This is a genomic window from Kitasatospora sp. MAA19 (assembly GCF_029894125.1).
Lineage (GTDB): Bacteria > Actinomycetota > Actinomycetes > Streptomycetales > Streptomycetaceae > Kitasatospora.
Window position 1 is genome coordinate 1 of record NZ_JARXYZ010000035.1, and the last position, 56,171, is coordinate 56,171.

Sequence of the window (56,171 nt, forward strand, 5' to 3'; positions counted from 1 at the left end):
GAGTACGAGCAGGCGTACTGGACGGGACTGGAGCAACACCCGCAAGTCGCTTGATCACACGATCGCGGACTCCACGAAAGTCGGGGCAGCTCACCGCCGGCCGGATCCACGCTGCCTTCGTCACCAACGGCCGGTGACGAAAGCACCCGGCGAAGCGCCTCTCGTAGGCTGACTGGGTTGCCCGCCCCCACACCATTGCCCGGGGCGGGCAACCACCCCACGAAACCCCGACCCGATCCGTCCCGACCCGCCCGACCGGGACGGCCAGGAGGACGACGGTCGCCGAGCGGCACCGGACCACCAGGACCGGCGAGCGGAGCGACGGCCTGAGCAGGGATCCGGGCACCGAAATGCCGCCACGCGGAACCTGGGAGCCAATCGACATCAAAGCCTTCGATCAGCAGGCAATTTCTTGAACGGAACGTTAAATGCAAGGCCTTGTCTCGTATTTGGGTGTAGACTCTGAAGCGCAGAGGGTGGTCCGAAGGGTCGGCATCGCGGTGATGCCGACGGATCACCTGCGGACAGGGGGAGCACCATGACCTACCACCTCGAGGTGGCGCGGGCGACGATCGACGAGCGTCTGCGGGAGGCCGAGAAGCACCGCCTCGCGCGCGCGCTCCGGCTCAAGAGCCGCGCTGAGCGCACCGCCCGACGCGCACACCTGGCCCTGACAGGTCTGGTCGGCCCGACCGTATGAGCATCACCCGTGATGGGCCCTCACCGCGGCACCGGTGACGGCCCATCTGCTATCTGCAAAGAAAGCCTTTGGTGAACCGGCGCGGCCGGCCACACGCAGACGAATGCCGGGGCCTCAGCCGGTGGGCCTGAACCGCCTCCTCAACCCGGAGGCCGAGAAAGCCGACCGGGGGTAGGGCCGAACAGGACCTGAAGGCCGGCGGGGCACGGGACGCCCTGCCGACCGCGCCGACAACACCTCCACCACCGCGGTGGGGTCAGCAGTCGGCTTCCTGCAGGTCACACGGCCGAACCGCCTCGCCGTCTTCGCTCGGCCCGGCCAGGACCGCGCAGTCGAGCGCGCCGCCGAGCGGGCCGGCCGGGTAATCCTGGCGGCCTTGCAGGGTCTCACCGGTCACGCTGGACACGTCGGACCCCCAGACCGCACCGAACTGCCGGTCCAACTCCCCCCGGGCATCGGGGAAACTCCCGGTCATCCCGACCACCAGCAGAATGCTGCGGCCCGACCCGACGGGCCCGTAACCCGCCACCGACACGTCCCGGTAGCGGCTCAACGCGGTCAGGTTCTTCCGGAGGCGGCCACGCTCCGCCGCGACCACCCCGTCGTCCGGCATCCGCTCCTGGTCACCGATCCGCTCCACCAGGACGATCCGGTGCGCGGACGGGGCTCCCACACCGGTCACGGTGGCCACGGTCAGCGCAGTGAACAGGAAGACGACCACCGTACCCACGATCCAGGCCTTACGGGGCACCCTGCGGTACCAGGACAGCGGAGCCGTCGGCTCCAGGGTGCTGGCCCAGATCGCTTGGAGGACGCTGGGCTTCTCGGACGGCTGCCCGGTCTCTGTATCCGCCATGTCGCCTCATTCATATGACACCAGTTCACACCCTGCGGGGGGAGGATGGATCCTCTCATCCAGGCCCGGAATCCACCGGACCGGCACGTAACGTGGCCGGGTGTTGCTGCGCCGGCAGGCCGGTGGCTTTGTTCACGAGATTCGACAGCGTTTGTTCACGACTTCGGACAGCACCCCGGCTGCCTTCGTTCGATTCCAGGCGGGGTCGCCGCAGTGGCATGGAGGTGGGGTCGCAGCTCCATGAGGAGGGCCCCGCATGCTGGCCGAGGGCTGGAGGAAGGGCCTTTCCGGCGATGTCGTACAGTGCCCCTATGTGTGCAGCAGTTCTCGCGCCTCCCGTCCTCTGAGGCGGGTCGCCATCGACACCAGCGCGTAGGTAGGCCACGGGCCGCGACGCGCTGGGTGGTTGTGCCCGCAGACGCGAGTCCACGACCACCTGCTCCGTCTGGAGATTCCTTCCGTGTCGAAAACTGCTGTTGCAATGACCCCTGCCCCCGTGACGGCGCCCCGATCAGTGCGCCGCGGCCTCGCCTACCTGGCGTTCGCCGGCATCACCTGGGGCACCACCGGCGCCGCCGTGGAGATCGTCTACCGGTCCAGCGACTTCGGGACGATGGCCGTCTCGTTCTGGCGCTTCCTGACCGGCGTGGCACTGCTGCTCGCAGCAAGCGTCGTTCGCCCGGCCCGCAAGCTGTCCAGGACGCCGCAGCCGGTGGGCCGACGTGTGCTGCTGTTCGCGGGCACCGGCGTCGGCCTGGCGGTCTTCCAGACCGCCTACTTCGCCGCCGTGCAGGACACGGGACTGGCGGTGGGCACCATCGTCACCCTCGGGGCGGCCCCGGTGTTCACCGCCGCCGGCGGGCGCCTGTTCCTCGGTGAGCGCGTCGGACGAGGCGGCCTGCTGGCGGTCTGTGGCGCGCTGGCCGGCCTGGCGATCCTGGTGCTGGGTAACCAGCAGGGTGTCGTCCACCCCGTCGGGGTGGCGATGGCGCTGTTGTCCGCCGCCGGATACGCCGTCTCCAACCTCCTGGGCCGGTGGACCGGACGGCATGGCGCCGGTGAGGACCCGTACACCCTCACGATGGGGTCCTTTGCCGTCGGCGCGGCTGTCATGCTGCCGCTCGCCTGGGGCGAGGGCCTCGTGCCGCACACCGCCCACCTGGGCCATGTCGTGCTGCTGATGCTCTACGTCGCCACCGTCACCACGGCACTCGCCTACCCGCTGTACTTCGCCGGAGCGGGCGCGGTCCGGGCAGCCACAGCGTCGGTGGTGATGCTCATCGAGCCGGTCAGTGCGGCAGTGCTCGCCGTGCTGTTCCTGGGCGAGCAGCTCACCGCGGCCACGGTCATCGGCACGGTATTGATGCTCGCCGCCATCGCCGGCCTCGCCGTCGCAGAGTCCCGGCTGAACGCGACGGACTGACGAAGCGACGAGGCTGGTCAGCGTGGTCATTCCCTTGGGCTGGCCAGCCTCGTTCGGTCCGGTGACCAAGCGGGCTGCAGGCCTGCGCTGTTCGAATCGCCTGACCAAGTCCTGCTGTCCGAAGTCGTGAACAAACGCTGTCGAATCTCGTGAACAAAGCCATCCCGGAACCGCTTGAAGTTGCTGTCGGCGGTGTTGGCCTCGTGCGACACGAGCCGCCGCTGCGGACGTCGTCGGCTGTCACGGCGATCCGCGGTGGCGCCGGACGTCGCGGCGCTCGCGCGGATGCTGGGCTGACGCAGAAATAACGACGTCCCCCCGCCGGCTCGGTCAGGGGGACGTAGGTCAGGCGGGGGCTACTCTCCCCAGTTGCATTTGGTCTGGAGTGCTTTGCCCGCGTCGTAGGGGACCATGTCGTAGTGCCAGGCTTCCAGGTCCCAGGTTGGACCGCCCCAGTGGCCGCCGTTGCCGTTGGAGTAGGAGTACGACGCGTGGCAGTACAGCTGCTCGTAGGTCGAGTGCATCTCGCCCTGCGTGGCGTGCGGGAACATGAGCGTGTTGGACCAGACTTGCTTCCAGTTGTCCGCCGAGTCGCTGGAAGCGGTGTCCGAGTGTGAGGTACTCGCGAACGCGGCGTCGGTCGGGGTGACATGCGTGGAGCGCTTGTTCTGGTCCGCCAGGTTCATGTAGACCTCGGTCTTCTTCACCCACTTCGTGTTGGTGATGCCGCCGTAGCCGATGCATGCGGTGTGGCAGCTTTCGAAGGCGTTGGACTGGCCGCCGTTGTACAGGATATAGCGGCCGGACTGGAAGTTCTGCCGTACGCCCGTGTTGTTGTCTTCGATGCCTCCGACGTAGTCCTCTTTGTATTCGTCGGACGTCGGGTAGCCGTAGAAACCGCTCTCGTACCCGTTCTGTCCCCACCACCAGCCGGTGAGGCCGTGGACGGCGTGGGCGCCGCTGTACTGGCTCCAGTAGACGGTGCCGCCCTGGAACTGCTGGCGTACGCCGTAGCCGTCGGGATTCGTGAGCTCGTCGCTGAGGGGGTAGCCCAGATAGCCGCGCTCCCAGCCCAGGTCGGCCCAGTGCTGGCGGATCGCGCCCCACACGGCGTGTGCGCCGGTGTCGGGGGTCCAGTAGATCGAGCCGTTGTCAAAGGCCTGGAAGCGGCCGATGCCGTCGGGGGTGCCGAGTTCGTCGGTGGTGGGGCAGCCCAGCGACCGCTGGACGCCGGGGGTCTGGGTGTACTCGGTCCAGATGGCGCCGTCCACGGAGTGGGACCCGCAGAAGACTTCGGCGGACGCGGGGGTGGCGCCGATGGTGAAGCTGGCGGTGACCAGGGCGAGGGCGACGACCGGAGCCGCCCGGAGTGTTCCGATTCGTCCGAGGGAGGGATACATGTCAACTTCCTGCCCCAGCCCCGGGTACACGAACCTACTGCCAGCCGGACGGTCGATGCTCGTGACCGCCTTCGAGCCGAACTTCAACCAGTCGACGAACAGCCCCAGTTCCTCGGCCGCCACCCGCCAGTCGCGGCCCGTCCGTATGCACCAGCGCAGGTACAGCGCGACGTGCCCGGCGTACGTACGGGTCGTCAGCTCCGCCTGGTCCTTGCCGAACCGCACGTGCCGCAAGAACGTGTCGGCCGCGGGAACCACGACGAGGTCGTCGTCCAGCACGGTCCAGTACCGGACGCCAGACGGGAGTTGAAAAGCCGGGTGATGTACCTTACGTGCCTTACTACTCTCCAAGGCGCTGACCAGCGAGAACGGGCCGGACCACCAGATAAGGGGCGCTTCGGCTCGGGCACATCCTGGCCGTCGTCCGCACCCACGTCGCCTTCGTGGCCGGCGCCCGCGCGGCCGGGGACGGGTGCTCGCCGCTGGACTTCCTACCCGAGGTCTACCACCGCTACAGCGAAGGGCGGGACGGTTCGGTCGCCCCCGACGGCCTGCTGCACTACGCGACGAGTGAAGCGGGTCGCGCGCTGTATCGGGCGTTCGTCGAGGTCGACCGCGGCACCATGGCCAGCAAGAGGCTCGCCGCCAAGCTGATCGGCTACGCCCGCTTCCACGACCACCACCCGAACCCGCCCCACCTGCGGCGCACCGCTGGAGCGCAGACCGTGCTGCCGGCCTGGCAGCAGCACTACGTGGCCTTCCCCCGGCTGCTGTTCGTCCTGGCGGACACCGGCGAGCAGGCCGCCCGGCAGCGCGTCCGCGACCTCCAGGCCATCGCCGACGGCCACCCGCTGGTCGCCCGGATGCTGATGAGTGTGAAGGCCGGCGCGGCCCGCCTGGCCGATCTGGAGCAGCACGGTGTCAACGGCGCCGTCTGGCACTCACTCACCGACCACCAGCGGGCGCGGTGCGGGGCTTGGCAGCTGTAACCCGTACGGGCGGGTCTCGCGGTGAACCGCCCGTTGGCCGGGGGCCGCTCTGCCAGCGTGAGGGCATGACGAGCAACAGCGGCTTCATCCAGGACGTGACCATCTGCCCCGAGGTCGACCGGCTCCCTGGCCACGAAGGCGATCTGACATGGCTGGGCATGTGGACGCTGGCCCACCGCGGCGACCGGGGTGTCCAGGCCCTCACCGTGTGGGCCTACCGCACCGAGGCGGACGCGCTGGAGGCCGGCGCGGATCTGGCCTGTCTCAACACTGAGGGCACCCCGGTCGGGGAGCAGGTGCGCGCGTGCTTCACGGCCGGGCGGTTCGAAGAAGCCATCGCCCTGTACGAGGGGCAACAACCGACGGAGCACGTGCTGAGCGTCCAGCCCGCACTCCTGCAGGGCGCCTGACCCCACCATCAAGGTGTCCGGGACCGTCTCCAAGGTTGGAAGCAGGCCATCAAGGAATCCACCAAGGTTGGAGGCTTGACGGGCCGCCACCTTGGTGAAGGCCGTTACGTGATCGTTGCCGCAGAAGGGGTGGATCGCCAAGGTATCCGCCAAGGTTGGCGGGGTTGCCTTCGGCGACCGCGCGGAGCACCGGCTCCGCGCCCAGCCGAAGGGGGAACCCCGCGATGACGACGAGCGACGGCTCCAGGACGAAGAGCAGGGCGAGGACGGGCGCGGAGCCGGACAGCGAGACGCGGGAGGTGGAGATCACCTGGGCCGTGCTCGCCGCCCTGTTCCAGTTCCGGATCGCCACCGCCGAGCAACTGCGCCGGCTGACCGCCCCGGACGCGGGCATCGAGAAGATGCGGGCCCGTCTGCGGCGGCTGCGCGAGGAGGGCCTGGCCGAGGAACTGGTGCTGCCGCAGGCCGGACGGCAGCGGGCCTGGTTCCTGACCGAACACGGGGCGAGGGTCGCCAGCGCCTTCCCCGAACTGGCGGACATCCCCGCCCCGAGAACGCCCGGCGACAAGAGCGCCTTCAAGTACACGCTGTGGCACCAGCTCGCCGTCGTGCGCACCCACCTGGTGTTCCTCGCCGACGCCCGCCGCCGAGGCGACGCCTACGGGCCGTTCGACTTCATCCCGGAGATCACCCACCGCTTCGCCGAAGGCCGCGAGGGCACCGTGCGCCCGGACGGCCTGCTCTACTACAGCCGCACCAACGCAGACGACGCCCGGGTCACCAACCTGGCGTTCGTCGAGGTCGACCGCGGCACCATGGGCGGGCCCCGGCTGGCCGCCAAGCTCAACGCCTACGCCCGCTACTGGGCCACCGCGCCACTGCCGCCCGGCGTCTGGCACGGCACCATCGAGGCCAAGGGCGGCGGCGTGCCACTGTGGGAACGCCGCTACGTGCGCTTCCCCCGGTTGCTGTTCGTCCTCACCGGCACCAGGCAGGCCGGCTTCGCCCACCGCGCCGACGACCTGGAGCTCATCGCCCGCACCCGGCACGTCGACAAGATGCTGGCCACCGTCCCGGCCAGGGTCGCCAAGCTGGAGGACCTGGAGGACGAAGGCCCCGGCTCCGACGTCTGGTGGTCGATCGCCGATCTCGAAGCCGGGCCGGGCACTTGGTGGAGCTGACCGACACCTGGTCCTGACCGGCACCGACACCGACACCTTGATGCCCGTCCCGCCTGACCCGTCTCAACGAAGTTCGGCGAGTCTTGAGGAGCAGACCGATCAGCAGGACAGCGTTGCCGTGGTTGATGTCGACGGCCCACAGCACGTCGTCGGTTATCGCCAGGACGTCGGACAGGAAGCTGGAGCAACTCGGACTCGTCGTTCTGGACCCGGCGGGACAGCAGCCGCTTGCCCTCCACGTCGATCACCACGGCGTGGTGGTGCTTCTTGCCGATGTCCACTCCGGCCCAGATCTGGGGCACGGTCCCCTCCGTCAGCTCGCTCGTCCACGTCCCCACAGACGACCTCGCCTCGACTCGCACAGGTGCTGGGAGTTGCCCGCACAACTGCCGGGCGTCGTCACGGTCAGCGCGACCTGTGCCAAGAGCGCGAAGTCGTAGCCCCTTCGGGGAGGACGATCTGCATTTCGGGTCCCGGTGCCCCGCAGTGCGGAGGGGCGCCGGGCGGGTCCTTTCGAATTTCCTTACCCAGAGCTGGAGTTGGTGGAAGTGCCGCGGCCGCTTCGAGACATCCCTCGGGGCGCCGACGGCGTCACCTCCCTCACCGGCTCCGAACGACGGGTCGCCGCGCTGGCCGTGATGGACTGCACCGATCTCTCAATCGCCGGGCAACTGCGCATCACCGCAAGTAGGGTGGAGCAGCGCCTGACACGCGTGTGCCGGAACTCGACGTCAAACGCCAAAGAGATCTTCCCGTGGGCCTGCGCAACGACGGAAGCACGACCGGGCGGACTGGACCCGGACGCCTTGGCACGCAGCACTCCCAGCTGTCCTCGCCCCCACTGCGGAACTGACTGCCCCTCCCTAAGGATTCACGTGCCGCACACCTCGGACGACCGACCGACCACCCCTACACCCGGCACCTACACCATCGACGCCGGACACAGCACGATCGCCTTCACCACGCGCCACTTCTTCGGCCTGGGCGCCGTACGCGGAACGTTCGACCTCACCTCGGGGCAGGTGCACGTTGCCGCCGAGCCCACGCAGTCGTCGGCCACGGCGGTCATCGACGCCGACAGCTTCTCGACCGACAGCGGTACCCGCGACAAGGTCGTGCGCTCACCCAAGTACCTGGGCACCGCCGCACACCCCCGCATAACCTTCGCCTCGAACGCCGTCCAGACCACGGACACCGGGTACGTCCTGCACGGAGAACTGACCGTCAAAGCCGTCACACGGCCTGTCGAACTCACCGTCGAGCAGCCGGAATTCGCAGCCGACGGAATCCGGTTCCGCGCCACCACCAGAATCGACAGGTACGCATTCGGCATTACCGTCGACAAAGGCATGACCGCCCGTCACCTCACCCTTTCCCTCGACATTCTCGCCGTGCCCGCCGCAGGCAGCACCCCCGGCGACTAGGACTTGTCCGGTCGGTCCATTGCGCCCTTAAAGCGCAACGGGTCACACCTGACGCCCCGACGCCGGGCAGAGCCTCGCGTGGAGGAGACCGGCCTCCCCACGGGTCGGCGAGCCTGCCGCGCCGGTACTGCCTCCGCTCCTTGCCGGTAGGCAGGGGCAGCCACAGCGGGCCCAAGCCATGCCGACATGGGCGCACCCCGGATACCCCAGCGGGTCCGAGCCAGAACGAGCAAGGCGCCCCGAGGCCCCGGTCGACGGCGGCTACCGGGCGAGCCCACCCCTGCCGTCCTAAGGTAGCGACGACGCTACCAAGCGTGATCACGGGAGTTCGCACGGCGCAGATTGTGAACGTGACGGAGAGCTCGTTCGAGGCCGAGGTCATCAAATCGGACCTGCCGGTGGTCCTGGAGTTCTGGGCACCGTGGTCGATGCCCTCCAAGCAGGTCGCGGAGATCCTCAAGGCGGCCGCCGAGGAGTCCAGCGGCAGGGGTCAAGGCCGCCCTGCTCAACACCGACGACTGGCCGGACGCCCAGGCGAAGCTGAAGGCCCCCAGCATCCCGACGCTCCAGCTGTACAAGTACGGCATCGTGGAGGCAGCGAAGGCCTGGACCGTGGCGAAGTCCTCGCGGCCGGCGGCGAGCAGCTCGGCGCGCTGTTCGGCGCCGAGGCCGGCCGGCGCCGTGAAGGCGCGCACCGACAGCCGTGCCGCCACCTGCAGCATGTCCAGTGCTCCGCCGGTGCCGTCCATCGGCAGGTCGGCGATCTGCGCGCCGGTGAGGCCGGCGCCGTCCGCTCCCGGTGCCGGCAACTCCGCCTCCGCCTCGCGCTCGGCCTGACGCCGGCCGTAGTGCGCCCTGCCCATCGGTCCGGGCTACAGCAGCGTCGCCTCGAACTGGAACTCGGGTGCGGTCAGCGGTTGCTCGGACCAGATGACCTTGCCGCGGGCCGTGTACCTGGTCCCCCACCGCTCGGCCATCTGAGCCACCAGGAACAGACCCCGGCCCCCCTCGTCCGTGGTGGCGGCGTAGCGCAGATGGGGGGCGGTGCTGCTGCCGTCGGAGACCTCGCAGACCAGGCTGGTGTCACGCAGCATGCGGACGCGGATCGGCTCGGTGCCGTAGCGGATGGCGTTGGTGATCAGCTCGCTGAGGATCAGCTCGGTGGTAAAGCTCAGGTCTTCCAGGCCCCAGACGGTCAGTTGGGCGACGCAGTCATTGCGGATGCGGGAGACGGCGGCGAAGTCGTCGGGTACGTCCCAGGTGGCCACCTGGTCGGGCTCGAACAGGCGAGTGCGGGCGATGAGGAGTGCGATGTCGTCGCTCGGCTGGGGCAGGACCAGTGCGTCGAACACCGCCCGGCAGGTGTCCTCTGGGGATCCGTCGGCTCGGGTGCCGGCCAGGCAGTCACGCAGCGCGGCGAGCCCACTCTCCAGGTCACGCTCGCGGGACTCGACCAACCCATTGGTATAGAGCACCAGTGCGGTGCCGGGTGCCAGCTGGAGTTCGGTGGTTTCGAAGGGCAGGCCGCCCACGCCGAGCGGCGGGCCGGCGGGTAGGTCGACGAACTCCACGCTGCCGTCGGTCTGCACCAGCGCGGGCGGGGGGTGCCCGGCCCGCGCCATCGTGCAGTGCCCGGAGACCGGATCGTAGATCGCGTACAGGCAGGTGGCGCCCGTGACCGCCCGCTCACCCTCGCCCTCGATGCCACCTTCTCCCGCAGCCGCCTCACCCTGGTCGAGGTGGGCGACCAGTTCGTCGAGGCGGGCGAGCAGCTCGTCCGGGGGCAGGTCGAGGGCGGAGAAGTTGAGCACGGCCGTGCGCAGTCGGCCCATGGTGGCGGCGGCGTGCAGGCCGTGGCCGACGACGTCGCCGACAACCAGCGCCACGCGGAAGCCGGGCAACGGGATGACGTCGAACCAGTCCCCGCCGACCCCCCGCTGCGCCGGCCGGTAGCGGTAGGCCACCTCCAGGGCGCTCTGCCGGGGCAGGCTGCGGGGCAGCAGGCTACGCTGCAGCGTCTCGGCCATCCGGTGTTCGCGGGTGTAGCGGCGGGCGTTGTCGACGCACATCGCCGCGCGCGCGACCAGCTCCTCAGCGAAGGAGACATCCTCCTCCCCGAACGGTGCGGACTCCCCCGCGCGCCAGAAAGTGACCGTGCCCAGGGTCAGGCCGCGCGCCTTGAGCGGCGCGGAGATCAGCGAGTGGACTCCGAACGCGAGGATCCGCTCGGCGGTCCGCGGGTCGCGCGCCCGCCAGGCCCGCGCCCGACGAAGCTCGGCCACCAGCGTGGCACGCCCGCTCTCCAGGGCAGTGGCCTCCGGTGTGCCGGGCAGCGGACTGATCTGCGCACCCACCGGATAGAACGGCCACTCCTCGCGGATGCCGCCGGCGGCCACACAGCGGATCCGCGGGCCGCCAGCAATACCCGTACCCGGCAGCGGCTCGTCCCCCCGCAGCACCGCCTCGGCCAGCTCGACCGTGACGAAGTCCGCGAACCCGGGAACCGCCACATCCGCCAGCTCCTGCGCGGTCCGCACCACGTCCAGGGTGGTGCCCACCCGAAGCCCCGCGTCGTACAGCAGCCTAAGCCGCGCCCGCACCGCCTCGGCCTGCCCGGCCAGCGCCCGCAGCTCGGTAGTGTCCCGGACCGTCGCCACACTCCCCGGCCCCCCGCCGAACGGCGCGGTCGGACGGTTGTTGACCGCGAGCAGCCGGTCCTCGACCAGGTGCACCTCGTCGGTGGCGGCCCGCCCCGACACCAGCAGCTCGGCCAGCCCAGGATCGAGCCCCAGCTCGGCGACCGGCCGCCCCTCCACCTCGGGCGGCAGCTCCAGCAACCGCCGGGCCTCGTCGTTCGCCAGCACCACCCGCCCGTCCCCGCCGACGATCAGCACACCCTCGCGCACCGCGTGCAGCACCGCGTCATGGTGCTCGTACATCCGCGTCATCTCGGCCGGGCCCTGGCCGTGCGTCTGGCGCCGCAGCCGCCGCCGCACCAGCACCGCCCCGCCCGTCCCCGCGGCCAGCGCAGCCACCGCACCACCGAGCAGGACCGGCAACTGCCGGGCCGCCACGCTGGTTGCATTCTTGACGGATTGGCCCACCGAGACCAGGCCGGCGACCGAACCATCCGGCCTGGCAATCGGCGCAACGGTGTCCATGTCATGTCCCAGCGGCGTGGTCTCGGTCGTGGTGACCGGCCCCTTCAGGGCCCCCTGGTAGGAGCCGTAGACGTGCTGTCCGATCAGCTCGGGATGGTCGGTGGAGGCGTAACGGATCCCGTTGGTGCCGAAGATCACGATGTAGTCGAAGCCGCCGCTCTTCTGCACGTCCAGGGCCAGCGGCTGCAGCACCGCGGTCGGATCGGCACTGTCCAGAGCAGCCGCCATCCCTGGATAGCGCGACAACGTGACGGCTGCGGCGCGCGTGCGGTGCGCGGCATCACTCGTGGCGTAGTTCCGGGCCTGGAGGACGAGCGCCGTCAGCGCCGCGCCGACCAGCAGCACCACCACGACCAGCATCCACAGGAACACCTGCCCGGCAACACTGCGCACCCGCAGCCGCGAGCGCAGCCCGCCCCGGGTAGACCGGTGTTCTCCCGGTCCGCCCGGTGTCGTGCCCCCAAGGGCATGGCTGTCCATCTCATGCATCCAGGCCGTCCGCGCGCATCCGGATCTTGAGGCATCCACGCTGCCACCCAGCCTCGAAATATGCATGCTCGAATCGCCGGAGGGCCGGACAGAGCGTCAGGCAGGTCGGTGCCCTGGAGCCGGCGGCCGAGGTGAGAGCCTCCTCCCCGTCGTCCCTGCCCTGCTCCGCCCGTCCGCACTGTCCCCGCGCTGGCTCCCACCACCAGGGCGATCGTCAAGCACTACGGCGCCGACAGCCTCCGCCTCCGAGCTGTCCGCCGACAGCACCGAGGTGTACCGGCCCACCGCCGAACTCGCCTGCACCGCCGGCGCCGGCGACGAACGCCTCCGGCCGCGGGCGTTCGTCGAACTCCACCGCCCCGGAGGCGGCGACGAGCAGACCGTAGCGCAGCTGACCGCCTGCACCAGGCTGCTCGCCGATCTGTTCGGCACCACTGCCTGACGCGAACTCAGCCTGGGCACCAACCAGGTTGACCACCGGTAGCGGAGACCAACGCGGCCACCAGCTCCCGCTTGGTCGGCAGCAATCGGCAAGGCGCCGAGGCCGAAGGCGCAGGTGAGGGCGATGCACTCGGGCATCTCAGTGAATCAGGCGACAGGTGGACAGGGCTGCCGATGTAAGGGCCTTCCACTGCGTCACCATGAGCGACCGTCAGCAACGACGTTCGCAGGACCGCACTGGAAACGGCAGGAGTGCAGAAAGCCCATGAGTATCTCCGAACCCAAGCCCGATCGGCCCGATCGGGTGGCCGACAACGACGGCGGCGACCCCACAGACCCCACGGGTCCCACCGGCCGGCTGGCCACCTGGCTTGCCGGCACCTCGCTGGGAGAGATGCCGCGTTCCGTGCGCGAGCGCGCCAAGCACCTGCTGCTCGACGGTATTGCCTGTGCCCTGGTCGGAGCCAGGCTTCCTGTCTCCCGCAAGGGTGTCGAGGGGGTCACCGCGCTGGACAACGCCGGGAGCGCCGCGCTGATCGGCTGGGGAGCCCTCACGACCAGCGCGCCGTCGGCGGCGATGCTCAACTCCAGCTTCATCCAGGGCTTCGAACTCGACGACTACCACCCGCTCGCCCCATTGCACAGCAACGCGCTGGTCGTGCCAGCCATGCTCGCGGCGGTCCCACACGTCGGTGAGGTGTCAGGGGCCCGCTTCCTGCTCGGCGCGATCCTCGGCTATGAGACGGGGCCACGGGTGGGCATGGCCCTGGGGGGCCTGGAGATGATCTCCCGCGGCTGGCATTCGGGTGTGGTCTTCGGTACCCACAGCGCCGCGGTGTCTGCCGGGACGCTCTATGGGCTGGACGCCGCCGGATTCGAGGACGCCTTAGGGATGGCCGCCACCCAGTCATGCGGCCTGATGTCGGCGCAGTTCGAGTCGATGGTCAAGCGGATGCAGCACGGCTTCGCCGCGCGCAACGGCCTGACCGCGGCCGCGCTCGCCGCGTCGGGCTACGTCGGCATCAAGCGGGTCTTCGAGCGTGAGTACGGCGGCTTCCTGTCCACCTTCGGAGAGGGGCACAGCCCCGACGCCGGGCAGATCACCGCGGGCCTGGGCACGGTCTGGGAGACCGAGCGCATCGCGGTGAAGGCATACGCCGCCATGGGCCTGCTGCACGCCGCCATCGACGCTGCCCTCCACCTGCGGTCGGAGCACAAGCTGACGGCCGACCAGGTCGAACGAATCGAGATCGACCTACCGGAAGCCGCCTATGGACACGGAGGGTGGCGGGCGGTCCGACCGCTCGAGCCGATCGGCGCCCAGATGAACGTGGCCTACACGGTGGCGGTGGCGCTCATCGACGGGGACGTGCTCATCGGCCAGTTCACCGAGGAACGGATCAATCGCGACGACGTGTGGAACCTGATCGACCGCACGGAAACACGCCACGAAGAGGCGTACGACCGGCTCCCGGCCGATGAAAGGCTCACTACACGGTTGCGCCTGACCCTGAAAGACGGCGGCGTCCGCGAGGCGGTCGTCCGGCACCCCCGCGGCACCGGCGACCGCCTTCTGACCAACGCGGAGATCGTCGACAAGTACCGCAGCCTGACGCACTCCGTGGTCTCCCCGGGCCGCCAGGCCGCCATCGAGAACGCCGTCCTCGGCCTCGAAGCCCTCGACGACATCTCCCAGCTGACCGCCCTGCTCACCCCGGCTGTGCGGCCCGCCTTGGACTGAGAGGGCATTTGATGTGAACAGATTGCCCTTCATGCCCAACCTCGACCCGGACGAGTTCGACCGGCTCGAACGCGAGGGCCAGATCAAGCCGGAAAGTCGCGGGCATGCTGCCCACCACCACCACGGATCGCTCGGCGCGGTCACCATCGCGGCCACCAACTCCCGCTTGGTCGGGGCGGGCAGCACCAGCGGGCCCAGCTCCTCCACCTCCCGGTCGCTCACGCACTGCGGGCACTCCAACCGGTCCGGGCCCGCCTTCTCGTCGAGTTCCAGTGGTGAGCCCGCCTTCCCACCAACCGAGCCCCGGCACGTCCAGCACCGGCGCAGCGCGGCGTTGGTCTCCCGGGCCTTCTCCAGGCGCTTGAGAGCCTTGGCGGCGGCCTTCTCCTGGCGTTCCTCGTGCTTGTGGTGGCAGGGGTAGCAGTGGCCGCCGGGGCGGAGGGTCCACTGTCCGTGGAGCCCGTACTCGTAGGTGCTTTCTGCTTGGGGACCTGGCCGCAGTCGGCGCAGGCCAGGGTCTGCATCAGCTCGTGGTGGGCCTGGCGGGCCTTCTTCTCGCGGGCCTTCTGGCACTGGTCGTAGGCGGTGCGGTTGTCCGGGTTGTCCAGCGCGTCGGTCAGACAGTGCCGTCCGGGGCGGCCGTAGCGCCACCAGACGGGGCCGAGCGGGCCGGGCTCGGCCAGCAGCTCCAGGGTGGTCACGACGACCGGGACGGCGTCGTCGTAGACCCGCCAGCCGTCCCCGTCGTTGTCTTCCCGGCGCACCGTGCACCACTGCCCGCCCCAGACCTCGGCCGACAGCTCGGCCGCGTTCTGCTGCCGGTTGGCCAGCGCGACCGGTCCGGCGTCGGTGACGACCAGGGCGACCGGCGGGTAGCCGGCGCGGGTGTGGCCGGGCCAGGTACGGCGCCACCAGTGCACCGTGCGGTCGCTGGTCAGCGGTAGCGACCTTGAGGACGCCGAGCGCGCCGAGGACATCGCCGCGCAGGGCGTTGGTCGAGCCGTTGGGATTTGGGGGCGAGCCCGGTGTCGACCACACGGGCACCCGCTTGGGAGCGAGCCCTTAGAACCGGCCGAGGGCGACGGCGAACTCGCAGCGTTCCGGACCGCGTCGGGAAGCGTCGAAGAACTCGAAATCGCCGTAGGCGTCGCTGGCGATCACCCGCATGCGCCCGCCAGCCGCCTTGAGCGGGTCGATCCCGGTCTCCTCGGGGCGCACCTCGGCCTGCATCGTGGCGCACACGCCCTGCGCCGGCTGCTCGGGGTCGATGGTGACGGGCTACTCGGCGTCCTCGCAGGCCCGAGCGGATGCCAGGGCCTTGGCGAGGGCGCGGGCGTCGACGCGGTGAGCCAAAGTGCGGCACACGGCCTTCCGTGGCCCCTGGCGGCCCTTACGGCTTTCGTCCAGCACGGCGACGGCCGCGGGGCCCCGGCCGAGTCTGCGAGTCGCCGCACCCGAACCTCTCGCGGGGCGCAGCCTGTCAGGGGAAGGCTGGCCCGGGCTCGCTGCCCGGGCCAGCAGCGATCGGATGACGGCGGAGTCGACGGCGACGACCCGGTCCGCGTCCGGAGGTGCCGGGTGGCTCAGGGCGAGTACCTGCACACCGTGACGCCGCTCTTCGCTCCGCAGCCCATCTTGCTGTAACTAGGGTTGATCATGTTGTAGTAGTGACCCCAGCGGTAGTACCCCGTCTGGTTGGCGTACGGGTCATGGTTGGGATCGGAGTCGTAGGCGCTCTTCTCGCTGGCCCAGTGCCCCGTGGCCTGGCTCGGCCCGGCGCTCGACATGTTCTCGGCGGCGTTGCTTGTCGGCCCGTGGTGCAACGAGCCGCCCGCGGTGGATGCCGGGTTGTCAGCCCAGGACTGTGCCGCGGAGGCAAGCCCGCTGTCCCAGGTCAGACCTGACTGGCCGGCCTGGGCACGAACGCTGTTGGTCTCGGAGAGGATGGCCTGTTGGTCGCCGGGGCTGATCTGGGCGGGAAACTCCGCCGCAGGGGAGACGGTCGCGGTGGCAACCGTCGCCAGCATCATGCCTCCGGTCATCAGCGCCGTTGCGAAGATGTTCGCGGCGCGATGGTGTACCCGAGTTGGATTTCTCATTGCGACCCCCCTGGTCGCACAGAAAGCAGCAGCAAGTGCCGGCGCGGACCACGGCCGTCACGGAAGCGGGCCGCACGCCTGGCTCATGCGATGGCCAGGATGCCATCGGCGACAAATCGCCCTGTCCGGCGGCCACATGACCGCCGTCAATAGCACCAGCGTATGTCCAGGACGTCTTCGCGGCGACTGAATAAGCCGCTGAGATTTCTTTGCACAGCCGGTGATCGAGGCTCTGCGCTTCGTAGCCTCGAATCCCGTCGCCCTGGCCAACTGACTTTCCCAGACGGCGATTTCTGCGAATTCGTCGCGGTTTCAAGTCAGGAGCTCCCGTGAATCGGACTCCGGCACCTCCGGCCGTTTCACGCCTTTCACCGAGCCCCGACGCCCCCGCGCACAGCGGCTTCGTCCTCGACAACAGAAGGCGCTGAGTGATGAGTTCGGGGAGCGCTGCGTACCGCAGGTCGGGAACCTGGGAGCGCTGCAACGTGTGGTCATACGGCGGGGCGTGCCTGCCGCCGGCTGAAACAGGTGGAGGCTGCGCTCGCCGGTCGTCATGATCTGTACATGGAACAAATCGTCGATCTTGATCACGCGGCTGTCGAAGTCGCCGAGCGCAGGACGGATTGGGAGCGCCGGGGGCTGGCAGTCGGGCACGTGACCTGGCGTGACGAGGCCGCACCGTGGCCACAGCGCCTTGAAACGGACCGGTCGTCGGTGACCGAACCCGACTCGATCGGCATCCTCATCACAGGCCCCGGCGACGCACGGCTCTCGGTCGTCCTGTTCCGTGGCGGTTGGGCCGACATCGACTTCATCGCAACCATCGACGACGCGGGAACGCTGCCGACCCCTGACATCGATTCAGCCCGGGCCTTCGGTGATCTTCTAGATCGCTGTGTGGCCCGGGTCTTCGGTTCGCAGGGCTCCGGGAGACAGAGCACTCCGTAGAAAGCTCTGGAGCATCCTCAGCTCCCGCTCCAGGACCACGGCCGCAAGCCACGCCCCGAGGCCGGTGATAACGATCGGCACCGGCTCTTCACCGCGATACCGCGGAACACTTCACCGCGCACCCGGCTCCCCCATTCACCATCCCCGGTTGACGGCGGCCGTGACCAGGGACAAGACCCCCGACCACCCCGGTGAACAGCCACGCCGAGCCGCTGAAAACCAAACGCCGATCATCAACCAAGGCCATCCCACGCCCCACAACACCAACAGGTCACACCCTGCGGTCCGACGACGGACAGATAGCCGGGGCCTGTTCGGCCCCGCGCGATTGGCGATCAGTTAGCCGGAGTTGTCCTCCGACCAGGCAGGTTCGTGTGCAGCTGAAGCAGGGTCGGCGAGGGTGGGTTGTGCAGGGTGGTACGGGGGCGGAGCAGGTGTTCCGTCTGCTTGCCGTAGCGGGAAGGCGGGTCTCGGGGGTGTGTGGCAGCCTGACTTCGACCGACTGGACAAGGGGCGGGGCCGCAGTCATCACAGGAGAGGAACTGGTATGCGGGCCATCACCGTCCGGGACCGCGCCGCCGGCGTCGAAGGAATGTCCCTGACCGAGCTTCCCCACCCCCATCTCGCCGAGAACGACGTCATCGTGCGGGTGCACGCATCCGGGTTCACCCCCGGGGAGCTGGCGTGGCCGGGCACGTGGACCGACCGTGCCGGGCGGGACCGGACACCGAGCGTGCCTGGGCACGAGCTGTCGGGGGTGGTCTCGGAGCTGGGATACGGCACTACCGGCCTCACGCTGGGTCAGCGGGTGTTCGGGCTGACCGACTGGACCCGCGACGGTTCACTGGCCGAGTACACCGCGGTGGAGGCCCGCAACCTGGCGCCGCTTCCGGCGGACATCGACCACACGGTGGCCGCCGCACTGCCCATCTCGGGGCTGACCGCATGGCAGGGCCTGTTCGACCACGGCCGGTTGGCCGCCGGGCAGACCGTCCTGATCCATGGGGCGGCGGGCGGGGTGGGGTCTATCGCGGTGCAGCTCGCGCGGGAGGCCGGGGCCCGGGTGGTCGGCACGGGCCGGGCCGCCGATCGGGAGACCGCGCTGGGCCTGGGCATAGATGCATTCGTGGACCTGCAGGCCGACCGGCTGGAGGACGTCGGCGAGGTCGACCTGGTCTTCGATGTGATCGGCGGCGAGATCCAGGAGCGGTCGGTTGCGCTGGTACGGGCCGGAGGCACGCTGGTGACCATCGCCTCGCCGCCCCCGGTACAGCCCCGGAACGGCCGGGCGGTGTTCTTCGTCGTGGAATCCGACCGCGCCCGGCTGGCCGAATTAGCCCAGCGTGTCCGGGACGGCCGGCTCAGGCCGATCGTCGGCGAGGTCAGATCGCTGGAGGAAGCCCCCGTCACCTTCGGGCCCGGCCGACGTGCCCGGGGCAAGACCATCATCCGGGTCACCGACGGCCAGTAGCCGACCACCACCCCACCCGCCACCCCAACAGGTCCAACCAAAGGTCCAGACAACACGGCACGAGAGGCCAAAGCACGCCCACCCAGTGCAACAGGTCACGCCTTCCGGTCCTTCGCCGGGCAGAGCCTCGCGTGGAGCACCCGCGCCTCCCACCACGGATCGTCCGGGGCGGAGACCAGCGCGGCCACCAGCTCCCGCTTCGTCGGCACCGGCAGCACCAGCGGGCCCAGCTCCTCCGCCTCCCGGTCGGCCGCGCACTGCGGACACTCCAGCCGGTCCGGGCCAGCCTTCTCGTCGAGTTCCAGCGGTGAGCCCGCCTTCCCACCGATCGAGCCCCGACAGGTCCAGCACGGGCGCAGCGCCGCGTTGGACGTGCGGGCGGCCTGGCGCTGGTCGTCCGGGCGGGCCGGGGCCATCGTGGAGCGGTCCGCCTCGACCATCAGCAACCGTGCCCCGAAGCCGCGTCGAGGAAATCCCCGACAGCTGCGGCAAGGGCACGGTGAAGGTGAAGCTCGGGGTGTGGCTGTCCAACACCACGAGCCGGCGGGCCAAGCTCGCCGAGGCGCGGCTCGATCAGCTCGCGGAACTCGGACTCGACTGGCGCTGATCCCGGCGGACAGCTCTGGAGTGCGAAGGGGCGAGGCCATCGGCCTCGCCCCTTCTGATCGCTGTTCTGCCTGCACGGGCTGGGTACCGTCGAGGGGCCGCTCGGGTTCGGTCAGGCGAGGGCGAGGAAGAGTCTCTCCAGTTCGGCTTCGGACATCGGTGGCGCGTCGCCGTCCGCGGTGGCCAGGCACTGGCGCATTCCGCTGGCCACGATCTTGAAACCGGCCCGGTCGAGGGCCCGGGAGACGGCGGCGAGCTGGGTGACCACGTCCTTGCAGTCGCGGCCGGCTTCGATCATGGCGATGACGCCGGCGAGCTGCCCCTGCGCACGGCGCAGCCGGTTGAGGACCGCGCTCACCGCTTCTTCTTCCACCTGCACCGGTTTCCTCCTGGCTCGCGCCGACTACGTCCTTCAGGATACCCCAGTGGGTATATGCGGGGTCAGTGGCGGGTGGCGGGTTCCGGGCTGGGCGCCATCGCCCCCTGTGCGGGTGGGTTTTCGGTGCGGTGGGCGCGTCTGCGCTGGAGCAGCGGCCAGGCTGCGATCGCGGGGACCGCGGCCAGGACGGCCGGGCCGGTCTGGCGGCTGAGGACGAACAGGCCCATGGCGACGACGAACCAGCCGAAGCCGGTGCGCAGGGCGTGCTGGGGTATGCGTCCGGCGTAGCGGCCGCCGATGAGGCTGCCGAGGACCGCGGCGGCGGTGACGGCGAGGGCCAGGTTCCAGTCGAGGTGGGCGCCGGAGATGTGTCCGGCCAGTCCGGCGAAGGAGTTCATGGCGATGACCAGGAGGGACGTACCCACCGCGATGCCCATGGGCAGGCCGGCCAGCAGGGCCAGCGCGGGCACGATGAGGAAGCCGCCGCCGGCGCCGAGGATGCCGGTGCCCGCGCCCACGACGAGGCCCTGCAGGAGCAGCCGGTGGAGCGGGAGTTCGCGGTGCGCCTGCGCCGGGGTCTTGCGGGGGCGGCGGAGCATCGCGGCCGCGGTGGCGAGCATCATGAGGGCGAAGGCGATCAGCAGGACGGTGTCGGGGATGTACGTGGCGGCTCGTCCGCCGGCGTAGGCGCCGATCATGCCCGCCAGGCCGAACAGGGTTCCGGTGCGCCAGCGCACCCGGCCGGCGCGGGCGTGGGAGATCAGGCCGGCGATGCTGGTGACGCCGACGACGAACAGGGAGGTGGTGATGGCCTGCTTGGTGTCCTGGCCGGCCAGGTAGACCAGGATCGGGACGGTGAGCATGGATCCGCCGCCGCCCAGGATTCCGAGGAGGACTCCGATCAGCAGCGAGGCCGCGATGTCGAGGGTGATCACGGACGGCTCCTGAGTGCGGCGATCACCGAGTTGATGTCGGTGCGCGGGCCGCGGTTGTAGGGGAGCTTGGCGAGCAGCATGCCCATCGCGCAGGTGTTGGTGACGGCGGCGAAGGTGAGGCCGGCTCCGACGGCGGTGCCGATCAGGTGCAGGCCGGGTATCGCGAGGCCGGCCAGTCCGGAGACGAGCACGATCGAACCGGCGATCAGCCTCACCTGGCGTTCCAGTTCCCAGCGAGCCGCCCTGCGGGTCACCGGGCCCTTGGCTGCCTCCCAGGCGGCCATGCCGCCCTGAAGGACGCGCAGGTTGGGCAGCCCGGCGTCGGAGAGGGCCTGCTCGGCCTGGGCGGCGCGGGCGCCGGAACGGCAGATCAGGACGGTGTCCTCGTCGAGGTGGTGGAGCAGTTCGGCGCGGTACTCGCGCAGCGTGTCCAGGGGCGCGTTGTAGGCGCCGGGGATGTGGACGGTGTGGAACTCGCCGGGGGTGCGCACGTCCAGTAGGCGCGGGCCGCTGCCGTCCTTGGTGAGTTCCCTCAGGGCCGAGGTGTCGATTGCGGCGGGGGTGCGGGTGGGGGTGGTCATGGGGTCTCCGATGTCGGTTCCACCGGGCGGGCGAAATACCTACCCGGGTATATGTCGGGGTGTGGCTGGGCGCGGGTGTCCGGCAGGGCGGTGGGGGGTGGTCTCGCGTCGGACACCGTTGGTTCGGGGGCCGGGATGTGGCTTGGGGGCCGGGGCCGGCGCGGAGGGCTGGCGACGGTCGGCCTCCACGCCGGGTCCCGGCGTCTGGGGGGGGTCGGTCAGGCGGTGGTGGGTTCGGCGAGCAGGGCCCAGGCACCGTAGCCGCCGAGGATGTCGGAGACGTCCTCGAAACCGTGGTGGCGCAGCAGGCTGGCGGCGATGGAGGAGCGGTGTCCGCCGGCACAGTGCAGGACCAGTGGGCGGTCGGTGGGGATCTCGTCCAGGCGGTGGGGCAGTTCGCCCAGCGCGATGTGGAGTGAGCCCTCGATGTGGCCGCCGGCGCGTTCGGAGCAGTTGCGGACGTCCAGGACGACCGGGGGCTGGTCCCCGGCGAGGGCGGTGCGCAGTTGGTCGGCGGTCAGGCGGCTGGCCGGGGTGACCTGGTCGGGCATGGCGGCGAGGGCGTCGTCGGGGCCCAGCAGGTAGCCAGCGTGGTGGTCGAAGCCGATGCGGGCGAGGCGGGTGGCGATCTCCTCCTCGCGGTTCTGGGGTGCGATGACCAGGATGCGGCTGTCGGGGGCCAGGACGGTGCCGGCCTGTTCGGCGAAGCGGCCGTCGGCGGGGATGTTGATCGCACCGCGCAGGTGGCCGGTGCCGAACTCCTGCGGGCTGCGGGTGTCCACCACGACCGCTCCGGTGGCGTGTTCGGTGCGGAACTCCCCCAGTGACAGTGACCGGGGCGCGACGGTGGGGTCGAACAGGTCGCGTTCCTGGCGGTTGAGGGTGGCGTCGTAGGCGAAGTAGCCGGGTGCGGTGGACTGTCCGGCGGTGACGATGGCGACGAACTCGTCCTCGCTCATCGGCCGGCAGGCGTAGTTGGTCGCGCGCTGGGCGCCGATGGTGGACTGCTTCTCGGTGGAGAGGTTCTTGCCGCAGGCCGAGCCCGCGCCGTGGGCGGGGAAGACCCGCACCTCGTCGGGCAGGCCCATCAGCTTGTGCTGCACGCTGCGGTAGAGCATCCGGCCGAGTTCCTCGGCGGTGACGCCCGCCGAGGCGAGCAGGTCGGGGCGGCCGACGTCGCCGATGAACAGCGCGTCTCCGGTCAGCACTCCGTAGGGGACCTCGTCGGCTGCGCGTTCGTAGACCAGGACGCTGATCGACTCCGGGGTGTGGCCGGGGGTCTCCATGATCTGCAGGGTCACCTCGCCGAGGCTGATCCGCTCGCCGTCGGCGAGGTGGCGGATCGCGTACTCGGTCTCGGCCCGCTGCCCGTAGCCGATCCACGCGCCGGTGCGGGCGGCCATCTCCAGGTGACCGGCGACGAAGTCGGCGTGGAAGTGGGTGTTGATGACCGCCTCGACGGTGAAGCCGTACGCCTGGGCGTCGGCCATGTACTCGGAGATGTCCCGGCGTGGGTCGACGACCACCGCCTTGCCGGTGGACTCGTCGGCGATCATGTACGACGCCTGGGAGAGGCAGTCGAGGTAGTACTGGGCGAAGAACACGGGGAACAACCTTCCGATCGGGGGCCCACACCGGACTTGATATACCCGGTGGGGTATAGAAATGAGTAGGCGAGGCGGGCCGCGGCTTCAGGTGTGCGAGGAGCGAAAGAAGGTGCGCCGGGCGGCGCGGGGCCAAGTCAGTGCGGATGCGAGCCGGCGACGAGAGGGTGCCCGGCGCGGGCCCAGCCACGGGTGCCGCCGGCGACCGACCGGGCGTCGACGCCGCGGACACGCATCCAGTCGGCGGCGACCAGGCTGCGGTTGCCGCTCGCGCAGATCACGTACACCGGCCGGGGCGCCGGACCAGGTGGGCAGCTTCGCGAGCGGGACGGGCAGCGCGCCGGGCACGTGTCCCGCGTGGTACTCGTCCGGCTCGCGCACGTCCAGGACGAGGCCGCCATCGGCCCAGGCCGCGGCGAAGGTGTCGAGGTCGATCTCACGGGTCACGTCAGTCCTTCATATACCCCCAGGGGCATCTTGGCTTCGAACGTAACTCCACCGCAACACCCCCGTCAAATACCCACCGGGGTATCTTGGCGGAGGCGTGACGGCGCACACCCCCGGCGGGCCTTTAACTCGACTGTACCCCTAGGGGTATCTTTGGATTCGGTGGCTGCACCCGCGTCCCGAAGCCCCGGCACCGCGCCTTCGCGCACATGCCCGGCCTCAACGTGCGGGCAAGGCCGACACGGCCGGCCGGGCCGCCGGTCGCCCGGCCAGCGCCCGGGCGGCCCCCTCCCGGCGAAGCAGTGGGACCCCGCGAGCGGGCAGTACGCGGCACCTCGGCATGATCTGGTTCGTATCCGACGCCTCCGACCTGCCGAAAGACCTCACCGAACGCATCCTGGCGACGTTCCTCTACGCCGGCATCGGCGTCACCGGCACCCCGCTGTCGTCCAGGAGGGCCGCGAGCAGGCGGACCGCCCGCTGGGTGGTCTTGTCCGGGACGAACCGGTAGTCCATGCACAGCGGGCCGTCGGTGTACCGCTCCAGCAGCGCCAGGAGCCGTGTCTGGACGGTGCGCAGGTACACCACCGAGGCAGTTGCCCCGGCTACCGGCGGCGTGGGCCTGGCAGGCGCTGCGGTCCTCTTCGTCGTCGTCATGGCGCCACCCTGGCCGGGGCCGGCTGTGGACAGCGGCGCTGTCGACAGAACAACGCGGCCCAGCCGGAGGTCACCGGCTGAGCCGCGCGCAGCGGAAGGGCAGCAGGCCCTGGGGCCCGGGCGGTCCGTCAGAACTGAGTGCGGCGCACCCTGGGATGGACGGGCGGGGCCTGATCGGTGCCGCGCAGTGCGAGGGCCGCGGTACGGATGCGCTCCAGCCAGCTCATGACCTGGCGCAGCGTGGCAGGGTCGAGGTCGCGGGTGAGGTCGCGGACGGCCTGGTGGCCGAGCTACGGCCCGGCATCAGGGGCCGACCCGGTCGTAGCGGAGCGCGGTGAAGCCAACGCCGTCGGAGTAGACCTGTGCGACGGTGGCCGCCCCGACGGCGTTGGTCTCCTGTGCCTGCAGCCGGATCGTTGTCGGCCCACTGACCCTGATCAGCTCGCTGATCGGCGCGGTCTGGTTGCCGCCCGCCTGGGCGGTGCCCGGGTTCCCGTCGATGATCTGGTAGACGAGCCGCTCGCTCTCCGGTACCTCGGCGGCGGCCGTGACGTTCCACAGCCGCGCGCTCATGTAGACGTTGAGCGACGGATTGCCCGCGAGGCGTCCGCGGACATCCGCGTCGAGCTCATACGTGCCGGCCTGGGGAAGCGTGACCTCCAACGGCGTGTCGGTCCACCTGCCGGGCGGCAGGTCAACGATCGTGTGCAGCTTCGCGATCCCGCTGACCGCAGCCGGTGCGGCCGGGGCCGCCTTCGCGTTGCTCTGCGCAGCTGCCGCGGTCGTGGCGCCCACGAGCAGCAGTGCCGCGATGCCGATGAGGCCGGTACGCAGCGTTGACATGGTTCCTCCCGAACGAAGGCGATGGGATATGCCTCTGACAAGGTAGGAATCGCCCACTTCAGGGCCTATCGCCCGAACGGGTGAGGACCGCTCGCGTACCAAGCACCTGTGAGCGGGCGTACGCCTGCTCACAGCGGACAGCCGCTGGGTGGGCGTGTGGATCTCCAACGCCAAGACCAGCCGGGCCAAGCTCAGCGGGGAGCGGCTCGACCAGCTCGCCGCACTCGGGATCGACTGGCGCTGACCCCCGGGCGGGAGCAGTCGACCTCCACCATGAGCACCGGCACGCCGATCTCCGCCGCCTGCCACACGCCGTCCGGGCGCACCTTCCGCCGGGCCGCCCGGGAGCGGGAACTCCTGGAGACCGACCACGACGTCCTGGTGACGCTCCACCGCTTCACCCTGGCGACCGCCGAGCAGCTCCACCAGCTGCACGGCGGCGCCGCCGGAATCAAGCAGACCCAGAAGCGGCTGACCCGGCTCCAGGCCGAGGGCCTGGCGGAGCTCGTGACCCTGCCGCAGGCCGGGCGCGCGAAGGCCTGGCACCTCACCGCGGCCGGCTCCGCCGTCACCGCCACCTTCCCCGAAGCCCTGCGCCCGACCGCGCCGGTGCCCGGCTCGGAGAACCCGGCGGTGCAGCACGGGCGCGAGCACCTGCTCGACATCGGCCGGATCCACGCCGCCTTCGTCACCGACGCCCGCACCCGCGGCGAGGCCTGCGGCCCACTCGACCTCGTCCCCGCCCCCGAGCTGCCCACCGGCGCCGAGGTGTACCGGCCCGCCGCCCACCTCGCGTACACCGCCGGCACCGGCGACGAGCGGCACCGCCAGCGGGCGTTCATCGAGCGCCACCGCCCCGGCGTCGGCGACGAGCAGACCGCCGCGCAGCTGGCGGCCTGCGCCCGGGTGTGGGAGCAGGACGGCGAGGGCGGAGCGGGGCGGGCATGGGAGCGGCGTGGCGCTCCTTCCCGCGGCTGCTGGTGGTCCTGGTCGGCACCGGCGCGGCCCAGGTGCGCCCGGTGATGGCGGACCTGCGGCTGGCCGCCGAGGAGAACCCGGCCGTCGCCGAGCTGCTCGCCACCGTCCCGGCCGGCGCTGCCCGGATCGAGGACCTGGTCCAGCGCGGACCGTCCGCGCCCATCTGGCACTCGCTCGGCGCCCGGGGCGGGCGGGCGTGCGGGTGGACGGAGCCGTAGGAGGGCGGGGGGCAGGAACGGCGAAGGGGCGGCCCGAGCGCGGGCCACCCCGACACAGTGCTACCAACGACTACGAGAGCCGTTGGCCTGGACGCACCCGCCGATCGCAGCGCCAGGAGATCACTGACACCGCTTCCAGGCCAGGTGGTACACGGTTTTGATCCTGCCGTCCGTCGAATCCATCTCCATGAAGCTGGTGGCGCTCGGGCTCGAGGTGCCGCGCTCGACCTGCAGTTCAGTGTTGATGTCGAGGTTGCGCTCCTCCCCGCAGGGGGCGAAGACCAGGGCGGCAACGTCCACGGTGTCGGTCACCTGCCAGTTACCGGTGAACCCGCCCTTGAAGTGATGGGTCGAGTTGGTGGTGTGGGCGTTGCCCTGGAAGTGGTAGCTGGCCCGCTGGGTCCCGGACGCACCCGGCGCCAGTGACGCGAAGCCGCTGTAGCCGGCGGACACGATCGCGTAGGTGTAGCCACCGGGGACGTGCACGAGCAGGTTGAGCTGACAGTTCTTCTGGAAGTCGGCCGGCACCGAACCGGGCCCCACCTGGGCAAGGTAGTTACTGTAGGCGACGGTGAAGGCGGTGTTGTCAGGGGACACGGCCACGGAGGCCGTCCCCGCCGGGCAGCCGGAACCGTTGAGCGCCACGCTGTCGATGACGATCCGGTCCGGAGGCGGGGGCGGGGGCGGGCTGCCGCCGAAGACCGACGAGCCGAACAATGATGTGGCGACACCAGTCGCAGCCAGCGCGCGGAGCACCATGGGCTTCCCTTCAATCGTCCACGGCTCCAGGGCGGGCGTCGCTTTCCGAGCCCGACCCCCGGATTTCACGTCGGCATCGCACCACACGTTGCGTGTCCGCGTACAGAAGGTGACGATCCAGTCACTCAAACAGCCTTCAAGGTGGAGGCACTAGCCCGGATGCAGGCCCCGAGGCCGTTGCCCGTCACAGCCGGTACGGGGTCGCCGACGTGGCCGCTTCATCGGCGCCGGGCGGCAGCGTCGGCAGCGGCCAGGACGGATCCGGCTCCCAGCCGGGCCAGCCGCCGGCGAACGGCCCGGCGCGATCGTCCGGCATGCCGATCGCCCGCCCGCGGGCCCGCTCAAGCTGGCGGCCCACATAGTCGTCGACCACACCGAGGCGGCGCAGCGTTGCTGGATCGAGAACACCCCGGCGGGGGAGGCATGGCTCCAGCAGTTCCACGCACAGGACTGAACAGCCCGAACGCAGACTCGGGACCCTCGCAGGATCAGTGCGTTGCTGCACTAGCTAGCCGCCGCAGGTCAGGTCCTTCGCGGGCAGCCGGCCCGTGGTCAGGTAGCGCGTGACACTGCCGTCCGCGCAGGACGGGCCGGCCACCACCACGCCGTGGCCCTCACCGTCGGCCACCGTGACCATCCGTGCGCCGTGCAGTGCCCGCCGCATGCCCTGGGCCATGTCCAGCGTCGCCTGCGGGTCCCACTGGTTCTGCACGATCAGCGCGTTGACGTCGTTGTTCACCACGGTGGCCGACTCGCCGCCCGCCGACTTCCAGAACGCGCACGGCTGGATGTTGGCCCCCAGGTCGCCGGCCAGCGGGTACCTGGCCCGGTCACGGACCGCGTCCCGGCGGTACTGCTCGGGGTCGCGCGGCCAGCTGCGGGTGTCGCCGCAGAAGACGGCCCACACGGCGGCGGTCGTGTTGTCCGACGGAACGACCGCCGGCACGGCCGGTACGGGCGGGCCGCCCGCGGCCGCGGCCTTCAGCGCGACGATCCAGGGGGTGACGGCCTCGAGGTGGACGAACGCGGCGTACCCGGAGCGGATGGCGTCGCCGTCGAGCGCCCCGTCCTCGGTCGGGACGGGCGTGCGGTCGGCGTGGGCGACCAGGTCCCAGTACGTCTTGCGGACCTCCTCCGCGGTGGCACCCAGCCCGTACGTGGCGTCGCGTGCGGCGGCCCACTCGGTCCACCGGGTGAAGGCGAGTTCGGCCCCCGCCGCCCCCTCCCGGAGCGTCCCGCGCCACGCGAGCGCCGGGTCGAGCGCGCTGTCGAGCACGAACCGGTCCGAGCGCTGGGGGAACATCTGCGTGTAGACGGCGCCCAGGTAGGTACCGTAGGAGTGCCCGAAGTAGGAGATCCTCCTCTCCCCCAGCGCCGCCCTGACGACGTCCATGTCCCGCGCCGTGTTGCGGGTGGTGATGTGCGGCAGCACGTCCCCCGCCTTGGCGCGGCACTTGTCGGCCACCGCCCGGGCCCGTTCCACGTCCTTCGCGAACGTCCCTGCCGCGTAAGGGTGTTGGAGGCTCCGTTCGTCCTCCGTCAGGTCGCAGCCGATCGGCGAGCTCTGCCCGACCCCGCGCGGGTCGAACCCGACCAGGTCGAACCGCTCCCGCACCTGCGCCGACAGCAGCGGCTCCATCTCCACGGGCATGGTCAGCCCCGGGCCGCCCGGGCCCCCGGGGTTCATCAGCAGCACGCCGTGCCGCTCCTTCGCGCTGCCCGCCTTGACCCGCGATATCGCGATGCCGATCTTCCGGCCCGCGGGGTCGCCGTAGTCCAGCGGCACCGTGACCTTCGCACACTCGAACGCCGCCGGGCGGCCCGCGTCGCAACGCTCCCAACGGAGTTGCTGCCGCGCGTACCGCTGGAGCGGGTCGCCCGCGGCGAACGCCGTCGCGGGGGTGAGCGCCGCCAGCACGGCCGTCGCCGCCCCGACCGTCAGCGCGGAAATCGTTCGCCCGTCTCGCAGAACCATGCCAGTCCTCTGTACAGAATCGATGTCTCGGATCACCTCCAGTCTCCGTTCCGCCGTACCCGCACCACGTACGGCGCGGGAATGGGCTCGAGATCCAACCTACGGCGTACGGCGAGGTGCTGACGTACTGCTGGGGTCCCGTTTCCCGCCATCCGCCGGGGCCGGGTGAACGGCCGACCGGCTGCCTGCCGTTGTCACCGGGGCACACCGCGGGGTCGGATTGGGGCGTAGCGGCGTGCTCGGCGGGTGTCCGGGGTGTCCGGCCGCCGTATGACGGCGGGAGGGGAACTCGCCGCGCGGGCCGTCCTGGTCGCGGTCTGGTCGCGGTCGGCACCATCAGGCGGGGTGGCGGGATAGCTTTACCCCCCGTACCACCCGTCACGCACCCGCCCGGCTGGCACTCTGCTTGCGGGCGGGTCCTGCACCCGGATGATGTGGAGACCACATGGCTCGACGACGCTCCTTACTCCGGCTCGGCCTGGCCGTACCGGTCGTGCTGTCGCTGACCGCCTCGCTCGGCTTCCTCCCCGCCTCGGCCTCGGCGACGCCCCGAATACCGTCCGCCGCGCGGGCCGAGGACGCGCACACCCTGGCGTACGTCGTCAACACCAGGACCGACCGCCGCACGATCGCGGAGGTGCAGCGGGCCATCACCGCCGCCGGCGGCACCATCGTCGTCACGTACGACGGGATCGGCGTCATCGTCGTCCACTCGGCGAACCCCGACTTCGGCAGGCGGCTGCGCGCGGTGCGCGGCGTGGAGTCGGCCGGTGCCACGCGGACCGCGCCGCTCAGCGCCGCGGGGACGACCGACGAGGGTGCGGTGCGGTACCTCTCCGAGGCCGAAGCCGCGAGGATCGGGAAAGCCTCCGGCGGCGGCACCGAACCACTCGAAGCCGAGCAGTGGGACCTGCGGGCGATCGGCGCGGACAAGGCCGCGGAGATCAACCCCGGCAGCAGGGACGTCACGGTCGCCGTGATAGACACCGGCGTCGACGACACCCACCCGGACCTCGCCGCGAACTTCTCCCCCTCGCAGTCCGCGGACTGCGCCAGTGGCAAGGCCGACACCACGTACGGCTCCTGGCGGCCGGTGGATCCGAACTACTTCCACGGCACGCACGTGGCGGGCACGATAGCCGCGGCCCGCAACGGCATCGGCGTCGCGGGCGTGGCACCCGGTGTGAAGGTCTCCGGCATCACGGTCTCCCAACCCACCCCGCGCCAGCTGATCTACGCCGAAAGCGTCGTCTGCGCCTTCGTGTTCGCCGCCGACCACGGTGTGCAGATCACCAACAACAGCTACTACGTGGACCCGTGGCAGTACAACTGCCTGGACGACCCCGACCAGAAGGCCATCGTCGACGCGGTCAACCGCGCCCAGCTCTACGCGCAGCGCAAGGGCACCCTCAATGTCGCCGGGGCCGGCAACGCCAACCACGACCTGGCCTCCGACGCCTTCACCGACGGCGGCAGCCCCAACGACTCCACCCCGGCGAGTCGGACGGTCGACCCGCGCAGGTGCTGGGACCTGCCCGCACAACTGCCGGGCGTCGTCACGGTCAGCGCGACCGGCGCCAAGAGCGCGAAGTCGTACTACTCCAACTACGGCCTCGGCGTGATCGACGTCGCGGCGCCGGGCGGCGACCAGTACCAGGCCTCGGACACGCCGTCCGGGGAAGGCGGCATCCTGTCGACGCTGCCGAACAACCAGTACGGCTACGAGCAGGGCACGTCCATGGCCACTCCCCACGCCGCCGGTGTGGCCGCGCTGCTGAAGTCCGCCCACCCGCACGCGACCCCGGCCCAGTTGCAGGCACTGCTCAAGGCCCAGGCGGACAACCCGGGGTGCCCTGCCGACCCGGCCGACCCGCACGGCGGGAACGGCGACGGCACCGCGGCCGCCGTCTGTGCGGGCGGCAAGCGTGTCAACGGCTTCTACGGCTTCGGCATCGTCAACGCACTGCGCGCGGTCGAGTAGCCGGCACCGCACAGGTCCCACTGCCGTAGTCGTCCCCACGACTGCCCTGTTCCGCGCCTGAACGCGGGCGCCCCGGCCGTTCCGGACGGGGCGCCCGCGTTCTTCGGGCCCGTCGGGTCGACGGGCGTGCAGGTAGCGGTCCACCAGGCACAGCAGGCGCCGGGTCGCCACCGGGGCCGGGCCTGCCGTGGGGCTTCACCACCGCGCCGACACCCTGCGTGGTGAGCATCCCGGAGCTGTGCGGGCCCAGCGCCTGCCCGCTCGGCCCGTCCGGCGTCAGCGCCATCAGCCGGTCCTGCAGCAGCAGCCTCGCCCTGTACCCGAAGGCGGCTGCCGTGACCAGGACCAGGGCGACGGGCAGTGCCTGGTCGAACACGAACGGCGTCGGCTCCCCCTCGCAGGTACTCGCCCGCAGGCTACGGCTCGGTCAGCGCGCCGCCGCCCCGGGCCCGGACGGCTGCGCCGAACCGCCACGCCTCGATGTCGCGGTAGCGGATCGGTCCCGGGCCGCGGCCGATGTTGCTGCCGACGAGGTGGAGGCGTTCGGTCCGCCACGGCCGGCCCACGAAACCGGTCAGCCCGGCTGCGGCCTGCGGCACGCTGACGGGGTCGTCACGGCGGGACCGTGCCAGCGTCAGATGGGGGCGCAGCGGCCGGTCCCTGAACTCGATTCCGCAGGACCTGACCAGGTCCCGCACGCCGGTGGCGAGCAGGTGCAGTCCCTCCAGGTCCCCGTCGATCCCGCTCCACAGCAGCCGCTGGTCGAAGTGGCCGCCGCTGCGCAGGCCCAGGTGCAGGGCGGGGTGCGACGCGGCCGGACCGGCCAGCGCCGACCGCAGCAGCGGCACCGCCGTGGACGGCTGTTCGCCGAGGAAGGCCAGGGTGATGTGCCAGTCCTCGATCCGGTTCCACCGCAGCCGCGGGTACCTGGTGTAGGCGGGCTGCAGGGCCCGGGCCAGTTCGTCCTTGGCGTCGTCGGGCGGGGCCAGGGCCACGAAGACGCGCAGGGTCGATGGTTCGGGGTGATCGTCCACGAGGGGGGAGGTTAGCCGAGGGCAGGTCGGCCGTGCCCGCCGGCGGCGGGCAGGCCCGGAGCCGGCGGCGGGAACGGCGACGGGGGCAGGCCCGGAGCAGCCGCGGGGACGGCGGGCTCCTGGTCGACGTCAGCGACCGGGACAGCGGCGGGCACCGAGACAGCCGGGGCGTCGGCGCAGCCGCGCTCCCAGGCCTGGACGGTCCCGCTCCAGACCATGCCGATGGCGTCGAGCTCCGACCCACGGACCGGGTCCAGGGCGCCGGTCTCGCCGAGGTGGCGCCGGTTGCGCAGCCACGCGCGCAGCTCGCGGTCCTCCCCGATGTCCGGCAGGGTCGAGGTGGCCGTGCCGGACACGGAACGCGGCCGCCGGCCGACGCGTGCGCTGCCACCGGGCGGCGCGCGGTCAACGAGTCGGAAGCGGACACCTACCAGGCCCTCGCCCGGACCTGCAGCAGCTCCGGACCCGGCGGCGGCGACAACCCCTACGTACGTGCCGAGCACCCGGCACCCGGACCAGCCTCACAGGGAACCACCACGGCGGGTCCGGATATCCCCCAGCCCCTTCCATGGGATCTGAGCAGAATTCACCGGCCGAATACCGTGACGATCTCCAACCGGCCGTCAATTCCCAAGACGGCCCGGACACGCCTCCAGACCCGCCGGAGGCGCGGCAGACCCCGCCAGCACGGAAGCTTAATCACGCACAGTCACCAGTCCGGGCCGGTCCCACACAGCGAGACAGACCCGCACGACCCGCCTGGATTGGTTCAACCAATCCTGGTCGACGGGCCTGAAAGCCCGAAAACACGCTGATTCTCACTCCGACCGCTGGATGAGGTCACACCCGAGCCAGGGCCACCCGGCGGGCCACCCCGTAGCGGGGCTCTCGTAGGCTGGCCCGGCTGCCCGCCCCCACTCCATTGCCCGGGGACGGGCAGCCTCCAGGCGGCGAGCCTGTCCAGGGCCCGGCGGACCCGGCGCAGCCGGCAGGGGTCGGCGTGGCGGCCCTTCTCCAGGCGGGCCAGGGTGCGGGCGGCGGCGGGGGTGTAGTGCAGGTTCGGCATCGTGGTCTCCTTCGTCTGGGCATGCGAAAGGGCCCGCTTCCTCGATCTTCTTCGTCGTCGTCATGGCGCCACCCTGGCCGGGGTTGGCTGTGGACAGCGGCGCTGACGACGGAGCAGCGCGGCCCAGCCGGAGGTCACCAGGCTGGGCCGCGCGCACTGGAAGGGGCAGCCCCCCGGGGGGCCTGCGCGGTCGGTCAGATATCGGGTGGGTTTTACTCGCGTGGAGCAATGTCTGTCTGCTCACACTAGAGCCTAGACAAGGGGGTACCTGTTGAACGATGTTCCAGATCTTGGGCCCATGCCCCAGCGGGTCACCGTCAGTGAGCTGCCCCGACTTTCGTGGAGTCCGCGATCGTGTGATCAAGCGACTTGCGGGTGTTGCTCCAGTCCCGTCCAGTACGCCTGCTCGTACTCGTCGGGCGGCATGTAGCCGAGGGCGGAGTGGAGGCGCTCGCTGTTGTACCACGCGACCCACTGGAAGACGGCCCGCTCGACCTCGTCGTAGTCCCGCCACGGCCCCTGATGTTCGATCAGTTCGGCCTTGAACGTGCCGTTCAGGGCCTCGGCCATCGCGTTGTCGTACGAGTCCGCGACGGACCCGACGGATGCCGGGGCGCCGACCTCGACCAATCGCTCTGTGTAGCGAATGGATACGTATGGCGACCCGCGGTCGCTGTGATGAATGAGGTCGGCGTCCTTCTTGATCTTCTGCCGCCACAGCGCCATCTCCAGCGCGTCCAGCGGCAGGTCGGTCCGCATGTGGGTGGCGGCCTGCCGGCCCACGATCCGGCGGGAGTACGCGTCCAGGACGAACGCCACGTAGACCCAGCCCGACCAGGTCCGGACGTAGGTCAGGTCGGCCAGCCACAGCTGGTTCGGGCGCTGGGCGGTGAACCGGCGGTTGACCAGGTCCGGCGGACGCGGCGCCATCGGCTCCGGGACGGTGGTGCGGCGGCGCTGTCCGCGGATCACGCCCTCGATGTCGAGCTCGCGCATCAGCCGCTCGACGGCGCACCGCGCGACCTGGTGGCCGGCGCGGACCAGGGCGCGGGTGATCCGGCGGGCCCCGTAGGTGCGGCCGGATTCCTCCCACACCGCTGTGACCAGCGGAATCAGTTCTTCGTCGCGGAGCCGGCGGGCCGACTTCGGTCGCTGCTCGCGCGCGAAGTACGTCGACGGCGACAGCTCCAGCACCCGGCAGACGGGATCGACCCCGAAGCCGTCGCGCAGGTGGTCGATCACCTGCTCGGCCTCGTCCGGGGACGGTCGATCTCCTGGGCAAAAAACACGCTGGCGGCCTTGAGGATCTCGTTGGCCCGCCTCAACTCGGCGACTTCCTCGCGGAGTTCCTTCAGCTCGTCGCGCTCGACGGTGGTGAGGCGGTCGTCGCGCTCGCCGGCGTCGACCTCGGCCTGACGGACCCAGGACCTGAGGGCTTCCTTGTGGATGCCGAGGTCGCGGGCCACATGGGCGACGGGGCGGCCGGTCGAGCGGACCTCGCGTACGGCGCGCTCGCGGAGTTCATCGGGGTACTTGCGTGGTGCTGGCACTGCCCGTGGTTCTCCTTACGCCTGGATCGTAACAAACCCAGACATCAGGGACTCCAAGAAGGCCAGAGCAGCTCACGAGCCGCCGTCACCCGCATGGTCGCCGAACGCGCCGAGCATCGCACAGCTCACGGCGAACGCCTCCTCGGCATGGATGCCATACACAGCCGCCTCGAACAGATGGGCCGCTCCGCCACCACCGAGGTCCTCAGCAGCCAGCCCGGCAACCAGCGCCCCGAAGACCTCACCGCCAGCCGCCCCGCCGACGCCGAGGCCCTCGGCCGCGGCATCACCATGCGCACCCTCTACCAGGAATCCGCCCGCAACCAGCCCCACGTCACCACCTACGCCCACTGGCTACTCAGCCAGGGCAGTGAAATCCGCACCGCCCCGGCGATCCCCCAGCGCATGGTGATCGTCGACCGCACCCAGGGCCTTGTGCCCATCGACCCCGCCGACAACCGCAAGGGCGCCCTACACGTCACCGAACCCGGCATCCTCGCCGCCCTTCTCGACTTCTTCGAGCAAGCGTGGAACACGGCCGTTCCCCTCGGAGCCACCCGCCCCGAGGACCCCCGGACCAACCTCACCGCAACCGAACGCGAACTCCTGCGCCTGCTCAGCTCCGGCATCACCGACGACGTGGCAGGCCAGCGCCTCGGCATCTCCTCACGCACCGTCGGCCGCCACATGGCCTCGATCATGGAACGTCTGGGTGCCGCCAGCCGCTTCGAAGCCGGGATCAAAGCCGCCCACAGAGGCTGGCTCTGATTCACCGGGGCGACAAGGCAGGCCGCCCCGGTGCCCCAGCGGGCGCGTCCCGGGGCCATACCCGATACAGCGGGCAGACCTACGTAGCCGTGAGAGGACGACGGACAGGCCCGCCGGCCCTCATCCGATCCGGCGGTGCCGACCCCGCTTCGCTGCGTCTGGCCGGGCAGCCGGTTGAGTGTGGTCGGCGAGGCGTTCCTTCGCTACTTCAAGATTGCGCTGATGGTCCACGCGCTGACCGACCGCGCTGCCGACGAGGCCACGCGGTGGCAGCGGATCGAAGGGGACTGCTCGGCGGGGACGAGCAACGAACTGCGGGACTTCGTCCGGCGGTCCTGCGGCCGCCCGGACTGGGACTTCGCCTGAAGCCGGCTCGCCGAGAACGGCGCCACGCAGCAGGGCGGTCTCCGGCCACGGACGTGAGCGCGGGCCCGACGGCTTGCCGGACCCGCTGCGGCGTGTCGTCAGGCGGTGGGCCGGGCGGCGAGACCACCGGGGCCAAGGCGCCGCCGACCTCCCTGCGGAGGGACCGGACCGGGCCCCGCGTCGAGTGCGGCCTGCTGGCGGCCGGCCCCGCTCCGCGGTTGTACTCGCGGCACGGCACCGATCTCAGCCACGCGTTCTCCCCCGGAGCTACTCCCCGGGGAGTAGCGGAACCGCCTCCATCGGTACGACGCCGCCCCACGGCAGTTCCGGGTTTGCTGGGCAGAGCCGCGACGGCAGGTGGTGCGACCTCCGTCGACGCGGCCGCTCCTGTGTGGTCGGACTCGGAATGAGGGGGACATGGACAGCAGAAATCTACGCCGGGGGTGGCGACTCGGCGGACCGATCTTCGTGGTCGGCTTCATCGCCAGCCTGGTCTTCGGGGCGGTGCTGGCCAGGGGCTCCGTTTTCCTGCCCACCGCCACAGCGGGCCAGTTGAGGGGCTACTACGACCACAGCGGTACGGCGGTTGCGGTGTCCTCGCTTCTCCAGCTGGTCGCCGCCGCAGGACTGCTCCGGTTCGGCCTCGGGGTATCCGCCGCAGTGGGTGCCGATCGCCGGGCGAGGTTTGCGATGTGGCTCGCCGCCGGGGCCTTCGCGGTGTCGAGCGTGCTGGCGCTGGCCCTGGCGGCGGTCGCGGCCCGTGCGGGTGACGGCACCCTTCTCGTCCTGGCCCGGCTCACGCTCGCGGTGGGCGGCCCGATCCACCTGACCGGGCTCGCCGGGCTGCTGTGGTACGTCTCGCGACGCGCGCTCGCCCAAGGGCGCGGGCCACGGTGGCTGGTCCTCTTCGGTGTCGCCGTCGGCCCCCTGCTGCTGCTCTCCCTGGTCTCGATACCGGTGCCGGCGGTGACCCGCGCGGAGCCGCTGTGGCGGTTGCTCGCCGCGGTGTGGATCACCGGTGTCAGTGCGGTCGGGCTCGATCGGACCGCTCCCGGTGCCGCCGGCGCTGTATCGCCTCGCACCGGGACGGACTCGTCGGCCACTGGTTGAGGTCTTGTCGGTGCGTCAGGCGCCGGGGACGGCCGGCGGTGCCCTGACGGGTCCAGCAACGGCCGCCGGGCCGGCGGGTCCGCTGTCGACTGCCGTGCGCCCAGGGGCTCTCCTCTTCGGGGACGTCGCCGCAGTCGACGCAGGCGAGGGTCCGCATCAGCTCGCGGTGGGCCTGGCGGGCCTTCTTGACCCGGGCGGCCTGGTGCCCGGGCCAGTGCGGCGGCTGGGAGCGATGCGAATACAAGGCGGCCGCCGTGCTGACGGTCCGACAGGTCAGGTCAGTTCTCGTGCGCAGCTCGGATTGAGTGAGACGGAGGTGGTCATGGCCGGCCTTTCGGGTCGTCGGACGTGAGGGCGGGCCGGCGGGGCGCGGGCCGCATGCCGTCGGCCATGTCGTGCAGGTGGTGAACCGCGTCGTCCCAGCCCTGGCCGTACCAGTACGGGCCGGACAGCGCGGTGGGGTGGTGCGGAACGGCCTCCAGTAGGTTCGCCGCCCGCCTCCAGGAGGTGGCCAGCGCCGCCCGCATCCGGTCGAACTCCTCCACCACGGCGGCCAGGTCGACGTCCGGGATCGGTTCCGGGGTGGCTTCCTTGGCCAGGGCGCGGCGCAGCTGGCCGATGGCCAGGCGGGCCCGGCGGGTGGTCTCCAGTTCCTCCTGCCAGTCGGCGGGCGCCGCCGCAGCCGGGTCTTCGGCGACCTCGGCCTGGGCCTCGGCGCGGTAGGCGTCTAGCGCCTCGCGTACCTCGTCTTTCGACCAGACGGTCGTGCTGGCGCGATCGGTGCATCACCTCCAGGCACTCTCGTGCGTTCACCGCTGCGTCCTCTCCACGGCGTGCTCCTCGATGAGTGAGGGGCGGCCCGGCATACGGGCCGCCCGGGGGGGCGGTGGTGCTACTGGTCGGTGGTGCAGTCGTGGTCGGCCTTGACGTAGTCGCCGTCGTCGAACTGCGTCTCCAGGGCCAAGCCGCACCCGCCCCATTCGGCGCGGCCGTCCCAGCCGATCTCGGGGCCGTCGTCGCAGTCGTGGTCGGCGTCGACCAGGGTGCCGTCCTCGAACAGCTCGTCGCCGCCGTCTCCGCAGGCGCCGCATTCCCACTGGGCGTACCAGGAGGCCTTGGGCGGCTGGGTGGTCGGGGTGGTCGTCATCACTCGCCTCCTTCGGGAAGTGGGCCTCCCGGCCGAGGTGGGCCGGGACGGCGGGGCGTACGAGGCGGGTCAGCCGGCGACAGTCTCGGCGTGCCGGTGGAGAGCGTCCAGGAGCGCGGTCTGCTGCTCGATCAGTTTCCCGTCGGCGCGGGCCTTGTCCTGCTTGCGCAGCCACGTACCGGGCCGGAACGTCGGGTCCGCGTCGCCGCCAGTGCGGTTCGCCGGGCCGTCCAGGGTTCCGCCGGCGGCAAGGTAGGTGAGCAGGCGGCGGTAGGAGCGGTTCCAGTCCGGCTCCAGCCGCCACAGCTCGTCCAATGCGTCGAGCTTCGCCGCCTGGTCGGGGTTAAGGTTGTCGGCCTTGCGCTGGCGGCGCATCCACGCGCCCACCGCGTAGTCGTCCAGCTTCACGGTGGCGGGAATCGCCAGGTGGCCGTGCTGGCGGTGGAACGCGGCAGCGTAGGCGTAGCCGCGCTCCCAGGCGTTGGCGAGCTTCGACCAGATCATGCCGAGCGCGTCCAGCTCGCTGACGCGGGCGGCGTCGAGCAGGCCCTGACCGTTGAGGTGGCGCTGGCGGGCGAGCCAGGAGATCAGCTCCGCGTGCTTCGCCTTGTCGGTGGGGTCGAGGTGGCCGTGCTCGATGTGGAACCTGGCTGCGACGGCGTGCATCCGCTGCCACTCGACCGCGCGCGGGTTGAACGCGCGCAACTTCACCGTCTGCAAAATCTGCGCCGCGTGCTGCTTCGCGTTGATCCGCAGCCACTCGATCGGCGACTCCACCGGCGCCGCCTGCTGCTCGCTCGCCCCGGCCTCGGTGGCCTCGCCCTCGGAGGCCCCCGTGGTCGTGGTGGTGTGCGCGGTGCCCTGGGTGCGCTTGCCGCGCAGCTCGGTGATCCGGCCGACCACCCGGGCGTCGTGCGCCGCGAGTGCCCGCAGGACCCGCCAGATCGTACGGAAGGAGCTCGCCTCGATCTCAGCGTCGGCCTCCGCCTTCACCGCTTCCCCGGCGTCGTGGACCTCGGACGGGTCGGCGGCGGCCGTGTCGTCGCCGACCTCCGGCGTCGGCAGGTAGACCGGGATGATGACCCAGGAGACCTTGCCCTGCCGGTAGGACTGGCGCAACGCCCGGCCCACCGCCTGGACGATGTCGATGACCGAGCTCTTGGGGTCGGCGAAGCAGACCGCGTCGACGGCGGCCACGTCGATGCCCTCGTTCAGCAGGCGCGAGTTGCAGAGGATCCCGCACTCCTCGCCGTCGTCGCCGGTGTGGGCCTTGAACTCGGTGAACGCGGCGCGGCGGTCCTTGAGGCGGTCGGTGCCGGCGACCGCCTTCGCCCAGATCCGCTCCGGGCGGTCCTTGTCCTCCAACAGCTCGGAGGCGTCCAGCAGGCTGCTGGCGAACTCGTGCGCCGCGGACACCCGGGAGTGGAACGTGATGACGCGGCGCAGGCCGAGGTCGGCGACCGCGCGCAGCACCGCGATCTGCAAGGCCAGGCGCAGCAGCTCCTCGTTGCTGCGCTGGGAGCGCAGGTCCGCGACGGCCGGGAGACGGAGCAGTTCGCGCAGGTCCTCGTCGGTGACGACCGGGACCAGGACGCGGTAGTCGGCGAGGTAGCCGTGCTCGATCCCCTGTCCGAGCGTCCAGGTGAAACAGGTCTTGCCGTAGATCCGGGTGTCCGTCATGGAGCAGAGCGCGGGCAGCTTCTGCGCGCCCTCGTTGTCGGTGTCGGCGAGGTCGGCCAGGCCGTCCTTGGCCTTGCGGTCGTCGGCGATCCGCGGGGTCGCGGTGAAGTAGAGGCGCCGCTTCGCCGGCACCCGGTCGTCGTGGACGGCGGCCCAGGCCTTACTTTCGGAGCCGGCGGTGCGGTGGGCCTCGTCGATGACCACCAGGTCCCACTGCGCCAGGCCCCAGTGGTAGTGGGCCTCGACGATGCGCTCCAGCGAGGCGTAGGTCGCGTACACGGTGACCGGGTGGTCGTCCGGCGCGCCGTTGACCAGGTCCGTCAGCGCGGCCGGGGCGGTCGTCACCGCGGCGTCGATCCGACCGCCCGCCTCCGCGCTCTCCAGCGCCTCCTCCCGCGAACACGCCGCCACCGCCAGCCCGCGGCGGCCGCCCTTCGTCGACCAGGCCTCGGCCGTCTGTTCCAGCAGCTCAATCGTCGGCACCAGCACCAGTACCCGGCCCCTCGCCGCCAGGCGCCGGGCGCAGCCGGCCGCGATCAGCGTCTTGCCGGATCCGGTCGCCGCGACCACCGTCGCCCGGCCTCCGTCCTTCACCTCGCGCACCGCAGCCGCCACCGCGTCCTTCTGGAACCCGTGCAGCGGCAACGGATTGACGACGCTTCCGGACAGCTGCGCCGGGACCGGCGTCCCGGCGGTGGCGGTAATGGTCACCACAGCGTTGTCTCTACTTTCTGCTGCTGCTCAGGGCGCCAGTTGGTGGGCCCGCTTCACTACAGATTGAGGCAGGAGCCTTTCTCGATCGGTGAGACAAGCTCCTGCCGCGCCTTACCGCAGGACGACGCCCGGCCGAAGAGCTTGAGGGGTCTCGGCAGCCCTGATGGCGCGGGATCGTACCGGGGAGAACCGACTTGTGGATGTCAGTAGGCCGGAGCGGTGGCCATGGCCTTCACGGTCGAGCCGTCCTGGCTCTTGCGGACCTGCATCTGGGTGGGGATGCGCCGTCGCAGGTCCGCGACGTGGCTGACGACCCCGACAGTGCGGTTGTAGGAGCGCAGTTCGTCGAGTACTTCGAGGACCTCCTCCAGGGTCTCGTCGTCGAGGCTGCCGAAGCCCTCGTCGATGAACAGGGTGTCGAGCTGGCTGCCGCCGGCTTCCTGGGCGACTACGTCGGCGAGGCCGAGGGCCAGGGCCAGGGAGGCGAAGAAGGACTCGCCGCCGGAGAGGGTGGTGGTGTCGCGGGTCTGGCCGGTCCACTGGTCGAGGATCTCCAGGCCGAGGCCGGAGCGGCCGCGCCCGCTCGTGCGCGCGTCGGTGTGGGAGAGCACGTAGCGGCCGGAGGACATGCGTTCCAGGCGGGTGTTGGCCGCCTTCGCCACCTCCTCCAGCCGGGCCGCCAGTACGTAGGCCTCCAGATGCATGCGGTACTGGTTGTCGCCCGAAGTCCCCGCGGCGAGGTCTGCCAGGTGCTTGGCCATGTGGTGCTCTTCCAGGAGGGGTGCCAGTCGCCCGATGCCCTGTGTGAGGTCGTCGATGTGGTCGAGCAGCGTCTCGCAGCGGTCGCGGCTGGTGCTCTCGGCGATGGCCGCTGCTTCCGACCGCTCGGCGGCGGCGGCGAGATCCGCCTCGGAGGCCTGCTCGTCTGCCGGTTCCGCAGCGGCGGCCTCGGCGAGATCCCGGTCCTTGAGTGTCGCCGTATGCGTGGCCTGGGCTGTCCGCCAGGTGTCCAGTTCGCCTTCCTTCGCTGCCAGTTCGGTACCTGGGATCAGGGCATGGCGGGCTTCCTCGGGTGTGGCGAACCCTACGGCGGCGATCTCGGTCGCGGCGGCCCGGGCTGCGCGGTCCAGATTCCCCGCGGTCACTGCCACCTGCTGGATCGCCGCCCGTGCCCGGGCGATCGCTTCCGCCTCGGCGGTGAGTTCGGAGCTGCGATCGGCGATCGTCGGGGATCCGGCCAGAGCGTCGGCAAGGCGCAGGGCAAGGATCTCCTGTTCGGCGCTCTGGGTCTCCTGGCGGCCGAGGTAGTCGCCGATCCGTCGGCCCAGGCTGGCGAGTTCGGATGTCCGGGTTGCGCGCGTGTCGTCGAAGGCGCGCAGTTCCTCGTTCGCGGGCACGGCATCCGCGGCGGCGACCAGGTGGTCCTTGTGGGTCTGCTGAGCGGCACGGTGACGCTGCTGCAGGTCGGCGGTCGTCTGCCCGTCGGCCAGTTCCTGGGCTGAGGCCGCCTCGGCCGTGAGCCGGACAAGGTCCTGTTCGGCATCCTTGCAGGCCTGGTCGGCCTGCTGGTAAGCCTCCTCCGCTCGAGCTTCGTCCTCCCTGCTCGGGTGGCCGGCGGCAGTGGTCGCCGGCCGGGGATGGACGGGCGAGCCGCAGACCAGGCAGGGCTCCTGGGGGCGCAGCCGGCTGGCGAGTTCACCGGCCATGCCGTCGATGCGCCGGTCCCGGATCCCGCGCGCGTGCGCCGCGCTGTGGATGACGGCCTTCTTGAGCTCGTCGACGTCGGCCTGGTCCCTGGCAATGTCGGTGGCCAGTTCGTCGCGTCGGCGGGCTGCGGCGAGTTGCTGCTCGAGAGATGGAAGGGTGGCGGCGAGCTGGTCGGCCTGGGTCTGGGCCAGGTGGGCCCTGTCGATCCGCGCGCTGTGCTCGGCCCGTCGGGTGTCTGCCTGGTCCAGCCAGTCGGCGATCTCGTCGTGGTCGGCTTGGGCCTGGTCCAGCTCGGCCTCGAGCTTGGCGAGGGAGGCTGCCAGTTCGCCGAAGCGCTGTTCGTCGTGGCGCAGGGCGTCGAGGCGGCCCAGGTCGTTCTTCAGCCGGTTCTCGGCTGCGGTGAGCTCCTCGTCGGTGTCGTTGCCGTGTGGGTCGGGCAGTCGTGTCCTGGCCTGGGCCTCGGCGCGGCGAGCCTCCTGGTGGTCGTGGTCTGCGTCGTCGAGGGCCTGGATGAGGGGCCGGAGGTGCTCGGCGCGGCGAGCGCGTTCCAGGGTCGCCTGCAGGTTCTCGAAGGCCGGGGCCTGCGCCCTCAGGGCCATGAGGGCTTGGGCGGCGGTGCGGTGGCGCAGCTGGCGCTCCGCCAGGGTACGGGCCTGTGCGGCTCGGCTTTCTCGGGTGCTGTGGTGCGCTCGGGCGTCCTGCAGCGCGGCGGTGGCGGCCTGGTGGGCTCGGGCGGCGCGGTCGTGCACCGCCTGCGCCCAGGTGAGTGCCGCGGGGTGGGTGGTGTCGATGCTGTCCTCGGTGGGGGCTGGTTCCTCGACCGAGTCGGTGATCAGGGTGCCGGCGGTGTCCTGGATGCGGTCGATGTCGCGCAGGGCGGCCCTGCGGGCGACGTCGCAGCGCTGGCCGCTCTCCTTGGCGTGGTCGGTGAGCCAGCGTGCGATGTCGCGGAAGCGGTGGGTGGCGAAGAGGCGCCCCAGGACGGTGGCGCGGTCCTCGGCCTTGGCCCGCAGGAATCTCGCGAAGTCGCCCTGCGGCAGCAGGACGACCTGGCAGAACTGCTCGCGGTTCATGCCCAGCAGGGCTTCGATCTCGCGTGCGACCTCTTGGTGGGCGGCGGTGACGGGCTCCCAGACGGCTTGGCCGGGACTGGCGTCGCCGTGCCGTTCCTCCAGGCTGACCTTGGCCTGCGCCTGTGTGGTGCCGTTTTTGTCGCGCCGGGCCCGTTCCTGCTGGGGAGTGCGCACGATCCTCAAGCGGCGCCCGGCCATGGTGAACTCCAGCTCGACCTGGGTGAGCGTGGCGGGGTCGGCGTGGTGGCTGCGCAGCGCTGTCTGGTGCCGCTCCCCCGGTACGTTGCCGTAGAGGGCGTAGCAGACGGCATCGAAGATGGTGGACTTTCCCGCGCCGGTGGCACCGTGAAGGAGGAACAGCCCTCCTTGGGAGAGCGTGTCGAAGTCGATGCTCTGCCGGGTACGGAAGGGGCCGAAGGCTTGCAGGGCGAGGGTGTGCAGGCGCATCAGCGGGCTTCCTTCGCGGTGTCGTTCAGGCGGGTGGCCTCGACCGCTCGGCGCAGAAGGCCGTGTTCGGCCGGGTCGGGGGCGTGACCGCCTCGGACGTGGTCGACGAACCCGACGGTGATCTCGAGTTCGGTGCGGTGGCGGGTGCGTTCGGTGTAGGTGGCGCTGTTGCGGGGGCCGCCGTCCTCGGGGGCGAAGGTGAGCTGGACGGTGCGGGGGAAGCGGGTGCGCAGGCGGTCCATGGCGTTGATGGGGCGCTGCGGGTCGGTCAGGATGACGTGCAGCCACGCGTCGCGCAGGTGTTCGTGCTGGTGGTCCTTGAGTAGGTCGTCGAGGTACCCGGTGAGGGTGTTCAAGGCCCGGGGGCGGGGGCAGGGGACGGCTTCGATGGTGATGTTGGCGTCGGCATCGAGGTCGACGAGCCAGGTGGTCTTGGCGTAGCCGGCTTCGGAGAAGGAATAGGCGAGGGGGGAACCGCTGTAGCGGATGCGGTCAGTGACTTTCTGCGGGCGGTGGAGGTGGCCGAGGGCGACGTAGTCGATGCCCTCGAAGACGGCGGCGGGGACGGTGGGGATGCCGCCGGCGGTGATGTCGCGTTCGCTGTCGCTGGTGTGGCCTCCGGTGACGAAGGCGTGGGCGAGGGCGACGGAGCGGGTGCCTGCGGGGCGGGTGGCGAGGTCGGCGCGGACGCGGTCCATCGCGGCGCCGAGGACGGCCTCGTGGGTGGGTTTGTCGGCTGCCATCTCCTCGCGGGTCAGGAACGGTTCGAGGTAGGGCAGGCCGTAGAACGCGACGGGTCCGTGCGCGTCGTGCAGCACCGCAGGTGTGTGGCAGGTGGCGGGGTCGGTGCGCAGGTGGATGCCGGCTCGTTCGATCAGGCGGGACGTGACGCCAAGACGCTGGGGTGAGTCGTGGTTGCCGCTGATCATGATGACGGGGACCTGAAGGTCGGCCAGGCTGTTGAGCGCGTGGTCGAGGAGGGCGACGGCGTCCAGGGACGGGATGGCCCGGTCGTAGATGTCGCCTGCGACGAGGACCGCGTTCACCTCACGTTCCCGGACGACGGTCAGCAGGTGGTCGAGGAAGGCGCGCTGGGCGTCGATGAGGGACTCTCGGTAGAACGTCCGTCCGAGGTGCCAATCCGAGGTGTGGAGCAATCGCATGGTCGCTGACCGTAACCGTTCGGGTGTGGTGTGCGGGCTGACTTCGGCGTTTTGGTCCGCAACGGTGATCTGTGGGAATCACTGGAGGCAGGGGGTGCCGTACCGCCGCCGGCAGGTGAGTGAGCGGCGGGCGCGAGGGCAGGAGATTGTCAGTGCGGTGGGAAAGAATAAGGCCAGAGAGGGGGAGAGATGACTTCCGAGCAAGGTTTTTTGCGTAGCGGTTTCCCTGCTCCGAACGGGTGCCGGTGGTGTGGGATCGACGAGCGGGTCCACGCACGGCAGTGGGTGGAGGAGGCGGGCTGGCACGCCTGGACCTCCCCGACCGGTGAACAGCGCAAGGCCCGGATGAAGGCACGACGTACCGCCCGGCTCCAGCCGGACGTACCGTCCGGAAATGATCAGCCCGCACTCGCGCGCAAAGCCGCGAATACCTCCCTCAGCTGCAGCGGCACGTCGGAGGCGGAACCCAGGGATGTGGCCAGCTCGTAGACCATGTCGGGTTTACCGTCCGGGCTCTTGCTTCCCTGATCCTTAATCATGTCCAGAATATCCTTGCTGAATTTCCGGCCGCTGCGGTGTGCCTTGAAGTGCGCGGCCTCCCAGGGCTGCCAGCTCTCGCGGCGCGGCCACTTGCGGTTGGCCACTTCGGCCCACTGCTCGTCCTCGAAGAGTTCCTCGAGTTCGTTGAAGTTCTCGGCCTCGCCGACGAAGGACACTTGTGTCGCGGGATCGAGACCGAACTGGCGCAGCCGGTCGTCCCTGAAGAACTTGGCGACGTTGCGGCTGTCGGCATCGACCAGCAGCATCACGGTGCGGCGCTGGGTGGCGAGGTAGCGGGCGAGGTGGAGGGCGCCTTCGTTGTTGTTGCAGGCCCACAGGGCGATGCCGGCCGCCTGCAGGGACAGCCCCTGCGAGAGGCGGAAGAGCACAGGAATCGCCTGCTGTTCGGTGGCTCCCTCGACGGCGAGGAAGCAGCGCTCGTGGAGCAGGACGGAGTTGCGCAGGCCGAGTGCGGAGGCGATCTGCCCGAGGTGCAGGTCGATGCCCTCGTGCGTGTCGTCGGCGAGGCGCTCCATGACGGTGCGGCCCGCTTCGAGGCGCAGGTGAACGACGTCTGCGATGTCCACGCCGTCAATGAGGTTCATCGAGTGGGTGGCCACGATGACCTTGACGGCGTCCGTCGCGCACTGGCGGCGGATGAGGTCCATCACGGTCCGCTGGTGAGCGTAGTCCAGGTGGGTGTCGGGCTCGTCGTAGACGACGATCGTCTGGACGGGCGGCATGTCGTCCTCGTCCGGCTGGGGGTCTTCCAGGAGCTTGCTGGTCCACTCCCAGACGGCGAGGGCGATCCGGCGGTTGCTGCCGCGGCCGGACCTGGACAGGTCGACCCGCTCGCCGTGGGCGCGGGAGATGTGCAGGTGTGCGTGCTTGAATCCGTGGGAGAAGGAGACCTCCGGTTCGACGGAGACTTCCACGAGGTCCGGGCAGTGTGCCTTGATGTGCGCGCACAGGTCGGCGGCGTCGTCCTTGACCAGGTCGGTGACCTCGGACTCGATCGTCCGCAGGCGGCCCTGAAGGCCGTCGTCCTCGAGATGGGCCTGGTAGCTGCCGGCCAGCGCTGTGTGGACGGCCCGGTCCGGGCTCTCGTCCTTCCCGCTGAACGACAGCAGCCTCGGCAGCCGTCGCACCAACTGCTTGGGCAGGGCGGTCCATTCGGCGACCTGCGGAGAGCGCGCCGCGTGTGCGGCCAGCGCCGCTTGCAGGTCAGCTTTGAGTCCCTTCCCCTCGGCCTGCAGTCCGAAGGCCTCCACCAACTCCTTGAGAGCGGGGACGAGCAGCGAGCTGAAATCGCGCAGCCTGGGGTCGCGCGGGAGCTGGGCCCAGTACTCAAGCACGGGCGCGCTGTCGCCCTCCACTCGGCGCCGGATCCTCAGCTCGGCCGGAAAGCCCACCCCCTGTTCGCAGGTGTCCAGGGCGAAGCGGCCTTCGACCCATGTCGAAGCGCAGCGGGCCGGAGCATCGGCAGCGGTGGCACCGGCTGCCGGCGGGTTGTCGTAGGTGCGGTCCTGTTCGACCAGGCGGTACCCGCCGAGGAGGAAGTCGAGGGCGGCGAGCACCGCACTCTTCCCTCCGTCGTTGTGGCCGGCCAGGATCGTCGGCGCGCTGACAGGGATGTTCTCGACCAACGTCAGCGAGCGGAACCCGCTGACGGAGAAGTCCTTCAGGTGCACAGTCGCAGCCGCTCCGCTCTCCCTTGCCGCCGTGCCGTACCGCAGGCAGCAACCAGCCCACGGCATAAGGTTTCTGATGCCACCTCCGCCGCAGGTGACCATCGTAGGCTCATCAGCGCGGCGCCCGTGCCGCGACAGCGGAAGGCCGGCAGGCTGCCGGGCGGTGGGGCAGGCCCGGGAAAGCACCAGGCCCCGTGTCACCCGGCTGTCGGTCGGCTCCAGTCGCCTTTCCGAACTCAGCGGTCATAGCGCGCGCCCAACATCGGGTCGAACGCTCAGCCAGCCAATCCACCGCTCACTGGCCGGCTGAAGCACTCCCAGCCGACGGGGTTTCGGTCGGTGCTCACCGGTCCTCCTCGGGGATCCAGCCGCGGACTTCCAGGTACTGGATGTCGGCGTCGGCGACGGCGCGGCCGGTCTCCACCAGCCACTCCTTCATCGCCTCGGTGACGTCGCCGTGGTGGTCGGCGACCCGCTGGGACCACTCGGCGGCGTCGAACCCGCCGGTGGAGGAGGAGCCGTAGGTGCGTTCCTCGGTGCCGTCGGATCGCGGGATGAAGCCGCGCCGGATGCCGCCGGAGTCCTGCTCGGAGCCGGCGGAGTAGACGTACTGGTCGGCCTTCATCCGGACCGTGAAGGCCAGGCTGCCGCCGGCCTGGCCGGTCTCGTGCACCACGGGGGCGAGGTGGCTCGCGCCGGAGCGGATGGCCTGCTTCCCGGCCCGGCCGGCCATCGACCCGCCCGCCTCGCCGACCGTGTCCTTGCCCCGCACCCGGGCCCTCTGCCCCGTCTTGGTGCGGCGGCGGCTGGTGTTCGCCTCCGCGATACCGGACAGCGCCTCGGTGTCGCGCTCGCCGCCGCGCACCGCCCGCACGACCTGGCGCAGCGCGCCGACCATGCTCGCGCCCTTGCCCTTGGTGAAGAACTGCGACACGAGGGAGGCGTCGCGGCCGAGCATCTTGGCGACCTGGCGCTTGGTGTAGCCCTGGTCGATCAGCTGCTGGGTCAGCCGGGCGGCCTCGTTCGGGTTGTTCGAGTCGGCCGGGCTCACTGGTCAGTCCCCTTCGCGGCGAGTTCGACGCGGCCCAGGCCGCGCAGCTTCAGGTACTGCTCCTGGCTGGTCGGGTGCTCGACGGGTCCGGTCAGGTGGCCCTTGAGGAGGTAGTCGCCCGGCTCGCCCCGGTAGGGCCAGGGCTGGCGCTCGGTCAGCGCGATGCCGTCCGTGCCGAAGTACACGACCGAGCCCGGCTTCGCGTGCAGCGCCCCGGCGGAAGCGATGACCTCCTTGCCCTGCCGGTACTTCATGTCCAGCAGCGCCGCCCGCGCCCCCGACCACACGTACGCCGCCCACTCGGGGTGGGCATAAGGGTCGCGGGAGAACCCGGCCTGCCGCTGCCAGGTCACCACCGTCTCGTCCTGGCCGAGGATCTCGACCCCAGCCGGGAGCGCCTCGCCGATGGGCGTGGTGCCGGAGACCAGGCGCGGGCGCTGCGCGAAGCCGCCCAGGCCGAACAGCAGCACCGAGCGGACGGCACGGCTCGCGAGGTAGGCCGCCTGCCGCTGCCGCTCGTCGCCGTGCAGCTTCGAGAGGTTGGTCAGGTCCGCCCAGGCGGCCTTCAACCGCTTGCCCCACTCATCCAGCGGCTTGCCGTCCTCGAAGAGCAGGCCGCCCAGGATCTCGATCCGCCACGGCATCAGGTGATTCGACAACGCCAGGTGGACCTCCGCGCCGCCCGACCACGTCGTGAAGGTGGCTCCCGGCTCGGACGGGTAGATCCAGGCACGGTCACCGGTGACGGGGGCGGGCAGCAGGCCGACGTGGTCCCAGCCCTGAGGGACCGTCACTCGGATGTTCCAGTGCGAGCAGGACATCAGCGCCTTGGTCTGCTCCTGCTCGGTCATCGCCGCGAACGCGGCGGCGGTGATCCGGCGCGGCATGCCGACCGGCGACTTCCATAGGTGCTTCGCGTAGGCGAACGTGCGGTCGTACTCCACCAGCGCCGGGATCTGCTCCGGCACCCGCGGCGGCAGGATCAGCTCCGTGCGGCCCTGACCGCCGGTCACGTGCAGCAGCCCGCGCAGCTCCTCCGACAGGACCGGGTAGCCGCCCACCCACTTGCCTGTGGTCGGGATCGTGCGCGACCACAGGTCCCGGCCCGTCTGCGACGGGGAGCCCATCAGGACCGCGTCGTCCCAATGGCGGCGCAGCGCCTGCCACAGCAGCGTGAACGCCTGACGGCAAGTGACGACGTCGGCGCCGTCCGGGTCGAACCACTCCCCCATGGACCGGATCTCCGTGACCGGCCCGTCCGGGGAGGCGGCGGGCGCGTAGCGGCCGACCGGCTGGCGCTGGTGGACGAAGTGCCCGGCGAGCTTGTCCCGGCCCGAGCCGACGGCGCTGGCCCACCGCTCGGACGGGGTGTTCAGCCAGACCGCGACCGCGTCCTTGAGCGTGCTGTAGCGCTCGGCGCCGTCGTGCCACGGGGCACCGGCGGTGATGTAGACCCGCTCCGTCCCGGGCGCGGTCGCCAGCACGGCGTCCAGGATCTCGCCCGGGGTGCGGGCGCCGAGACTGAGCCGCACGACCCGGTCGCGCACCGCGAGGTCGCCGGTCGCGGCGTCCAGGAACACCGTGCTGCGGGCCTGCTGGGTGAACCGCGGCCGGGTGGAGACCAGGCCGGTCGTCACGGCCTCGAACCGGGCGCCCGCCGGGCCCTCGGGGATGGTGGGCAGCACGCGGGGCCCGACCGCCGCGGCCGCGCGCTGCCCGGCACTGCCCGAGGCCGAGGCGATCGCGAGGGACGAGGCGGCCTGTACGCCGGGTTCAGTCTCCCCGGCGGCCGGTCCGGTCCCGGCAGCGGTGTCGGCGGGCGAAGCGGTGGGCTGCTCGGCGACGACGGCCCGCTCCTCGGCCACCACCGGCGTCTCGGTCGCCGGTGGTGGCTGCCCAGTCGAGGAAGCAGCACGGGTCAGGGCCGGAGCGAGGGCACCGGCAGACGCTGGCTGCGCCGTGGGGGCGGGCGTCCCAGCTGCGGGCGCCGGTGCCTGGACGGGCGCAGCGACGGCGGCCTGGTCGTCGGCCTTGGCCGCCCGGACGGCGGCCGGGGTCGGGTCCAGCAGCGGGGCGATCCGCACGACGTCGCCGACCGATAGGCCCGAGGCCTTCGCGATGGCGTCGGCCTTCGAGCCCTCGTACCCCGCGAGCCCGGCCACCCGGCGCGAGCGCTGAGCGGTGAGCTTGTCCAGCTCCTTCTGCGCAGCCGCGACCGCCTTCTCGGCGGCCGTGATCTCGGTGCGCAGCTCGCGCAGACCTGCGAGCTCGGCGGTGTACGCCTTACGGTCCATCAGGGCCTCACTCCCCTTCCGTGACATCGGTGCGGGTGCCGGTGTCGAGAGGGCGGGCCTGCCGGGCGAGGGTGAGCCAGCCGTCAAGGCCCTGGGTCCCGTGGATGTCGGCAAGGCCCGCGAGCAGAAAGGCATAGGCGCCGCGCTTGGGAGCACGCGGCTGAGCGGTGCCGGCCTCCCACTTGGCAAACGTCTCCCGACGGGTGCTCAGGGCTTCGGCCACCTCGACCTGGGTCAGGCCCGCGGCCTTGCGCAGCCGCTCCCGCTCCGCCGGTTCCGGCAGGTCACCACCGTCCCGTGCCTTGGCCAGCAGCGCTTCCACTGCCGCAAAGATCTCAGACATCACATACCTCCTAACGAGAAAGGTATCACAGTACACCTCATAATGCGCAACATTTTTACTCTCATGTACGCCTCAATATAACCGCATCGAATACTCACGGCTCGTTCCCGGGCCCTATTCTCGGCGCCGACAGCACTCGGCCCCGGCCACCACGAAGGTGACCGGGGCCAACTGCGGTCCCGAAGTGCAGCGGTTTGTTAGGGCATTAGGCGCAGCAGGCCAGCGGTCATAGCGATCAGCACCTCGACCTCTGCGCTGGTGTACTGGTAGTCCTTCGTGCCGGGGTCTACATGCATGGCGCCGCTGGCCTGGTCCTCCAGGGCCGCTCGGGCCAGAGCCCAGCGCTCGTCTGCAGTGACCTGGCCCTTGTCCTTCTTGCCCGGCCAGTTCCAGCCACTGATGTTCTTGATGGTCTCCAGCGCCTTGCGCACCATGAGCATCGCGGGGTCGATCTCGTTGCCGCCGAGCAGCCGCTGGGCTTCCCGCAGGAAGTCGGCGGCGGCGCGGCCCGGCCCGTCGTCGGTGGGGAACGGGATCGTCATCTCCACGCCGAGGCTGCGGCCGAGCCCGGCCAACTGCTGGCACCAGCGGCTCTCGGCGATGCTGATGTGCTCGGTGGCCTGGCTGCCGCCGGGGTACCCGTCCATCTGCGGCAGGACGGCGCGCACGTCCAGCTCCAGGCGCAGGTCGCCGCTTCGGTTCTCTTCCAGTGCCAGGATCTGGGCGCCGGTCAGCAGGTAGCGCAGGACGGGCCGCTCGATCCGGCCTGGAAGGAAGGCGACGGACTGGGCGGCCGAGCCGAGCCAGGCGCGGGGTCCGGCATCCCGGGGCGCGAACAGGTCCGTCTCCAGGACGGCCAGGCGGCCGGCCCCCTCGGATTGCGGGAAGTGGACCTCCAGCTGGAGCTCGAGGCTGTGGGTGCCCATCGCCTTGTGGATGGCTGCCAGGCGCAGTCCGTCCAGGTGAGGGGTTGTCTCGGCCGTGGTGAGGATGTCGTGCAGGTCCTCCGCGCTGATGACGGGGACGACGACGCGGTAGTCGGCGAGGATGCCTTGGGCGATGGCTTCGGCCAGTTCGAGGCGGAAGACGACGGGTCCGAACAGTGCGGGATTGTCCATCGATGCCAGTGGTTGCTTGTACGCGCCGGGTTTCTTGGACTTCGGGTGGCTCCAGCGGCGTGGCGGCGCCGTCATGTAGAGGCGGCGTTGCGCGGGGATCTGGGCATCGTCGTGGATGTCGCCCCAGCTTTTGTCGAGGCTGCCGGTGGTGTGGTGGGCCTCGCCGGCGACGGCGAGGGCCCACTCCGGCAGGCCGTGGCGGCGGTGGGCCTCGACGATCGCGGGCAGGGACTGGTAGGTGGAGAAGACGATGGTCGGGCCGATGTGGGCGGCGACGCGGCGGGCGAGTTCGGCCGGGCTGGTGGTGAAGGGGATGCAAAGGGCGCCTCGGCCAAGCGGGGCTTCGACCTGCCGGAGTTTCGGTTCGCCGCCGATCAGTACGAGGCCGAGGTCCTGCGAGCCGAGGAGGACCGCAGCTGGGAGTAGCCGGCAGCAGTGGTCGCGATGCTGCTTGAGGCCGGGCTGAGGGAACGCGAGGACTGGCTCGCCAGGTGGGAGTGCGAGTTGGAAGCCGTCTGGGCCTCCCGCGGGGAACCCGATCGGATCGACGTCATCCTGAGGCATCCCCCTGACCGGGACGAGACGGATCTGCCCTGGACCCAGTTCCTGATGGCCCTCCCGATCTCCGCAGACGACCCGTCGGCCCAGGCCGAGCACCTTGAAGCGCAGCTGACCGCAGGCGATCCCCGTGCCACCGCCGAGCTCTGCGGAGGCTACAACCCCGAGCAAGTGGGCTACCCGTGGCCGTAGCCGGCCGACCCGCTGTTCACGTGAACGGCGGGGAGATGCGAGGTCGGCGGTACCGTGCAGGACGCGTGGTTCAACGGCTGGCATGTGCCTCCGGGGGCCTTCGTACTGGTGATGGGGAACGTCGGGTGGGGGCCGCACAACGGGATCCGGAACGTGCTGTACCCCGAACCCTGGCAGATGCACGGTTGGGTTCCCGCCTCGGTGCCGGAGGCCTGGCGACGGCAGCAGGAGAAACTGGCGCAGCAGTAGCGGTGGACGCAGGCGCGGTGGTCACCCGGTCGGGGCCGGTTCTCCCAGGCTGCGCCAGGGCGTGAGGTAGCGGTGCGACGGGCGGGACGGTCACCGGCGCTGGTGGCGGCCCCGTCCGGTGCTACAGGTGCGGGCCGATCAGCAGCACGGTGAGTACCGCGCCGTCCTGGCCGCCGCGGTCGGTGTCGGCCGGGCCCCAGGTCCAGTAGAGGCGCCAGGCGCCGGCGCCCTGGCCGACGTAGGACGTCCAGGCAGCCGTCCGCTCGTGGCCGGGCGGCGCCGCGGTTGCCGATCTCGCCGCGCATGCCTTCGCTGTCGGGGTGAGCACGGACGAGGTAGGCCGGGTGCTCGCCCGTCTGAAGCCTGCCGTTCCAGATGTCCAACCAACCATCCGCCCTGGGCTCCCGGGGCGCGCCGTGCGGGTACCTGCCCAGCAAGTGCAGCCGGCGGACAGGCAGGGGCCCGCGCCGGCTAAGAGCGCGACGATGTCGCAAGCAGCCGCGATCCGCCTCTTGGTGACCGGCGGGTTGACCGACAGAGAATCGATCATGCCCTTGTTGCCCGCCCTGACCGGCCTCGACGACTTCAACGGCGAGCCGGCCGACTTCGCCGGCTACTCGACGCGGGGTACCACTGCCCGGCTCTCCCCCTTCGTCCGTCACCACATCAACCTCGGCCGGCACTCCTTCCAGCTCCCCGACCTGCCCGGCGGCATGCGGCCCCTGCGTGCCCTGGACGCCGACGACGTGGGGTGATTCCACGGGGCACAGCTGGGCCGGATGGCGGAGACGCACACGGCGTGAGGGCGAACTGGAAGGGAACCTCCCCCTGAAGGAACTTTTCCGGCAACCCAGAACCAGGAGCGGAGACGAGCGATGGCCACCATGATGGACGAGGCCCGAGCCGGTGTCTCACAACCAGCGAGTATCCGGCTGCCGGGCATCGTGCTCGGTGTGGGGATGGGCGGCTTCCTCGACGGCATCCTGCTGCACCAACTGCTGCAGTGGCACCACATGCTCTCCAGCACCAACGAGGACCACATCGGCGTCAAGTACTACAACCCCCACACCGTCTCCGGCCTGGAGATGAACACCCTGTGGGACGGCATCTTCCACACCGTGTGCTGGCTGGCAGTCCTCCTCGGCCTCGCCATCCTGTACTCGCGGGTCACCCACAACCGGCTGCGGGTATGGACCTCCCGGGTGCTGTGGGGCTGGATGCTCGTCGGCTGGGGCCTGTTCAACCTCGTCGAAGGCGTCCTGGACCATCACATCCTCGGCATCCACCACGTCTACGCCGGAGACGGCCAGGTCTGGTGGGACATCGGCTTCCTCGTCCTGGGCGCCCTGCTGGTCGCCGGCGGCTACCTGCTCCAGCGCAGCGGCCAGCCCTTCGACCCCAACGCCCCCACCACGCGCGAGGGCCGACGAGCCTGATGGACCACGACATGCCCGCACACGGGCACGACGCGGGCAGCGGCCTCCTGGAGTGGCTGCTGCCCGTCTTCGCCCTGCTGGCCGCCGCCGGCGCCTACATGCTGCTCGCTCACCGGGCACGCCGCCGCAACCCGGTTTTGGGCTGGAGCCGATGGCGGACCGCATGGTGCCTGACCGGTATCGCCCTACTTGGCGCCGCGCTGCTGCCGCCCGTGGCCCCCTTCGCACACCAAGACTTCCGCGGGCACATGACCCAACACATGCTCATCGGCATGTACGCGCCGCTCGCGCTCGTCCTGGCCGCCCCCGTCACCCTCCTCCTGCGCACCCTGCCCACGGCCCGGGGACGGTGGCTGACCACCGTGCTGCACAGCCCGCCTGCCCGCGTGACCGCCCATCCGGTGGTCGCGCTGGCACTGTCCGCGGGCAGCCTCGCGGTCCTCTACTTCACCCCCCTCTACAACGCGACCACGAACAGCCACACCGCACACTGGCTGATGCACGCGCACTTCCTGCTGTCCGGATGCTTGTTCGCCTACGTCATCGCCGGCCCCGACCCCGCCCCCACACGGCCGGGCGTACGCGCCCGGCTGGTCTACCTCGGCATCGCGATCGCCGCTCACGCCGTCATCTCCCAGCTGATGTACGGCGGCTTCTGGGTCAACATCCACGCCCCCATCGACCAGGTCCAGGCAGGCGCCGAGATCATGTACTACGGCGGCGACATCGCCGAACTACTGCTGGCAGCCGCTCTGGTCGCTACCTGGCGCCCCGACCACCGGCGTGCGGCCCCCTTGAAGCCGCCACTTCCGGGAAGTGGCGGCACCCGACTGACACCGCCCAGCACTAGCCGGTGACTTCGCGGGTGGGGTTTCAGGTCTCCAGCCAGCGGTGTCGGGTTTCGTCGATGTCGAGGAGTTCGAGCAGGTGTGCTTGGACTCCTCGGCTGATCAGGATGGCTGGTGGCGGTGCCGGGGCGGAGCATGCGGCTGTCGAGGGGCCTCGGGGGTGGTGCGGAGGACCAGGCGGTGGCGGTAGGTGGCGATGACTTCGGCGACGGCGGTGAGGTCGCCGATCGGGGAGGCGTCGAGGGCGGCGGCCAGGGCCTGCTCGAAGGCGTCGCGGTCACCGGGCAGGCCGTACCTGCTGAGAGTGGTGCGTGACTTCCCTCCCTGAGCCATCCCCGCGCGTGCGGGGCCGACCACACGAGCTGCCGTCATCGGGGCCGGCGTTCGGAGCCATCCCCTCTCGGGTTCGCCACGACCTCGCTGCCGGGCGCCGGCACCTGGCCGAGGCCGAGATGCAGCAGGCCGCGCGCTCCCGCCGTCGCAGGGACGCGGCATAGACCCGCCCCTTTCCGCCCGGGCGCCCGACAGGGCGGGAACGAGGCGCAGGCGGCCGGGCCCCGGGGAACGAGGGGGGAACGTTCCGCGGGCCCGGCCGGTGGGAGGCCAGCAGCGCCGGGGTCACGGCGCGACTGCTCTGCTCAGCGGCCCGGTGGTGCTGTGGCGGGGCCGCCGTGCCGGGAATGCTAGACCCGCACATCGGCGGCGACCAGGGCTTTGACCTGTGTTTCCTCGGACACGAACATGCCATCCACAACGGCGGTGCAGGTACCGGAGGCTGGTGTCCGCCCGCTGACGGTCAGCGAGCGTTCCGCCACGCCCGAACGGCTTCGTCCAGGCGCTCGGCGCCCGCCCAGCGGGCCGGGTGGGGCATCCGCCCGCCGGTCTCGCCGTCCATCACGTACTCCAGGGAGCGGGCCAGTCCGGCCGGGTCGGAGGCGCAGGGCACGTCCAGGTCGAGCTGCCGGGCCAGGCCTGACCAACGGCGAGTCGTCAGGGCCGGCGGTCGTCACCTCCCCTGGGCCAGCGTGGCCGCGCGCAGCTGGGCGAGCAGGGGCAGTACATCCGCTTCGGTGCCGTCGCCGGTGAACGCCAGGATCCCGCTGATCAGTACATGGCACAGGTCCTCGGCTGTGCGGGGACCGGGGCTGGCGGCCCACCGGGCGAGGGTCTGTACCCACACCTTGGTCATGCGGGTGCCGACCTCGCCGCACAGCCGCTCGACGGCGGCCTCCACCTCCGCGGGCGAGGAACCCTCGTGCACGCCGGCGGCGACGCCGAGGAGGGTCTGCATCGTGGTCTCGGCGAAGGCCGCGATCGCCTCCGGAAGGGG

The 56,171-nt window shown here is 70.9% G+C and carries 55 protein-coding genes and 1 pseudogene (1 of these 56 running past the window's edge); 20 read left to right on the top strand and 36 right to left on the bottom strand.

Going from position 1 to position 56,171, the window contains the following annotated elements; genetic code table 11:
• Positions 1–538 precede the first annotated feature (538 nt).
• Positions 539–700 (top strand): hypothetical protein, encoded by a 162-nt coding sequence (locus tag P3T27_RS33860; protein WP_280685112.1) that lies wholly within the window; start codon positions 539–541, stop codon positions 698–700.
• A 256-nt stretch (positions 701–956) separates the two neighbouring features.
• Here the strand turns inward: P3T27_RS33860 and P3T27_RS33865 are convergent, their stop codons facing one another.
• Entirely contained in the window at positions 957–1,556 is a 600-nt protein-coding gene (locus P3T27_RS33865) for a hypothetical protein (RefSeq protein WP_280685113.1), read from the bottom strand.
• A 481-nt stretch (positions 1,557–2,037) separates the two neighbouring features.
• On the opposite strand from P3T27_RS33865, the gene P3T27_RS33870 reads away from it, so the two are divergent.
• Positions 2,038–2,979, top strand: coding sequence for an EamA family transporter (locus P3T27_RS33870; RefSeq protein ID WP_280685114.1), 942 nt, complete (start codon positions 2,038–2,040; stop codon positions 2,977–2,979).
• A 356-nt stretch (positions 2,980–3,335) separates the two neighbouring features.
• On the opposite strand, the gene P3T27_RS33875 is transcribed toward P3T27_RS33870, so the two are convergent.
• A complete protein-coding gene (locus P3T27_RS33875; protein WP_280685115.1) occupies positions 3,336–4,658 on the bottom strand; it encodes a hypothetical protein in 1,323 nt (440 codons plus the stop codon).
• A gap of 131 nt (positions 4,659–4,789) precedes the next feature.
• Between P3T27_RS33875 and P3T27_RS33880 the strand changes: the two genes are divergently transcribed.
• From P3T27_RS33880 to P3T27_RS33890, 3 genes are all read left to right on the top strand, one after another.
• Complete coding sequence (locus tag P3T27_RS33880) at positions 4,790–5,368, top strand: replication-relaxation family protein (RefSeq protein WP_280685178.1); 579 nt, start codon at positions 4,790–4,792, stop codon at positions 5,366–5,368.
• A 65-nt stretch (positions 5,369–5,433) separates the two neighbouring features.
• Complete coding sequence (locus P3T27_RS33885) at positions 5,434–5,778, top strand: hypothetical protein (RefSeq protein ID WP_280685116.1); 345 nt, start codon at positions 5,434–5,436, stop codon at positions 5,776–5,778.
• Positions 5,779–6,002: 224 nt separating this feature from the next.
• Positions 6,003–6,959, top strand: coding sequence for a replication-relaxation family protein (locus P3T27_RS33890; protein WP_280685117.1), 957 nt, complete (start codon positions 6,003–6,005; stop codon positions 6,957–6,959).
• 85 nt (positions 6,960–7,044) lie between these two features.
• Here the strand turns inward: P3T27_RS33890 and P3T27_RS33895 are convergent.
• A pseudogene (locus tag P3T27_RS33895) lies at positions 7,045–7,261 on the bottom strand (transposase); the annotation flags it as partial.
• 573 nt (positions 7,262–7,834) lie between these two features.
• Between P3T27_RS33895 and P3T27_RS33900 the strand changes: the two are divergent.
• Entirely contained in the window at positions 7,835–8,383 is a 549-nt protein-coding gene (locus tag P3T27_RS33900; RefSeq protein WP_280685118.1) for a YceI family protein, read from the top strand.
• A 305-nt stretch (positions 8,384–8,688) separates the two neighbouring features.
• On the opposite strand, the gene P3T27_RS33905 is transcribed toward P3T27_RS33900, so the two are convergent.
• Both P3T27_RS33905 and P3T27_RS33910 read right to left on the bottom strand, forming a co-directional pair.
• Complete coding sequence (locus P3T27_RS33905; RefSeq protein WP_280685119.1) at positions 8,689–9,246, bottom strand: hypothetical protein; 558 nt, start codon at positions 9,244–9,246, stop codon at positions 8,689–8,691.
• Between the two features lie 9 nt (positions 9,247–9,255).
• Positions 9,256–11,904, bottom strand: a complete 2,649-nt coding sequence (locus P3T27_RS33910) for a SpoIIE family protein phosphatase (RefSeq protein ID WP_280685179.1) — start codon at positions 11,902–11,904, stop codon at positions 9,256–9,258.
• A gap of 400 nt (positions 11,905–12,304) precedes the next feature.
• Here P3T27_RS33910 and P3T27_RS33915 point away from each other — a divergent pair, with 400 nt between their 5' ends.
• Positions 12,305–12,475 carry a hypothetical protein gene (locus P3T27_RS33915; RefSeq protein WP_280685120.1) on the top strand — a complete coding sequence of 57 codons (171 nt, stop codon included), beginning with the start codon at positions 12,305–12,307 and terminating at the stop codon, positions 12,473–12,475.
• A 264-nt stretch (positions 12,476–12,739) separates the two neighbouring features.
• Entirely contained in the window at positions 12,740–14,215 is a 1,476-nt protein-coding gene (locus P3T27_RS33920) for an MmgE/PrpD family protein (RefSeq protein WP_280685121.1), read from the top strand.
• 218 nt (positions 14,216–14,433) lie between these two features.
• Here the strand turns inward: P3T27_RS33920 and P3T27_RS33925 are convergent, their stop codons facing one another.
• The 3 genes from P3T27_RS33925 to P3T27_RS33935 form a co-directional block, all read right to left on the bottom strand.
• The gene (locus P3T27_RS33925; protein WP_280685122.1) at positions 14,434–15,192 is read right to left on the bottom strand and encodes a hypothetical protein; all 759 of its coding nucleotides are present in this window, start codon (positions 15,190–15,192) and stop codon (positions 14,434–14,436) included.
• Between the two features lie 85 nt (positions 15,193–15,277).
• Entirely contained in the window at positions 15,278–15,457 is a 180-nt protein-coding gene (locus P3T27_RS33930) for a hypothetical protein (RefSeq protein WP_280685123.1), read from the bottom strand.
• Positions 15,458–15,798: 341 nt separating this feature from the next.
• A complete protein-coding gene (locus P3T27_RS33935) occupies positions 15,799–16,245 on the bottom strand; it encodes a CAP domain-containing protein (protein ID WP_280685124.1) in 447 nt (148 codons plus the stop codon).
• 633 nt (positions 16,246–16,878) lie between these two features.
• Between P3T27_RS33935 and P3T27_RS33940 the strand changes: the two genes are divergently transcribed.
• Together P3T27_RS33940 and P3T27_RS33945 are read left to right on the top strand one after the other, a co-directional pair.
• Positions 16,879–17,262 carry a hypothetical protein gene (locus P3T27_RS33940; protein ID WP_280685125.1) on the top strand — a complete coding sequence of 128 codons (384 nt, stop codon included), beginning with the start codon at positions 16,879–16,881 and terminating at the stop codon, positions 17,260–17,262.
• A 547-nt stretch (positions 17,263–17,809) separates the two neighbouring features.
• Positions 17,810–18,733: an NADP-dependent oxidoreductase gene (locus P3T27_RS33945; protein ID WP_280685126.1), complete on the top strand. Its 924-nt coding sequence runs from the start codon at positions 17,810–17,812 to the stop codon at positions 18,731–18,733.
• Positions 18,734–18,828: 95 nt separating this feature from the next.
• Here P3T27_RS33945 and P3T27_RS33950 read toward each other — a convergent pair whose 3' ends face one another.
• Positions 18,829–19,173: a hypothetical protein gene (locus P3T27_RS33950; protein ID WP_280685127.1), complete on the bottom strand. Its 345-nt coding sequence runs from the start codon at positions 19,171–19,173 to the stop codon at positions 18,829–18,831.
• Between the two features lie 8 nt (positions 19,174–19,181).
• On the opposite strand from P3T27_RS33950, the gene P3T27_RS33955 reads away from it, so the two are divergent.
• Positions 19,182–19,340, top strand: coding sequence for a hypothetical protein (locus tag P3T27_RS33955; protein WP_280685128.1), 159 nt, complete (start codon positions 19,182–19,184; stop codon positions 19,338–19,340).
• A 111-nt stretch (positions 19,341–19,451) separates the two neighbouring features.
• On the opposite strand, the gene P3T27_RS33960 is transcribed toward P3T27_RS33955, so the two are convergent.
• From P3T27_RS33960 to P3T27_RS33990, 7 genes are all read right to left on the bottom strand, one after another.
• A complete protein-coding gene (locus tag P3T27_RS33960; protein ID WP_280685129.1) occupies positions 19,452–19,718 on the bottom strand; it encodes a metal-sensitive transcriptional regulator in 267 nt (88 codons plus the stop codon).
• Positions 19,719–19,780: 62 nt separating this feature from the next.
• Positions 19,781–20,653, bottom strand: a complete 873-nt coding sequence (locus tag P3T27_RS33965; protein ID WP_280685130.1) for a sulfite exporter TauE/SafE family protein — start codon at positions 20,651–20,653, stop codon at positions 19,781–19,783.
• A complete protein-coding gene (locus tag P3T27_RS33970; RefSeq protein ID WP_280685131.1) occupies positions 20,650–21,234 on the bottom strand; it encodes a rhodanese-like domain-containing protein in 585 nt (194 codons plus the stop codon). The genes P3T27_RS33965 and P3T27_RS33970 overlap by 4 nt, the downstream gene beginning before the upstream one ends.
• Before the next feature lie 218 nt (positions 21,235–21,452).
• Complete coding sequence (locus P3T27_RS33975; RefSeq protein ID WP_280685132.1) at positions 21,453–22,838, bottom strand: MBL fold metallo-hydrolase; 1,386 nt, start codon at positions 22,836–22,838, stop codon at positions 21,453–21,455.
• A gap of 87 nt (positions 22,839–22,925) precedes the next feature.
• Positions 22,926–23,285, bottom strand: a complete 360-nt coding sequence (locus P3T27_RS33980) for a rhodanese-like domain-containing protein (RefSeq protein ID WP_348534176.1) — start codon at positions 23,283–23,285, stop codon at positions 22,926–22,928.
• Between the two features lie 411 nt (positions 23,286–23,696).
• On the bottom strand, positions 23,697–23,942 hold the full coding sequence (locus tag P3T27_RS33985) for a hypothetical protein (protein WP_280685133.1): 246 nt from the start codon (positions 23,940–23,942) through the stop codon (positions 23,697–23,699).
• Between the two features lie 303 nt (positions 23,943–24,245).
• Positions 24,246–24,785 (bottom strand): hypothetical protein, encoded by a 540-nt coding sequence (locus P3T27_RS33990; protein ID WP_280685134.1) that lies wholly within the window; start codon positions 24,783–24,785, stop codon positions 24,246–24,248.
• 273 nt (positions 24,786–25,058) lie between these two features.
• On the opposite strand from P3T27_RS33990, the gene P3T27_RS33995 reads away from it, so the two are divergent.
• Together P3T27_RS33995 and P3T27_RS34000 are read left to right on the top strand one after the other, a co-directional pair.
• The gene (locus P3T27_RS33995) at positions 25,059–25,808 is read left to right on the top strand and encodes a replication-relaxation family protein (protein WP_280685135.1); all 750 of its coding nucleotides are present in this window, start codon (positions 25,059–25,061) and stop codon (positions 25,806–25,808) included.
• Positions 25,808–25,981: a hypothetical protein gene (locus P3T27_RS34000; protein WP_280685136.1), complete on the top strand. Its 174-nt coding sequence runs from the start codon at positions 25,808–25,810 to the stop codon at positions 25,979–25,981. The genes P3T27_RS33995 and P3T27_RS34000 overlap by 1 nt, the downstream gene beginning before the upstream one ends.
• Positions 25,982–26,101: 120 nt before the next feature.
• On the opposite strand, the gene P3T27_RS34005 is transcribed toward P3T27_RS34000, so the two are convergent.
• The 3 genes from P3T27_RS34005 to P3T27_RS34015 form a co-directional block, all read right to left on the bottom strand.
• Positions 26,102–26,869 carry a DUF4360 domain-containing protein gene (locus P3T27_RS34005; protein ID WP_280685137.1) on the bottom strand — a complete coding sequence of 256 codons (768 nt, stop codon included), beginning with the start codon at positions 26,867–26,869 and terminating at the stop codon, positions 26,102–26,104.
• A gap of 55 nt (positions 26,870–26,924) precedes the next feature.
• Complete coding sequence (locus tag P3T27_RS34010; RefSeq protein ID WP_280685138.1) at positions 26,925–27,182, bottom strand: hypothetical protein; 258 nt, start codon at positions 27,180–27,182, stop codon at positions 26,925–26,927.
• A gap of 66 nt (positions 27,183–27,248) precedes the next feature.
• The gene (locus P3T27_RS34015; protein ID WP_280685140.1) at positions 27,249–28,715 is read right to left on the bottom strand and encodes an alpha/beta hydrolase; all 1,467 of its coding nucleotides are present in this window, start codon (positions 28,713–28,715) and stop codon (positions 27,249–27,251) included.
• A gap of 445 nt (positions 28,716–29,160) precedes the next feature.
• Between P3T27_RS34015 and P3T27_RS34020 the strand changes: the two genes are divergently transcribed.
• Complete coding sequence (locus P3T27_RS34020; protein ID WP_280685141.1) at positions 29,161–30,696, top strand: S8 family serine peptidase; 1,536 nt, start codon at positions 29,161–29,163, stop codon at positions 30,694–30,696.
• 416 nt (positions 30,697–31,112) lie between these two features.
• Here the strand turns inward: P3T27_RS34020 and thpR are convergent, their stop codons facing one another.
• The 3 genes from thpR to P3T27_RS34040 form a co-directional block, all read right to left on the bottom strand.
• The gene (gene thpR / locus P3T27_RS34030; protein ID WP_280685142.1) at positions 31,113–31,730 is read right to left on the bottom strand and encodes an RNA 2',3'-cyclic phosphodiesterase; all 618 of its coding nucleotides are present in this window, start codon (positions 31,728–31,730) and stop codon (positions 31,113–31,115) included.
• Positions 31,731–31,741: 11 nt separating this feature from the next.
• Entirely contained in the window at positions 31,742–32,086 is a 345-nt protein-coding gene (locus P3T27_RS34035; RefSeq protein ID WP_280685143.1) for a hypothetical protein, read from the bottom strand.
• A 1,070-nt stretch (positions 32,087–33,156) separates the two neighbouring features.
• Positions 33,157–34,346, bottom strand: a protein-coding gene (locus P3T27_RS34040; protein ID WP_280685144.1) for an IS3 family transposase whose coding sequence is annotated in 2 segments (ribosomal slippage) — positions 33,157–34,082 and positions 34,082–34,346 — 1,191 coding nt in all. Because the reading frame shifts where the segments join, the coding sequence is not laid out codon by codon here.
• A 147-nt stretch (positions 34,347–34,493) separates the two neighbouring features.
• Here P3T27_RS34040 and P3T27_RS34045 point away from each other — a divergent pair.
• The 3 genes from P3T27_RS34045 (at position 34,494) to P3T27_RS34055 (ending at position 36,590) form a co-directional block, all read left to right on the top strand.
• Positions 34,494–35,114 carry a helix-turn-helix transcriptional regulator gene (locus P3T27_RS34045; RefSeq protein WP_280685145.1) on the top strand — a complete coding sequence of 207 codons (621 nt, stop codon included), beginning with the start codon at positions 34,494–34,496 and terminating at the stop codon, positions 35,112–35,114.
• A 135-nt stretch (positions 35,115–35,249) separates the two neighbouring features.
• Positions 35,250–35,480, top strand: coding sequence for a hypothetical protein (locus tag P3T27_RS34050; protein WP_280685146.1), 231 nt, complete (start codon positions 35,250–35,252; stop codon positions 35,478–35,480).
• A gap of 417 nt (positions 35,481–35,897) precedes the next feature.
• Complete coding sequence (locus P3T27_RS34055; protein ID WP_280685147.1) at positions 35,898–36,590, top strand: hypothetical protein; 693 nt, start codon at positions 35,898–35,900, stop codon at positions 36,588–36,590.
• A 320-nt stretch (positions 36,591–36,910) separates the two neighbouring features.
• Here the strand turns inward: P3T27_RS34055 and P3T27_RS34060 are convergent, their stop codons facing one another.
• From P3T27_RS34060 to P3T27_RS34110, 11 genes are all read right to left on the bottom strand, one after another.
• Positions 36,911–37,138: a hypothetical protein gene (locus tag P3T27_RS34060; protein WP_280685148.1), complete on the bottom strand. Its 228-nt coding sequence runs from the start codon at positions 37,136–37,138 to the stop codon at positions 36,911–36,913.
• A gap of 344 nt (positions 37,139–37,482) precedes the next feature.
• Positions 37,483–37,737 (bottom strand): hypothetical protein, encoded by a 255-nt coding sequence (locus tag P3T27_RS34065; protein WP_280685149.1) that lies wholly within the window; start codon positions 37,735–37,737, stop codon positions 37,483–37,485.
• 69 nt (positions 37,738–37,806) lie between these two features.
• A complete protein-coding gene (locus tag P3T27_RS34070; protein ID WP_280685150.1) occupies positions 37,807–40,131 on the bottom strand; it encodes a DEAD/DEAH box helicase in 2,325 nt (774 codons plus the stop codon).
• Between the two features lie 203 nt (positions 40,132–40,334).
• Entirely contained in the window at positions 40,335–43,358 is a 3,024-nt protein-coding gene (locus P3T27_RS34075; protein WP_280685151.1) for an AAA family ATPase, read from the bottom strand.
• Positions 43,358–44,521, bottom strand: coding sequence for an exonuclease SbcCD subunit D (locus P3T27_RS34080; RefSeq protein ID WP_280685152.1), 1,164 nt, complete (start codon positions 44,519–44,521; stop codon positions 43,358–43,360). Before P3T27_RS34080 ends, P3T27_RS34075 begins: the two co-directional genes overlap by 1 nt.
• 398 nt (positions 44,522–44,919) lie before the next feature.
• A complete protein-coding gene (locus P3T27_RS34085; protein ID WP_280685153.1) occupies positions 44,920–46,752 on the bottom strand; it encodes an AAA family ATPase in 1,833 nt (610 codons plus the stop codon).
• Between the two features lie 343 nt (positions 46,753–47,095).
• On the bottom strand, positions 47,096–47,803 hold the full coding sequence (locus tag P3T27_RS34090; protein ID WP_280685154.1) for a helix-turn-helix domain containing protein: 708 nt from the start codon (positions 47,801–47,803) through the stop codon (positions 47,096–47,098).
• Positions 47,800–50,097 carry a hypothetical protein gene (locus tag P3T27_RS34095; RefSeq protein WP_280685155.1) on the bottom strand — a complete coding sequence of 766 codons (2,298 nt, stop codon included), beginning with the start codon at positions 50,095–50,097 and terminating at the stop codon, positions 47,800–47,802. The genes P3T27_RS34090 and P3T27_RS34095 overlap by 4 nt, the downstream gene beginning before the upstream one ends.
• Positions 50,098–50,104: 7 nt before the next feature.
• Positions 50,105–50,440, bottom strand: coding sequence for a helix-turn-helix domain-containing protein (locus P3T27_RS34100; RefSeq protein WP_348534177.1), 336 nt, complete (start codon positions 50,438–50,440; stop codon positions 50,105–50,107).
• 197 nt (positions 50,441–50,637) lie between these two features.
• Positions 50,638–52,122 carry a hypothetical protein gene (locus tag P3T27_RS34105; RefSeq protein ID WP_280685156.1) on the bottom strand — a complete coding sequence of 495 codons (1,485 nt, stop codon included), beginning with the start codon at positions 52,120–52,122 and terminating at the stop codon, positions 50,638–50,640.
• 556 nt (positions 52,123–52,678) lie between these two features.
• A complete protein-coding gene (locus tag P3T27_RS34110; protein WP_280685157.1) occupies positions 52,679–52,885 on the bottom strand; it encodes a hypothetical protein in 207 nt (68 codons plus the stop codon).
• A gap of 220 nt (positions 52,886–53,105) precedes the next feature.
• Between P3T27_RS34110 and P3T27_RS34115 the strand changes: the two genes are divergently transcribed.
• The 3 genes from P3T27_RS34115 to P3T27_RS34125 all read left to right on the top strand — a co-directional run bounded on the left by P3T27_RS34115 (position 53,106) and on the right by P3T27_RS34125 (position 54,850).
• The gene (locus P3T27_RS34115; RefSeq protein WP_280685158.1) at positions 53,106–53,312 is read left to right on the top strand and encodes a hypothetical protein; all 207 of its coding nucleotides are present in this window, start codon (positions 53,106–53,108) and stop codon (positions 53,310–53,312) included.
• 120 nt (positions 53,313–53,432) lie between these two features.
• Positions 53,433–53,993 carry a DUF2243 domain-containing protein gene (locus tag P3T27_RS34120; protein WP_280685159.1) on the top strand — a complete coding sequence of 187 codons (561 nt, stop codon included), beginning with the start codon at positions 53,433–53,435 and terminating at the stop codon, positions 53,991–53,993.
• An 11-nt stretch (positions 53,994–54,004) separates the two neighbouring features.
• Positions 54,005–54,850 (top strand): cytochrome c oxidase assembly protein, encoded by an 846-nt coding sequence (locus P3T27_RS34125; RefSeq protein WP_280685160.1) that lies wholly within the window; start codon positions 54,005–54,007, stop codon positions 54,848–54,850.
• Between the two features lie 93 nt (positions 54,851–54,943).
• Here P3T27_RS34125 and P3T27_RS34130 read toward each other — a convergent pair whose 3' ends face one another.
• The 3 genes from P3T27_RS34130 to P3T27_RS34140 all read right to left on the bottom strand — a co-directional run.
• On the bottom strand, positions 54,944–55,213 hold the full coding sequence (locus P3T27_RS34130; RefSeq protein ID WP_280685161.1) for a DUF6247 family protein: 270 nt from the start codon (positions 55,211–55,213) through the stop codon (positions 54,944–54,946).
• Positions 55,214–55,637: 424 nt separating this feature from the next.
• Positions 55,638–55,787, bottom strand: coding sequence for a hypothetical protein (locus P3T27_RS34135; protein WP_280685162.1), 150 nt, complete (start codon positions 55,785–55,787; stop codon positions 55,638–55,640).
• 60 nt (positions 55,788–55,847) lie between these two features.
• Positions 55,848–56,171, bottom strand: partial view of a hypothetical protein gene (locus P3T27_RS34140; RefSeq protein WP_280685163.1) — the 3' portion only. 108 nt of this gene lie beyond the right edge of the window; only the last 324 of its 432 coding nucleotides appear in the window; its start codon lies off the right edge, out of view — the gene reads right to left on this strand; the stop codon is at positions 55,848–55,850.

What these genes read in the sequence shown, in the direction of transcription:
- P3T27_RS33860 (WP_280685112.1), top strand. Translation starts at nt 539, where the DNA reads ATGACCTACCACCTCGAGGTGGCGCGGGCGACGATCGACGAGCGTCTG.
- P3T27_RS33865 (WP_280685113.1), bottom strand. Translation starts at nt 1,556, where the DNA reads ATGGCGGATACAGAGACCGGGCAGCCGTCCGAGAAGCCCAGCGTCCTC.
- P3T27_RS33870 (WP_280685114.1), top strand. Translation starts at nt 2,038, where the DNA reads ATGACCCCTGCCCCCGTGACGGCGCCCCGATCAGTGCGCCGCGGCCTC.
- P3T27_RS33885 (WP_280685116.1), top strand. Translation starts at nt 5,434, where the DNA reads ATGACGAGCAACAGCGGCTTCATCCAGGACGTGACCATCTGCCCCGAG.
- P3T27_RS33890 (WP_280685117.1), top strand. Translation starts at nt 6,003, where the DNA reads ATGACGACGAGCGACGGCTCCAGGACGAAGAGCAGGGCGAGGACGGGC.
- P3T27_RS33905 (WP_280685119.1), bottom strand. Translation starts at nt 9,246, where the DNA reads ATGGGCAGGGCGCACTACGGCCGGCGTCAGGCCGAGCGCGAGGCGGAG.
- P3T27_RS33910 (WP_280685179.1), bottom strand. Translation starts at nt 11,904, where the DNA reads ATGCTGGTCGTGGTGGTGCTGCTGGTCGGCGCGGCGCTGACGGCGCTC.
- P3T27_RS33920 (WP_280685121.1), top strand. Translation starts at nt 12,740, where the DNA reads ATGAGTATCTCCGAACCCAAGCCCGATCGGCCCGATCGGGTGGCCGAC.
- P3T27_RS33925 (WP_280685122.1), bottom strand. Translation starts at nt 15,192, where the DNA reads ATGTCCTCGGCGCGCTCGGCGTCCTCAAGGTCGCTACCGCTGACCAGC.
- P3T27_RS33935 (WP_280685124.1), bottom strand. Translation starts at nt 16,245, where the DNA reads ATGATGCTGGCGACGGTTGCCACCGCGACCGTCTCCCCTGCGGCGGAG.
- P3T27_RS33940 (WP_280685125.1), top strand. Translation starts at nt 16,879, where the DNA reads ATGGAACAAATCGTCGATCTTGATCACGCGGCTGTCGAAGTCGCCGAG.
- P3T27_RS33945 (WP_280685126.1), top strand. Translation starts at nt 17,810, where the DNA reads ATGCGGGCCATCACCGTCCGGGACCGCGCCGCCGGCGTCGAAGGAATG.
- P3T27_RS33950 (WP_280685127.1), bottom strand. Translation starts at nt 19,173, where the DNA reads ATGGTCGAGGCGGACCGCTCCACGATGGCCCCGGCCCGCCCGGACGAC.
- P3T27_RS33970 (WP_280685131.1), bottom strand. Translation starts at nt 21,234, where the DNA reads ATGACCACCCCCACCCGCACCCCCGCCGCAATCGACACCTCGGCCCTG.
- P3T27_RS33985 (WP_280685133.1), bottom strand. Translation starts at nt 23,942, where the DNA reads ATGACGACGACGAAGAGGACCGCAGCGCCTGCCAGGCCCACGCCGCCG.
- P3T27_RS33990 (WP_280685134.1), bottom strand. Translation starts at nt 24,785, where the DNA reads ATGTCAACGCTGCGTACCGGCCTCATCGGCATCGCGGCACTGCTGCTC.
- P3T27_RS33995 (WP_280685135.1), top strand. Translation starts at nt 25,059, where the DNA reads ATGAGCACCGGCACGCCGATCTCCGCCGCCTGCCACACGCCGTCCGGG.
- P3T27_RS34000 (WP_280685136.1), top strand. Translation starts at nt 25,808, where the DNA reads ATGGCGGACCTGCGGCTGGCCGCCGAGGAGAACCCGGCCGTCGCCGAG.
- P3T27_RS34015 (WP_280685140.1), bottom strand. Translation starts at nt 28,715, where the DNA reads ATGGTTCTGCGAGACGGGCGAACGATTTCCGCGCTGACGGTCGGGGCG.
- P3T27_RS34020 (WP_280685141.1), top strand. Translation starts at nt 29,161, where the DNA reads ATGGCTCGACGACGCTCCTTACTCCGGCTCGGCCTGGCCGTACCGGTC.
- P3T27_RS34045 (WP_280685145.1), top strand. Translation starts at nt 34,494, where the DNA reads ATGGATGCCATACACAGCCGCCTCGAACAGATGGGCCGCTCCGCCACC.
- P3T27_RS34055 (WP_280685147.1), top strand. Translation starts at nt 35,898, where the DNA reads ATGGACAGCAGAAATCTACGCCGGGGGTGGCGACTCGGCGGACCGATC.
- P3T27_RS34065 (WP_280685149.1), bottom strand. Translation starts at nt 37,737, where the DNA reads ATGACGACCACCCCGACCACCCAGCCGCCCAAGGCCTCCTGGTACGCC.
- P3T27_RS34075 (WP_280685151.1), bottom strand. Translation starts at nt 43,358, where the DNA reads ATGCGCCTGCACACCCTCGCCCTGCAAGCCTTCGGCCCCTTCCGTACC.
- P3T27_RS34080 (WP_280685152.1), bottom strand. Translation starts at nt 44,521, where the DNA reads ATGCGATTGCTCCACACCTCGGATTGGCACCTCGGACGGACGTTCTAC.
- P3T27_RS34095 (WP_280685155.1), bottom strand. Translation starts at nt 50,097, where the DNA reads ATGGACCGTAAGGCGTACACCGCCGAGCTCGCAGGTCTGCGCGAGCTG.
- P3T27_RS34100 (WP_348534177.1), bottom strand. Translation starts at nt 50,440, where the DNA reads ATGTCTGAGATCTTTGCGGCAGTGGAAGCGCTGCTGGCCAAGGCACGG.
- P3T27_RS34105 (WP_280685156.1), bottom strand. Translation starts at nt 52,122, where the DNA reads ATGCCTCAGGATGACGTCGATCCGATCGGGTTCCCCGCGGGAGGCCCA.
- P3T27_RS34115 (WP_280685158.1), top strand. Translation starts at nt 53,106, where the DNA reads ATGCCCTTGTTGCCCGCCCTGACCGGCCTCGACGACTTCAACGGCGAG.
- P3T27_RS34120 (WP_280685159.1), top strand. Translation starts at nt 53,433, where the DNA reads ATGGCCACCATGATGGACGAGGCCCGAGCCGGTGTCTCACAACCAGCG.
- P3T27_RS34125 (WP_280685160.1), top strand. Translation starts at nt 54,005, where the DNA reads ATGCCCGCACACGGGCACGACGCGGGCAGCGGCCTCCTGGAGTGGCTG.
- P3T27_RS34130 (WP_280685161.1), bottom strand. Translation starts at nt 55,213, where the DNA reads ATGACGGCAGCTCGTGTGGTCGGCCCCGCACGCGCGGGGATGGCTCAG.